Here is a 57332-nt window from a genome sequence, read left to right as displayed (position 1 = left end):
ACCCAATGGCAATGCTGCCGTTCTGCGGATACCACATGGGGGACTACTTCCGGCACTGGTTGAAGATGCAACGGAATTTGTCGGCTACGCCGCGGGTGTTCCACGTGAACTGGTTCCGCAAGGGACCGGATGGCGAGTTCCTGTGGCCTGGCTATAGCGAGAATATGCGGGTTTTGAAGTGGATTATCGACAGGGTTCGTGGGCGGGCGCTGGGCAAGGAGACTCCGATTGGCTGGACTCCCCACTTTGACGATATTCAGTGGAAGGGGTTGGAGTTTTCGCGGGAGACGTTCGATGTTCTGCAGACTGTAGACAGGGCGCAGTGGAAGCAGGAGGTGATGGGGCACGAAGAGCTGTTCCTCGCTCTCCACGACCACCTTCCGCCGGAGATGATCTATGAGCGCGAGCTGCTGATCTGCCGACTTTAGCGTAAGGCGGCTGCAGCTTTTTTCTGGCTGTGGTGGATTGGCCGTTTTACAGATGTTTTTGCAAAAAAGTGGTTGCGTAACGTGGTTTTTTGGATGGTAGAACGTGGTGAGATGATGGTGAAAGTGTGGCTGGAAACACCATAGTTTTCAGCTCTTAAAAATGCGCCACGTTTTTGCATTTATTTTCGGCAGGCTTTTTTGTGGCCCGGAGACTTAGGTCGTTGTCGGTCTTACGTGGACGACCAAGGAGATTGTAGGGGCTGTTCAAGGCGTGAGAGCATAGCCCTGATGAGAATTTATGTAGATCTGCCGGATGAGGCGGTGGCGGTTTGGTGTCCCGTTGAGGCAATTCATATTCAAGGGGATGTTTATCAGATTGTCGAGGTAAATGCCGATCCCGAAGATACGAGATGGGCCTTCGACACCGGGGCCAAGGTACGATGCCGCCCTACTCCTACGAGGGACGATCCCAAGAACATAATTCTCGTTGCGTACGAGAAGATTTCAAACTGACTCACTACCGAAACTTCAACTTCACGTTTCATTTTCATGGGTTAGTCCATGTTTCCCAAAAGGTACAGCAGACTTTATGTCGAATCAGCATGCAGCGCCCTACAATCCGAATCCTCAGCCACCGATTCCTGAACCGAGCTACGCAGAGCGTGCGCGTACCCTGCTTCATCTAAGTAACGTGGCTACGCTTTCGACCGTCTCGCGTAAGCAGGCCGGTTTTCCCTTTGGTTCGCTGATGCCGTATGCGCTCGATGCCGGGGGGCGTCCACTGTTTTTGATCAGTACGATGGCGATGCACACGCAGAACCTGAAGGCGGACCCGCGAGCCAGCCTCTTTGTGAGCCAGCCTGCGGCGGATGGGGACGTGCTGGGCGCGTCCCGCGTGACCCTGGTGGGCAATGTAGAGCACGTAGGCGATGCGGAGAAGGCTGAGGTGCGTGAGGTTTACCTGAAGGAGCATCCGAACAGCCACTACTGGGTGGATTTCAACGACTTTGCCTTCTTCCGGCTGGAGCCGGTAGACGTGTACTACGTGGGCGGGTTTGGAGTGATGGGGTGGGTGAGTAACACTGACTACGCAGCGGCCTCTCCTGACCCCCTTGCCGGGGCAGCACAGGGCATTCTGGATCACATGAATGCCGACCATGCGGACGCCCTGGTGTTGCTTACAAGGGCTCACGCGGGGCTTGAGGCGGAGAGCGTGACCATGACTTCGGTTGACCGGCTGGGCTTCCATGTACGTGCGGTGACGCCAGGAGGTATGAAAGGTGCCCGGATCGCATTTTTGCGGGAGGCGGCGACGCCTGGGGACACCCGTTCCATTCTGGTAGAGATGGTGAAAGAGGCACGTCAGAGCAGTGCGCCGGCCGCAAATGCCTATTGACTCACCTTGCCTTTCCCTTTATCTTAAACGAATGGCAAGACTCCCTTCGGGTTGAGTCAGTCATAACGAAGTCCACCCACTTCGTTGCTTTACCGGAATACCCACGCAACAGCCCCCACCGCGCTGCGTGGGTTTCCTTTTTAACCTGTTATTCGTTCGTCAACCCCTCTTACCGCACTCGCTGCCAGACTTCGTCCCCGGGGGCGAAGCGTCTTGTCTTTTGGTAGTGGGCGTCCACGTAGTCGAAGAAGGGTTGGAGATTGTCGTCCTTGTCTGCCTGGGTGCGCGGGGAGCGACGGAGGATGAGCATAGGAGTCTGCGTTCGCTCCAGACCCTGGACGACCGCAGCGATCTGATCGGGCCGCGAGTAACCTGCGGGGCCGGGGGATTCGATCGGGGTTGGATTCCGCAGCTCCAGAGGCAGGGTGAGCGGCGGGAGGCCAAAGTACCACTGCCCGGGATGGGTGTTCTCTGCCATCCAACGGTAGAGTTCGGCGTTGTCCGCGCTAGGGATGGCAACGGTTCCGACAGGGAGGGTGACGAGGTGCTTCGGGTGGGTCTGAACGGCGACGACCTGACCGGCGGCGATGACGACCGAGACTGCTCCGAGGAGCTTGGCACAGGTGAGACCTGAAGGTCCGCGGCGGCTGAGCAGCCAGGCGAGAAGCACCATCGCCGGGGGACTGACGCAGGAGATTCTGCGGATGGAGAGTGCCGGCGAGACTGCTGCGAGCATGGCGCTGCCAGCGATGGCCAGCAGCAGCAACTGACGACGCTGGGGGTTGAAGGCGATTGGCGTTTGTGTGGACCGCGAGCGGTCTTTGCTGAAAGACCATTCCGCGAAGAACCAGAGATAGGTGAGAGGCACTGAGAGATAGAGGAAGGGAGAGCAAATCCACTTGAGGACGCCGCTGCGCTCTCTCCACTCGAGGCCTGCGCCTCGCCAGTTGTTGGTGTCGACACGGCCGAAGTAACGAAGGGGGTAGACGATGACGTCATGTGCCCATGGACGGATGCCTGCGGCGAGGATGAAGCGTCCATTGATGGCGGCAAAGACCAGCGTGGCTGCGAGCAGGAGGACGAGGCACAGGGTTAGAGCCCTGCGGAGGTGGTTCCCTGCCCTGGAGGGTTCGAGCCGCGAGCTCCAAAGCAGATAGACGAAGAGGCCTGCGACGATGGCGGCTCCTTTGCTTTGGGTGAAGCTGGCGGCTATGCCGCAGAGTGCACCTGCGGCAGCTACGCGGACGAGCGTGGTGCGCTGGCAGAGGAGCGACACGGCGGCCATTACAGCGATGGTGCTGAACCAGTGATGCGTGGCATCGAGAGAGCCGAAGAGAACGAAGCCAAGCAACAGGAGCGCGGGCAGCACGGCAAACCAGCCCTGCATGATTCGCCTTGCAGACCAGGTGATGCCTAGCGTTGCGACGGCAGCCAAGGCAGCCATGGTGAGGTTGGGCACCCACATCGTGATGCCGAAGCAGCGAAAGAGGAGAGCGTAGACGAGGTCGGTGCCTGGGGTGAGGAACTCGAAGAAGTCGCGGTAGGGCAGCTCGCCGCCGAGGATTCTGACGCCTTTGGTGGCGTAGCCGAGCTGGTCTCCCCATAGCAGGAGCGGGGTGTGAGGAGGGACGAAGGAGCGCAGGCAACAGACGACGAAGGTGACTGCTGCGAGCAAGGCCATGGTCCTCCGCGATGGCGAGGTGGTCTCGCGGTCGGGAGAGCGGTATGCGCTCCGCGATTCTTCGTTTGCGGCTGTAACTTTCTCGACGATCATGCTGTTTCGAGCCGAGTTTACAGGGTGGAGCGATGGTTTTTGGCCTGCGGGATGTAACTGACGAAGCCCTGACAGACAATTGACGATCCGATGACAATCCCTTGCGAAGACCCTGTACCTTGCCGCTGCGGCTCGACCCCGTAAACTAATGGGAGCGATGCCTTTTGAATCTTCCAACACCGCCCCCGTAACGATTGCAGAGAGCTCCAACGGCTTCGCACCGTTGAAGATTCCGCTGTTTCGCGACCGCTGGATCGCGAGCACGATCTCGTCGGTGGGGACGTGGATGCAGGACACGGCGGGCACGTGGCTGATGACATCGCTGACGGCTTCGCCGTTGCTGATCGCACTGATGCAGACGGCGGCCAGCCTGCCGGTGTTGCTGCTGGGGCTGCTGGCCGGGGCGACGGCGGATATCTTCGACCGGCGCAAGCTGCTGATCTTCTGGCAGGCATGGATGCTGGCGTCTGTCGGCATCCTGGCGATTTTGACCTTTATCGGTTACATATCACCGTGGGCGCTGCTGGCGTTCACGTTTTTGTTGAACATCGGCTCGGCGATGAACAACCCGGCGTGGCAGGCGATTGTGCCGGAGCTGGTGCCACGTGAGCTGATTCCGGATACGGTGTCGTTGAATGCGGCGAGCAACAATCTTGCGCGTGCGGTGGGTCCGGCGCTAGGTGGCTTGATGGTTGCTGGTTTTCAGAGGGTACATACCGGCGCGGGTTCGGTGTTTGCGCTGAATGCGCTTTCGTTTGCAGGCGTGATCTGGGTGCTGGTGAACTGGAAGCGGATTCCGCTGTTCAAGTCGGCTCTGCCTTCGGAGCGCATTGCGGGGTCGATTCGCTCGGGGCTGCGCTATGTGCGGTATGCGCCGGATCTGCAGTCGTCGCTGGTGCGCGCGTTTATCTACACGTTTTTTATCTCGGCGATCTGGTCACTGCTGGCGGTAGTGGCCAAGAGAGATCTGAAGCAGGGGCCGCTGGGTTACGGTATTTTGAATGGTTCGCTGGGGATAGGGGCTCTAATTGCAGCTACTACGCTGCACAGGATTCGACAGAGATTTACCGCGGATCAGATTCTGGCTGCGTCGACGCTCTATAACGTGGCGGTGCTACTGGTCCTGGCGTTTGTGCGGAGTCCCTCGATCATCATTGGGACGTTGATTTTTTCGGGCGCTGCGTGGACGAGCACGATGTCGACGATCAATGTGTCGGTGCAGCTTTCAGTACCGGCGTGGGTGCAGGCTCGCTCGCTGGGAACTTACCAGATGACGTTCCAGGGAGGAATGGCGCTCGGCGCGATTTTGTGGGGCTATATCGCGGAACATACCTCGACGCCGATTGCGTTGACGACGGCGGCTTGCGGTCTGCTGATTACGTTTCCGTTCGCGCGGCGGTTTCACATTTTGCAGGGCCCGCTGCCGGATCACACGCCGTATCAGTGGAAGCATCCGGCGCCGCAGCTTGCGCTGGATACGGAGCCTACCGACGGGCCGGTGCGCATCTCGATTGTGTACCGCATTCCGCTCGAGAACTACGCGGAGTTTACGTCGGCGATCCATCTGCTGCGGGGCGTGCGAATGCGCGATGGGGCGATGCGCTGGGGGATCTATCGCGATGCGATCGATCCGCAACATTTGAACGAGACGTTTGTGATGGAGTCGTGGCTGGACTACCTGAGGTCGCGAGAGCGGATCACAGCGGCGGATGAGATGATTCGTGCGCATGTGAGGGCGTTGCACCAGGATGAAGATCCTCCGAAGACGACTTATCAGATCTACGCGAGAGAGGTCGCGAACCCGGTGCCTGCGCATCCGGCGGTGTCGGAGAGAGTGCCTGAGAGCAAGAGCTGAGGCGGGCGGCGGGCGGCGGGATACTCGACCGGTTCCTGGCATTTTCCCTAATTCTGCAGGTTTTTGCGAGTGATGAGGCGGGGTGACGCGGATCTGCAAAGCGTTGCGCAACGGCATCTTCAAGAAAACGTTGGGAATAAAAGATATGCGGGAGGGTGGTCTCGTGCCTGTGGCGAAATGGGGCGTTGGCCCGCGACGTGCATATACCGTGGCAGGCCCTGTTTCCCACAAATTTTCATCCTGAGGTTTTCGCCGTGAGGTTCACGTTACGTTTCTTTTGCGCTACGTCCTCGTTGGCGGTTGCGATTTGTTCTACCAGTGTTTTCGCTTCTGCCGATGCTATTCCCAGTTCGTTTTCCGATACACGAATCAGCGCGTCCAGACTGCCCCCGCTGTGCGGCAGCACGATTATGACTTACTCCGCTTCGGGCTGCTCGTCGGCTTATGGCGCGGTTAGCAGCTATGTGGAGGCAGAGGATCTGTCTCTCCCGTCGTCCCACAAGTACGACGATGCTGTGGTTCTTCGGAGGGCTGGGCCTCCTGCCGCTCCCGAGACCCGGAACTTCGTGCTGCTAGGGAGTGGGCTGCTTACGGCTGCGGGGTTTGTTCGCCGTAGGAAGAGTGCCTAACTTTTCTGTGGTGTGAGATTTTGTTCACGAGCCCGACCTGGTTTGTTTCCGGTTCGGGCTTTTTTGTGCACGAAGGCCTACGCTTCGACGAGCACCGGCATTGAGGATGACAGTGCTCGTCGAGGCCGAGGCTAGACTGCGGAGCCGAGTGCGAGGTCGATGAGGGTCTTCTCTTCGATCTCGTGGGCCTTGGCAGAGCCGGTGGCAGGGGTGGCGCTGGCGCTGCGTTTGACGCTGAGCACGGGGCGGTCGCTGGACATGCGGCGCAAAAGCGGCATGACGTAAGAGAAGGCTCCCATATTGGCGGGCTCCTCCTGGACCCAGACGATCTCCTGGGCTTCGGGGTGCTGGTCGAGGGCGGCCTGCAACTCTTCTTCGGGCCAAGGGTACATCTGCTCAAGGAAGATGATGCCTACGCTGAAGTCTTTGCGTTTTTCGCGTTCGACGCGGAGGTTGTGGCCGATCTTGCCGCTGCAGACTAGCAGACGACGCGGATTCTTTACGTCGTTATCGGGCAGGACGTTCTGGAAGCGGTCGATGGCGAAGTCCGCGAGAGTGGAGGAGGCGTCGGGATGGCGGAGCATGCTCTTTGGCGTGAAGACGACCAGCGGCTTGCGCCAGAAACGGAGTGCCTGACGACGGAGGAGGTGGAAGTACTGCGCCGCGTTTGAGGGCTGGCATATCTGGATGTTGTCGTTGGCGGCGAGCTGCAGATAGCGCTCGATGCGGGCGCTGGAGTGCTCTGGGCCCTGGCCCTCGTAGCCGTGCGGAAGGAGCATGACGAGGCCTGAGAGCAGACCCCACTTGGCTTCGCTGGCTGCGATGAACTGATCCATGATGATCTGCGCGCCGTTGGCGAAGTCGCCGAACTGCGCCTCCCAGAGGACGAGCGCTTCGGGATAGTCGCGGGAGAAGCCGTACTCGAAGCCGAGGACGGCGGCCTCAGAAAGGAGCGAGTTGTAGACCTCGAACTTGCCCTGCTTCTCTTTGAGATGGGCGAGTGGAGTGTAGCGGACCTCGGTTTCGGTATCGACCATCACGGCGTGGCGCTGGTTGAAGGTGCCGCGCTGCGAGTCCTGTCCGCTGAGGCGAACTGGAACCCCGGCTTCGAGCAGAGAGGCGAAGGCCACGAGCTCAGCCATGCCGTAGTCGAAGAGCCGCGAACCTGCGCCCATCTCCTGGCGCTGCTCGAAGAGCTTCTTGACCTTAGGGTGGATGTGGAAGCCGGCTGGGTACGTGGTCAGCGAGGTGACAAGCTCATTGATACGCGCGGCGGCAAGGCCGGTGGAGACATCGTCTGCGGGGTTGAGTTCGCCGCCCTTGTAGTTGTCCCAGTAGGCCGGGAGGTAGGCGAGCTGCGGCTTGTGATCGGCCTGGGTCGCTGTCTTTTGATCGTCGAGCAGCTCCTGCTGAATCTTCTGCACCTCGGCTGCCGGGTCTACACCGATCTGCTTCGCGTAGGTCTGGTAGAGCGGGGCACGGTCCTTGATGATGGCGTAACGGCGGGGCTGGGTGACGGTGGGATCGTCTACTTCGCTGTGGCCATGCTTGCGATAGCCGACGAGGTCGACCACGATGTCGGAGTGGAAGCGGTCGCGATACTCGGCGGCGAGGGCGGCCACACGTATGACGGCGTCAGGATCTTCTGCATTGACATGGAAGATGGGAATGGGAAGACGCTTTGCGATATCGGTGGCGAAGCGTGAGGAGTTGGACTCCTCCGGGACTGCGGTGAAGCCGAGGAGATTGTTGACGATGATGTGGATGGTGCCGCCGACGTTGTAGCCATGCAGGGTCGCCATGTTCAGGGTTTCGGCGAGAATGCCCTGGCCTGCGAATGCAGCGTCGCCGTGGATGATGAGCGGAAGGACGTGGTCGTTGCCGTCTTTGCCGATGCGCTCCTGCTTGGCGCGGGTGCGGCCGAGGACGACGGGATCGACAGCTTCAAGATGGCTGGGATTGGAGGCGAGGTGAAGCGAGATGACCTTGCCGTCGGGCGAGTGGTATTCGCCAGTTGCACCGACGTGATATTTCACATCGCCGCCGCCCATGGTGCTGCGCGGATCTACATCCTCAAACTTTGTGAAGATCTCCGACGGAGAGCGACCGATGGTGTTGGTCATCACGTTGAGGCGACCGCGATGGCTCATCGCAATCATGGCCGTGGTGACACCGGTTCCAGCACTGACGGCGAGGATGCGATCGAGAAAGGGAATGAGAACGGTGAGACCTTCAAGGGAGAACCGCTTGGTACCGAGGTAGCGCGATTGAATGACCTGCTCGAAGAGGTCGGCGCGGATGAGCTGCGTGAGGATGAGTGACTGGTCGGGCGTTGGCGTTGGTTGCTCGATGCGCTCCTGCAGCCATTGGCGCTGCTCGTTACTGGGGAGGTGCATGAACTCCGCGGCGATGGTGCCACAGTAGTAGCTGCGCGCCTCTTTGGCGAGATCGCCTTCGGGTGCGGGCGTGGGAAATGGCTCGGGAGGAAGGTATTGGCCGAGTGGATCGAGGGAGGCCTGGAGATAGCCCCAGCGGCGGAAGATGTCGAAGATAGTCTCGCGTTCGTGTTGTTCTACTGCGGGTGTTGTTGCAGCCAGGGTCCCTGCCTTTGTGGCCATTGCTTCCTCACTTCTGATCTATTCGCGAGTAAATCGCGTGCTCTTCTATGCTAGACCTTTCGACGGGCTGGCGCATCTCCGTTAGTGGGCTGGCAGAGGGGTATGACTATAAAGTTGCACCCTTGTCGAGGGGTTCAGGGTGGGCACCGATCTGCTCTGCGACGCTGCGAAAGCTCGGAAAGACGGTTTACTGTAACTTGCTCCATTGAAGATAGTTATGGGATAGACACACACGCTGCGGCTGGCTTTTTGCGGGTCCGGGGTGGTGGCGTGAAGGAAGCTGGCCGCTATAGTTGAAGTTATGGTGGTAGTTGCTCGCAGGGTTCTGGTTTTGGTTGTCGTACTGGGTTGGATGGGTGTGCCGGCGGGGTTTGGTCTTGCCTTTAGGGATCAGGCGGCATCTGCTCCGCAGGAATCCGTTGGTGCTTCTGCGCAGAGCGCCGCTTCCCCTTCAGTCACTGCGCCGAAGGACGCAAAGGCGGACGAGCGGTCGCTGCCGGATATCGCTGGCTTGATGCACTCTGTGGAGACGAACCAGCGAGCGGCGGAGGCCATTGAGAAGGAGTATTTGTACCGGTCAGTGGTGACCGAGCAGCAGCTGGACAGTCATGGCGGATTGAAGAAGAGCGAGACGATGGAGTTTGAGGTCTTCTGGGTGAATGGAGTGCCGGTGCGACGGCTGGTGAAGAAAGACGGCAAGGAGTTGACGGCGGAGGAGCAGAAGAAGGAGAGCGAACGGATCGATAAAGACTCCGCCAAGTCCAGGGAGAGGCGCGAGAAGGCAGATGAGCAGGGCAAAGAGTCGGACGCGCGCGGAGACGAGTTGATGACAGCCTCGCGAACGCTGGAGCTGGGCAGCTTTACGAATCCGCGACGTATCCAGTTAGGCGGCAGAGACACCATTGTGGTGGACTATGCGGGCGATCCGAAGGCGAAGACACGGACGAAGTTCGAAGAGGTGGTTCGCGACCTGATGGGGACGGTTTGGATCGATGAGCATGATCGCGTGCTGGTGAAGGCTGAGGGGCACTTCGTGAACAACTTCAAGATTGGCATTGGACTGATCGCGAACATCCAGAAGGGCACGAACTTTTCGATGGAGCAACGGCTGGTCAACAACGAGGTGTGGCTGCCTGCGAAGTTGGAAGGACAGGGGTCGGCGCGGGCGTTGTTGTTCTTTGGATTTAATGGGAGGGTGCAGGCGGTGGAGTCGGATTACAGGAAGTTCAAGGCGACTTCGACGATTGTGCCTGTGGATGTCACAAATACGCCGGAGGCTCCTCCGCAGTGATGCTTAGGCGTGGATGCGGGTTCGGCGTCTGCTGAGAAGGCCGTCGATGGCGACTATGACGAGGCCTACGATCCAGAAGCCGAAGAGCAGGCCTGCCGTGTTGAGAAGCGCTCGGGGATAGCCGAGGAGGGTGACATCGACGAAGTGGTAGGGATAGAGGCCTGTGAGGGCGCCGCGCGCGATGCAGTAGATGACGTAAAGCACCGGATAGATGAGCCATCCGGCGGGCTGGCTCCAGCGGAGGGTTCCCTTGGGGACGAAGACGAACCAGTAGAGGATGTAGAGGATGGGGACTATGTCGTGCAGGGCTGAGTTGAGAAAGGCGTTGAGCCCGGTGGGACTCCAGATTGCTCGGAGGAGAAAGGAGTAGGTGAGGCCGACGACGAAGATGTATACGGCGACGGCGGATTGGGTGGAGGGACGGGTAAGGAGGGTATCGGCTTCTCCGCGAAGAGCGGAGGCGGTGGAGACGATGGCGACGAGGAGGTTGGTGAGGATGGTGAAGTAGCTGAGGGTGTTGATGACGCTGAGGAGTGGGGAGCCTCCCTGGGCGATGACGGTTTTGGCCGCGAACGCGATCTGCACCAGGGCGGCGAGCCATGTGAGGAGGGATAGCAGAAGGAGACAGGTCTGCCTGAGCTTTGACCTCCGCGCCATTGTGCCTCTCCTGATGATTGGGTTCAGCGTCCTCACGATAGCAGATGAAGTGGCGGGAGGCTTAAACGCGCAAAGGGATAGCCGTGGCCATCCCTCTCGCAAAACTTGGTTGTTGCTGCAGTCTTAGTGCTAAAGACTAGAGAGGCTGAACGTCAGACGCCTGCCAACCCTTGGGTCCCTTTACCACGTTGAACTGTACAGCCTGGCCCTCTTGAAGGCTCTTGAAACCGTTCGAATTGATCGCCGAGTAGTGTACGAATACATCCTCGCCGTTCTGACGGCTGATAAAGCCAAACCCCTTGGCATCGTTAAACCACTTCACTGTTCCCTGTTCCATGTTCGCTATTTCCTTATTGCTATTGAATTTGCCGCTAGATCCAAATCGGGGTTCGTACAGTACGAGCTTTGCAGAAAACCAATCTGTTTCAAACGATGTGAGAAGGTTAGCACAGTTGGCAAGTTTTTTTTATTTATTCGCCTAAATAGTTAGCACTGCACTATTTATGGTGCAGAATTTGTGGAAATTATGGTGCAAAAGAGGATTTTTGGGTTTGTCGGATTCGACAAACGTACTTCAACGATGTTAGATATCACGCAACCTCACGCTTTGAGATGAGCGCGAACGATCTCTTCGGCGCGAGTGAGCACCTCTTCGAGGGTCATGGCGGTGGAATCGAGGATGACTGCGTCTGCGGCAGCTTTGAGGGGTGATTCGGCGCGGTTGCGGTCGCGGTAGTCGCGGTCTTTGAGATCGCGAAGGATGGCTTCCTCGGAGAGACGCTGCTGCTCTGCGGTGACGGGGTCGGGCGACTGACGGGCGGAGTTCTGGCCGTAGGTGGGCTGAGCGCGGGCGGAGCCCGGGGTGGCCTGGCGATAACGGCGATTGCCGCGAACCTCGGGGGCTGCATCGAGGAAGATCTTTACTTCGGCGTCGGGGAAGACGGCGGTGCCGATGTCGCGGCCTTCCATGACGACTCCTCCCGCCTCGCCCAGAGCGCGCTGCTGTTGGACCATCCAAGCGCGCAGATGGGGATGGATGGAGATCTTCGAGGCGGCAGAGGTGACATCGGTCTCTCGGATGCGGCGGGAGACGTCCATGCCATCGAGCAAGACACGGTTGCCTTCGAGTTGCGGCTCGAGGGTGATGCGGGTGTCGGCAGCGAGGTTCATGAGCGGAGGCTCTTCGTCGAAGGAGTAGTCGTTTTCGATGGCCTTAAGGGCCAAGGCGCGATACATGGCTCCGGTTTCAAGATTGAGAAAACCAAAGCGGCGGGCGAGATGAGCGGCGAGTGTGCTTTTGCCTGCACCAGCAGGCCCGTCGATGGCGATGACGGGGCGCTGGCGCTTTTTTGTTTCAGGCTGCGATGCGGAGTCTGCGTGCGGCTCGGCCATCCGGATTATTCCCCTTCCTCACGTTTGAACTTGCGAGCGGGAGGCCGGTTGCCGAAGGGCTTCTTGTTGCCCTTGAACTTGTCGAAGGTGCTGGCGGGTTTGCCTGTGCCACCTGCGGCGGATTTGCTGTAGGGCTTTTTGCCGGCGTAGCTGCTGGACTTGTCTGCATAAGAGCCGCCGGAGGATTTGCCTGCATAGCCTCCGCTGGATTTGGTAAAGGGCTTCTTGGCTCCGAAGCTGCTGCTCTTTGCTCCGAAGCTGCTGCCAGTCTTGTTGTAGGGCTTCTTCTCGCCGAAGCTGCCGGCCGGTTTGCCCTCGAAGCCAGCCTTGGGACGCGGGGTGCGCGGGGCGTCGAACTTGCGGAAGGGTGGGCCGTCGGGACGGGCACGTCCTTCTGCGCGGGCAGGGCGGTCTTCGGTGTCGCGGGAGAAGGTTTTGCGTGGAGCGAAGCCGTTGGTGCGGTCGCCGCCGTCGAAGCTACGCTGCGGACGGGCGGAGAAGCTGCCGGGTTTGCGCGGACCGCCGAAGCTGGGTTTGGCGGGGCGATCGCTGAAGGTGCGGCGGGGCGGACGAGCGTCACCGGAGTCACCGTCGGGACGCGGGGTGAACTCACGGCGTGGAGGGCGGGAGTCGCCGAAGTCGCGGCGCGGCGGGCGGCTGTCGTTGCTGTCGCGGCCAAAGCTGGGCTTGCCGGCGAAGCCTTCGCGCTTGCGGCCGAAGGTGCCGGGTTGGGAGAAGGTCTTGCGTGGACGGTCAGAATCTCCTGAGGGCGCGTCGCTAAAGGTGCGGCGGGGTGGACGGCTGTCGGATGAGTCTTCGTTGCGGCGGAAGGTGGGCCGATCCCTGCCGAAGGAGGGACGGTCACCGCCGAAGCGGGGTTTGCTGCCGAAGGAGGGTTTGGAGCCGAAGGAGGGCTTCGATCCAAAGGAAGGCCTGGAGCCGAAAGAGGGGCGCTTCCCTGCCCGGTCGAAGCTGGGCTTGCGGTCGTAGGCGCGCGGGGCGGATGCGGTATCACCTTCTCCCGATGGATCGGAGGAGGATTTCGCGGCGGCGAGGCGGTCGGCCTTCTCTTCTTCCCAGGGCTTGGTGAAGCTGGGACGATCGGGGCGGTTGGATTCGCGGGTGAAGGGGCGGCGTTCGCGCGGCGAAGGAGCTGATTCGGAGCTGCGACCTGGTTTGGTTACAAATCCGGTTCCAACCTTGCGCGGCTTTGGAATGAACTTGGTGATGCGGCCCGAACCTTCTGCGGCTTCGGCGCCTTCGTCCCCGATGGCGACAGAGCCGGTCTCATCGGAGGCGGGTACTTCCGCAGCGAGGAAGGCGGGGAGCTCGCCGGTGACATGGACCACAGTACGGCCTTCTACGGCGATGGTCTCAAGCTGGCGTGCAGAGATGAGTGCGTGGACGACATCGCGGATGCGCGAGCGGGCGGCGACCGGGGAGAGGAAGGTTTCGATGTCTTCCTCTGAGGCTACGATGGCCTGGCCGAGATAGAGGGAGATGAGAGCCGAGAGCGCGGTGGGCTGCCCGGCGTTGGCTCCGGCTTTGATCTGCTTGGTGAAGCGGGTGGTGATGAGTTCCCAGAGGGTGGCGGCTCCATCGGGCTGCGGGACCGGGATCACGCGAAGGTGCTGCCAGAGCTCGGTGAGGGAGCGGAGGACGGCGGTCTCGGTGACCTCTTTGCCAAGCTGAGTGGTGAGGTCGTAGGAGCTCATGCCGGTGGCGTGGTCTTTGGCGCGCTCGGTAAGAAGGGTATATGTGTTGAGCGCAAGCGGAGAGACCTTGGTTGCGCCACTCGTGGTGGGGGGTTGCTTCCAGGCCTTGTCACCGCGAAGGGTAAAGATATAGGGGAAGGCAAGAGGGGAGACGATGAAGTCAGGGGTCTCGCTGCCGGTGCCTGTGGGCGAACCCAGGAGATTGAGGGGGATGGCGCCGCCATCGAGGATGAGACGGGAGAGCAGGCTGCGGGACTGATCGGTGTCAGCGAGGGTGGGCGCGGCGTTGGGCTCGCCAAGGATCGCTTCGACGAAGGAGGGCGCAGGCGCGGGAAGCTGCGAGGCGCGGGGAGTGAAGAAGACCAGGCCGGAGGTGTTGAGCCAGTCGCGCAGCATGTTGATGGTGAGGATGGGATCGGCGTTATGGTGCCAATGGGCGAGACGGGCGGCGGCGAGCTGATCAGCCGAGGGAGTGCTTAGATTACTCAAGGTATTGCCTTCCTGCTGGGCGATGCTACGCACCCCAGCAAACTTCGGCCTGGGCCGAAGGACGGTCTTTGTTTCATAGGAGCGGCGCGCGACTAAGATTCGGTCCAAATGTCTGCTGCGCGCTACTACAAGGATACCGTAAAGTCGGTTAGCCCGCCGGGTGTTGCGCTCGAAAGAATTGCCTGCAAGTCATTTGCAAGGAGCGTCTCCGGGAATCGGGGCGAGTGGCGATGGCGGAGGGTGCCGTTAGAATGTAGCCGTCGGGCATAGAAGTTTATTCAGCAGGCAGGCACAGCGCATCAAGACCGGAGGAAACGTGAAATATCTTTTTGTTATCCCTCTTGCAGTATTTTCTTTGGCGATTCAGGCGCAGACTGCGAACACGCAGGGAGTGACCGGTACTCGAGTCGATGTGGAGCTGACCAAGCGGATCGACGTGAAGAAAGCAAAGGTGGGTGACGTGGTCGAAGCCAGGACTACGGCCGTGGTGAAGTTTGCGGACGGCGCGGAGCTTCCCAAGGGGACGAAGGTGGTGGGGAAGGTGACCGATGCAAGGGCGAAATCAAAGGCGGACGGAAGCTCTCATCTCGCGTTCAATCTGAATCAGGCGGTAACTAAAGACGGACACGAGCTTTCTTTTAAGGCGATGGTAATCTCCGTAACGGCTGAGGCAGATACGCCGCCCGATACGTCCGCGATTGCTGGAGGCTCGCGGGGCGGCGCAAGCACGGCGCAAAATCCTAATGCAGCGATCAAGAGTCCGAGCAATCCCAGTGGAGCTTATGTGACACAGGGCGCCATCAGCGATGGCATGCATCATGATGGAGACCTTGGTCCGGTGGCTCGCGGGCCAAACGATCGTGTTCCGGTGACTAATATGCCCGGAGTAGTACTTACCAGTGCGGATGGCACGAACAATGCAGGCGTGCTGGACGCGGCGAACCAGAATATTTCGCTTGATTCAGGGACGAAGCTGATTCTTCGTGTGATTCCGCAGAAGTAGCGAGTTCATATGCTTCAGATTCGCTGAAAGGCTTTGGCTATGTCCTTATGCGAGTAGCGGAGAGCGATGGGCCGGCCATGAGGGCAGGCGGTGGGGTGCTCGGTCTTGCTGAGGGCGTCGAGGAGCCACTCGATCTTTGAAGGCTCGAGGGGCTGGTTGATCTTGATGGCCGCGTGGCAGGCGATGGAGGCAGCGATGCGGCGGCGGCGAGCTTCGGAGTTTTCGGTCTGGCGGTTGCGGTCGGGGATGTCGAGGATTTCTTCGAGGAGATGCTCGAGCTCGCGGCCTTCGAGGCCGACAGGGGCGGCTTTGACGGCGAGGGTGCGGGGGCCGAAGGGTTCGGCTTCGAAGCCGTTGCGGTCGAGTTCGTCGGCGATCTCGGAGAAGGTGATCATCTGGGCGGGCAGAAGGTCGATCAGGAGCGGCATGAGGAGCCGCTGGCGCTGAATCTGTTCGGTGTCGCGTTCGCGCAGGACTTTCTCGAAGAGGATGCGCTCGTGGGCTACGTGCTGGTCGATGATCCAGAGGCCTTCCTCGTTTGTGGCGAGGATGAAGGAGTCGCGCAGCTGGCCGAGGGGCTTGAGAGTGGAGAGGGCGGTGAGGGTGTCGGCTTGCTGCGGGGCTGCTTCGTCGGCTGATTCGGAGCCGATGGACTCATAGCCGACAGGGATGGAGTGGCCGGAGAAGGCGAAGCGTCCGGGCGATGGAGGGACGATGGGGGCGGCAAGCTGGAAGGTCGAAGATTTTACGGGTTCGGAGCTGAAGGCTGCGATGTCGGCGGGGTTGTAGGGTTCGGAGTGAGGGAATGTCGTTGGCTGGCCAGGATGGAAGAGGGGCTCCGCCAATTGATTTGTGCCGGTACCGGAGAAGTACAGGGATCCTTCGCTGTGTCCGCTATCTGTTGAGCTGTGATTGAGTGGACTGACTTCGTCGGGTGGGCCGGGGAGCGGGCTGACGTCGATCAGGAGAGAGCTTGAGATGCCATGCGGGCCGTTTTCGAGTGCGGTAGCGAAGCTGGCTGCGGGACGGGCCTGGATGAGCGTGGTGCGGATGGTGTCGCGGACGAAGTCGTGGACGAAGCTGGGCTGGCGGAAGCGGACTTCGGTCTTGGCCGGGTGCACATTGACATCGACCTCCTGCGGCGGCATCTCGAGGTAGAGCAGGACGACCGGGTACGACGTGGGAGGGAGGATGTTGCGATAGGCCTCGGAGAGCGCGTGGAGGATGAGCTTGTCGCGGATGAGGCGCTGGTTGACGAAGACGTAGATGGAGTTGCGATTGAGCTTTTGCAGCTCGGGCTTAGAGACGAAGCCGGTGAGACGCAGGTAGCCGGGGTCGGGCGGGGTGTAGTCCAAGTCGCGCTTCCAGGGTGGGGGCTCGGGGAGACCGGCGCGGGCGAAGTCGAGCTCGGCGGTGGTGGGGAGCATGTAGTTGCTGGTGTCTTTGCCGAAGATCTGGAAGAGGCGCTCGGCGGCGTTGGCTACGGCTGGTGCGACGAGGAGCGCCTGGGTGGAGGAGTGCAGCTCGAAGTGTTTGGTGGGATGGACGAGAGCGTAGTGGGTGACGAGCGCGGCGATGTGGGAGAGCTCGGTCTGCTCGGTCTTGAGGAATTTCCGGCGGGCAGGGGTATTGAAGAAGAGATCGCGAAGGGTGATGGTGGTGCCGATGGGAAGGCCGGCGTCTTCGACGCGAAGGATGTTGCCGCCGGCGATCTCGATGAGGGTTCCTGATGGCTCTTCCGCGACGCGGGTCTCGAGCTGGAGGCGGGAGACGCTGGCGATGGAGGGGAGAGCTTCGCCACGGAAGCCGAGGGTGGCGATGGAGAGGAGGTCGTCGGCGGTGCGGAGCTTGGAGGTGGCGTGCCGCTCGAAGGCGAGGAGGGCGTCATCGCGGACCATGCCGTGTCCGTTGTCGGTGATGCGGATGAGCTTGCGGCCGCCGGCTTCGACCTCGATGCGGATGCGGGTAGCGTGGGCGTCGAGGGAGTTTTCGAGCAGCTCTTTGACGACGGAGGCGGGGCGTTCGACGACTTCCCCTGCGGCGATCTGGTTCGCCACGAGGTCGGAGAGGATATGGATGCGGCCCATAGGATCGATTGTACGAGGATCAGAAGATGGCCGTATGGAGACGCGAAGAGTGGTTCACGGGGCAGTAACCAACTTGGCATTTTGCTGGAGTGGAGAGTGCAAAGTAGAAGACACACGCGACTGAGTCTTGCCGAGCGAAGTTGATATTTGGCTTGATTCAGGCGGTTTTGGCAGAGTAAGTCTTGGGCATTGAAGTGCAAGAGGGAGGACGCAACAAAACCATAGTATTAACAGGAGATTTATGACTCGGCTCTCGCTAGCATTGTGCACTCTCGTTATGGCTGCCTTGCCCACCACTGCTGCCCTGGCTGACTCGGTCAGCTTCAACTTCAGCTTCAGCAACGCAGACTTTTCCGGGTCGGGCGTGCTGACGGCGGACTCAACCAATATTGCTGGTGTGTATGACATCGTCGGCGTGTCCGGAGACATCGTCATCGGTAAGACGACTGATGCGATCTCCGGTCTGCTTGCAGCGGGCGTATTCCCGGCTGATGGCCCGAATGACAACCTGCTCTATTTTCCGGAGCTGCCTGCTCCATTCGGCGCCTTCGATGCGTCTGGTGTGTCTTTCACGTTAGCGAACGGTGCGGGTAAGGTGAACCTCTTTTTGTCAGAAGGAGAAGTTCTGAAGCTGACTGGCGGCAAGCAGGACGAGGAGTTGGGCTCAATCTCGGTGGAAGCGTCTCCGGTGCCTGAGCCGGGATCACTGACGCTGCTGGGGACGGGCGCCCTTGGCCTGGCTGAAGTCGTTCGTCGCAGGCTGAGCGCTTAGACGTTTCATTGACTGAAGACAGATTATGGGGCAAGGCCGCACTGACAGGTGCGGCCTTGCTGCCATCCGCCATTCAGCAAAAACAACTGCGCAATTCTGGGACAGGATGGTAAATAGTTCTCCATAAACCTCGTGAATAAGAAATTCAATACCACTTTAGGGTGCATGTTTCTGCACATTTACCCACATGAGTCTTTTCAGGTCATTTTTGTTACCCACTTTTAGGGGGGTTTCTAGTTTTCGCGATTGGCCCTCTGAGTGCTATGTACCTGGGTAAGTGAACGTCAGCGATCCCTTAGGAGTTTTATGAAACACCGAATACTGGGACTCTTTGTTTTGGCCTTGGCCGCTCTCTCTACCTCTTCTGTTGCACATGCAGATACATTCGATTTCAGCTTTTCGGGGATTCCGATTCTGAATTCCGGCCCACTCTTCTCCGGCGCAGGCACGTTCACTGCGACTGAAGTAGGACTTTCTGACGTCTACGACGTGACTGGCGTTACCGGCTCGGTGAGCACAGGGTCTGCAAGCTCCAGCATCACCTCACTGATCGGACTTGGTCAGTTCGAGAGCAATGACAATAAGCTTATCTATCCCGGTATCCTCTTCGGAACCAAGTTTTTTGACTTCGATGGAGTTTCGTTCGGGCTTGCGAATGGGAGTTCGGTCAACCTTAACAACCTCGTGGCGCTCAACACCGCGTCCCTGGAAGGCACGAAGGGAGACACTGCCGCTGAATTCGACACAATCTCCTTGAGCAAGAACTCTCCGGTCCCTGAGCCCAACAGCCTCGCGCTGTTCGGTACCGGTATTCTTGGCATCGCAGGTGCGGTGCGCCTCAAGTTACGCTTTGGCTGATGTACTGCTTTCCTTGGTTAGAAAGAGCCGCTTCGTGACCCGAAGCGGCTCTTTTGTCTTTGCTGAGTATTGATGCTTCCGGACTGCCGGTTATTTCGCTTTTTTCTTTGCGGCGGGTTTGGACCCGGTCTTCGATTTGTGGGTTTCGGAGTCGCGGTCGCCTACCATGTGGAGACGCATGAAGTTGGTTGCGCCGGATTTGGTGCGGGTACCGGCGACGATGCCGACGATCTGACGCTGATGAACGTGGCCCTGAGTCTCCAGGATCTGTTCCGCCATGTTGACGAGCTTGTCGGTGTCGCGGAAGCGGGCGCAGAGGATGGGATAGGTTCCCCAGAGAAGCATGCTGCGGTTGATGACCTTCTCGAAGGGCGAGAGTGCAAAGATGGGCGGGTCGGGATGGTACTTGGAGAGCAGCCTTGCCGTCATGCCTGACTCGGTGAAGATGGCGATAGCGGCTACGTCGAGATCGTCGGCGGCGTGCGACATGCACTCGCAGATGGTCTCGGCGATGGAGAGCCGGACGCTGGGATGATGGCCGAGGGCTGGACGGGGATCGAGGCGGATCTGGTGCTCGGTTTCAGTAATGATCTTGGCCATCATGGCTACGGCTTCGACAGGGTATTTGCCTGCGGCGCTCTCGGCGGAGAGCATGACGGAGTCGGTGCCGTCGTAGATGGCGTTGGCGACGTCTGAGGCTTCGGCGCGGGTTGGACGCGGATTGTCGATCATCGACTCCAGCATCTGGGTGGCGGTGATGACGGGTTTGCGGAACTCGGCTGCGCGACGGATGATGTGCTTCTGAATGGCGGGGACTTTTTCCGGAGGGACCTCTACGCCGAGGTCTCCGCGAGCGACCATGATGGCGTCTGTAACCTCTAGGATGCTGTCCAGATGCTCGATGGCCTGAGGCTTTTCGAGCTTGGCGATGACCCAGGCATCGGACTTGAGAGCTGCGAGACGATTTTTTACGTGGCGCACGTCGTCTGCGGTGCGAACGAAGGAGACGGCGACCGTGTCCACGCCCTGGCCGATGGCGAAGATGAGGTCTTCTTCGTCTTTTTCGGTGAGTGACGGAACGTTGACGGCGATGCCGGGGAGGTTGATGCCCTTGTTTTCGCCGAGCATGCCTCCGTTTACGATCTCGCAGATGACGTCGACGCCTTTGACGGTCTCGACGCGCAGTTCGATGAGGCCGTCGGAGAGCAGGATGCGAGAGCCGTGCTCAAGATTTTCGGCGAGGGTCTTGAAGGTAGTGCCGACGATGGCGGCGTTGCCTTCGATCTCGCGCGGCGTGATGGTGAGGCGTTTACCGGCCGTCAGCAGGACCGGCTTATGACCTTTGAGCTTGCCGGTACGGATCTTGGGGCCTTGCAGGTCGGCGAGGATGCAGATGGGCTTGCGCTCCTCTTTGGAGATGGTGCGGACCATGCGAATAAGCTGTGCTTTCTGCTCGTGGCTGCCATGCGAGAAGTTGAGGCGTGCAACATCGAGACCGGCGCGAACGAGCTGGCGGAAGATCTCAGGGGTGCTTGAGGCGGGGCCGAGCGTTGCGACGATCTTGGCGCGGCGACCACGTTCCATTGCGGCAAAGGGGGCAACGTTGGGTATTGCATTCGAAGATTTCTTCATGGGTCGCTTGCGAAAACTTTCTCACCACCGCAAAGTACGGATGGTATGACCAGTGAGTTTAACTGCCGTGGCAATTCTAACCGGGTGGAAGGGTATTTGGGGGCGCAGACGTGGAATGAGTGCGATGCGAGGGGAAAAACCGAGCGTGGAACTCAGCATTGAATTCGGCTCCGCAGAGCACGCAGAGCGAGATGATGTAGAGCCAAAAGAGGAGCGCGATGCCTGCGCCAAGCGATCCATAGACCTGGGAGTAGTTGGCGAAACGAGTGACATACCAGCCGAAGACCACGGTTGCGAGGAACCACATGGCCGTGGAGACAAAGGCGCCGGGGAGGGTGCGCTTCCAGGACTGCCTCATGGGGGTTCCCATGTGATAGATGAGGGCGGTGAGGCCGATACTGCCGGTGAGCGCGACGCCCCAGCGCAGGAGCAGCGCGAAGAGAAAGACCGAGGTGCGGACGGAGGGAGTGATGTGGAGCGCGAGCCACATGGTGATGTAGTGACCGAAGACCACGAGGACACTGGCCAAAGCAAAGGGGATGAGCGAGAGCGGAACCAGAAGGAGAGCACGAAGGCGACGTTGCCAGAACGTCCAGCAGTCGACAGGCAGATCGTTCGCCCGGCGAAGGCCTTCCATGATCGTTGCTATGACGCTGGAGGCTCCGAGGAGGCTAACGAAGGCAGCTAGGCTCAGGGCATGAGTGGAATGAATGGTCTGAGGCGATGCGACGAAGTAGCTTTGCAGCAGGGGGCTGACGTCCGGAGGGAGGATGCGGTCGAAGAAGAGAGCGAACTGGAAGCGTAGTGGCGTGGTATCGGGTACCAGGCTGATGATCGCGGCGGCGACTATAAGTGCAGGAAAGAGTGCGACCATCGCGGAGTAGGCGGTGGACTGAGCCAGGTTGAGGCTGTCATGCCTCATCGCGCGGAGCAAGGTTCCGTGAAGGACCAGGGGAAGACGCAGGAGTCTTCTCATGGGAGGGATTCCCGAGTGAAAGCGGGCAGGCTAGCCCTTCCATCGATTGAGAAAGGCAGTGACGGCCTCAACGCTGGTGTGCTCGAACTCCTTCTCGCGTTCCGCGTAGAGGAGGTTGCCGTGGGCGTCGATGACGGCGAGAGAAGGGATGCCATGAGCGATGGGAACATGATACTTCTTTGCCACATCGACGTTGTGGTCGACGTGGCCGGTATCGATGTGCACAACAAGGAAGTGCTTGGCGAGAAGCTCCACGTTGGGGCTTTGGCGGTAGTAGAAGTCGAGGACCTGGCAATCGCCGCACCAGTTAGCTCCGAAGTCGAGGAGGATACGTTTGTGTTCGCGGCGGGCGGTAACCATGGCGGCGGCGATGTCGGCGTTTGCGTTGGCGGTTTCGGAGTACAGATGTCTATTGACCATGAAGACCGACTGCGCAGCTGCCGAAGCCAGGGGAACAAACGTGAGTATCAGCAACATGGCTACTGTCGAGAGAGTCGTGGAGCGGAGTTTCACGTTCATGAGAGACCTTGTTCGAGTTCGTCGAAAATCTTACTTAGTGGGGCTGGTGAGACGTGGGTGCTTTATCGATGATGCTTGAGGGTCGAGGAGCGGCGCAACTGAAATTGCGGGAGTTAGCCTACTTTCCAGCGTAGTAGCCGTCCCTGGTCTGGACGACCAGACCTTTCTGATGGAGCGAGAGATCGATCTGGTGATAGCCGCTGGACGAGGCGTCCTCGGTGGGGGTGTAGCCGAGGCGGTACTGGGCGCGCAACTCTTCAGCGATCTGGTTGTAGATCTGAGCGACGTCCTGATTCTTCTTAACCTCGAAGAGGCGGCCGCCGGTCTCGTGGGTCATCCGTTCAAGGATTTTCTTGCCGTCGACGTGGCTCTGGCTGGGATAGTTGCCGCCATTCCCTGGCCCGTTGCCACCACCCGGGTAGCCACCACGCCCACCCGGGTATCCGCCTCCGGGATAACCTCCACCGGGGTAGCCGCCACCAGGATAGCCGCCGCGGCCACGTTGAGGATTGTTGTTCTGGGGATGAGACTCTTCGCCTTTGAAGTAGATGGCGTAGATGATGGTGTCGGCGCGCTGAGCGGCTTCGATGGATCGGACGAGATTTTCCTTGCTGTTTCGGTCGACGCCATCAGAGAGGATGATGAGGGCTTTGCGGCCATGTTGTTTGCTCATCAGCTCGTCCGAGGCGAGAAAGAGCGCGTCATAAAGGACGGTGCCGCCACGGCTGCGGCTGCGTGTCGAGCTGTCATCGTCGGAGGAGCCGGGACTGGGAGTGTCAATCTCTTTGAGCGCCTTCTGGAGAAGCGGGCGGGAGGTGGTGAGGTCCTGGAGCAGCTCGACTTCTCGGGCAAACTGCAAGACGAAGGCCTGATCCTTAGGATTGGTGAGCATCTGGTCGAGAAAGGTGCTGCTGGCCGTACGCTCCTCGTCGAGGACAGTGCGCTGGGATTGGCTGGTATCGACGAGCAGGCCCAGGGTGAGTGGAAGGTTGGTGTCCTTGTCGAAGTAGCGGACGGTTTGGGGCTTCCCGTCCACCTGAAGGGTGAAGTCCTCCTTGGTGAGGGTTTGAACAAGGGCGCCCTTCTTGTCGCGGACGACGACGGGGAGATTGACGAGGCGGGCATCGACTGCGATGGTCTGGGCGGTGGAGGCGGGAGTTTGCTCTGGCGTGGGAGTTTTTTGCTGGGCGATGAGGTTGGAGACATGGAGGCTGGGGACGATCAGGACGACGGCCAGCAAAAGGGGCCGAAGTGAGAGGGGGGCAGTCATGTGAGTTTAGACGGTGCCGGCCGGGTGGGGTTTCAAACTGCTGGATCTCCTGTCGGACGTTTTTGCTGACGGAAGATCGCTGGCTTGCTACTATCGATTGATCTCAAATGATTTTTGCATTCTGGCCTTTCCGATACAGGGAAAGTGGTTGCAGACGGTACTTTCTCGGCTTTCAGGTCGATGTATGCCGTCGAGCGTGCGAGCCATGGCGAATCACCGAATCTCCGGGATCAAAGCCGCACTCCCCGGAGCAGATGGGCGGGAAGTGGGGTTACTCTGCGCGATAGCCTGTTAGACGGTGCCTCTTGCAGTATGCTGACAACGTTGGGAGATGCTGGAACGAGCGTGACATGGAGATAAGCAAGAGCACCGGTGACGCATCGCTCGAGGTCGGGCTGATGGCTGGCGCTGTGCCTGAGACCACGTCTGCTAGTACTCGTCCAGAGTCGGTTCGGTGGGGCCACCTGACCGCGACGTTCTTTGTCCTGCTGCTTTTTTCGTGGCTGGGAATCGTGCTTTCGCGGCAGTCGGATGGAGTTGCGACGATCTGGTTTACCAATGGACTTTTATTTGCGTTGATCGTGACGCGACCCAAGAAGACCTGGCTGCCTTATTTTGTCGCAGGATTTCTGGCTGACGTGCTGGCCGATGTCGTCTATGGCGATCCGCTGAAGCTGGCCGTCGGTGTATCCGTTGCTAATTCTGTAGAGGTGATCACCTCCGCCATCCTGTTGACGCGATGGTTTGGCAATCCCCTGCAACTTACAAAACGCATTCCTCTGCTGGGCTTCCTTGGAGTAGCCGTGGTGGGAGCGACAGCGGTGACGAGTGCGCTGGGTGCTTCGTGGACGATGCTGTTTGTGAATGCGGGACCGTGGTGGATGCTGTTTCGGACCTGGTACCTCGGCGATGTGCTGGGCATGGCGATCATCGCGCCGCTGGTCTTCATTTTGCAGCGGCCGGGATTCTTTTCCATGCTGCATCGAGAGCAACTGCCGAAGACCCTCCTGTTCCTGATGATCCCGGCAGCCGCGACGGCGCTGGTATTCAGCCACAGCAAAGATCCGCTTATCTTCTTTATCTTTCCTGCGCTTCTGCTCGTAGTCTTTCGACTGGGCTTTCCCGGCACGGTACTCTCCGTGTTTGTCATCGCGTTGATCTCGATCTGTTTTACCGTTACGGGACATGGCCCGTTGATGCTGATCACGGGGGCAAATCTGCTCCACAAGATTGTGATCGAGCAGATCTTTGTCGCAGTAGCTTTGTTTACCTTTTTTCCGGTGGCGGCGCTGCTCGAGGAGCGAAAGGCCCTCGAGACTTCCCTGCAGAAGAGCGAACTGCGCTACCGGGAGTTAGCCAACGCAGACTCGTTGACGGGACTGGCAAACCGGCGAGCGTTCGATGAGAGGCTTGAGCAGGCCTGGGATCGGGCGATGCGCCATGAGCAGTCGCTGGCTCTGCTGCTAGTCGATGTGGATCTCTTCAAGGCCTACAACGATCTTTATGGACACGTCGGCGGAGACGATTGCCTTCGCTGTATCGCGAAGGTGATTGCGAGCGCGTTGCAGGATAAAGCGGAGATGGCCGCGCGGTTTGGTGGCGAAGAGTTTGCTGTCATTCTGCCGAACACGACGATGGAGTCTGCCGTACATATCGCGGAAGATGTTCGCCAGGCTGTAGCCGCGATGAAGATGCCGCACTCTGGGAATCAATTGGGGATTCAGACGATCAGCATTGGGGTCGCGGCTGGTGTGCCGGATAGGAATGCTGCGCTGATCTCGTTGCTGACGGCCTCCGACCATGCGTTGTATCGCGCGAAGTACCTTGGACGGAATCGAGTGGAGTCGACGATGGCAGTCATGGCAAGCGACGGAATGTCCACTGCGGATTCGACAGCCTAGACTAGAAGTTTGATCGCTCATTTTTTTGCGGCGGCGATGGATTTGAGACGAATGCATTTTGACAAAACGATGAGACCACTTTATTGGCTGACGGCTGGTTGTTTCTGCGCCTGCTTCGCTTTGGGGTGTGCCTCGAGCTCGGCTACGGCGGCGACACCTGCGCACCCGGCAGCCGTAGCACCAGGGACCGCGACGAAACCTCCCAGTGGATTTGCAAGGACCGTGGTGTTATGGCCAAATGGAGCGCCTGGAGCCCTGGGTAGCGGCGATGGAGATGTGCCGAAGATGTATGTATTTCCTGCGCCTGGGGCGGGAGTGCATTCGGCGGTGATTGTGATGCCGGGAGGTGGCTATTACCACCTGGCGATCGAAAAAGAGGGCGGCGAAGAAGCGCGCTGGCTGAACGAACATGGGGTGACGGCCTTTGTGCTGGAGTATCGACTGGGGCCCAGATATCACTTCCCTTCTCCCATGCTGGATGGAGCACGAGCGATGCGTTATGTGCGCAGTCACGCGGCGGAGCTTGGAGTGGCAAAGGACAGGATCGGGCTCTGGGGATTCTCGGCAGGCGGCCATCTGGCCGGCTATCTGGCTGCCGTCAATGATAACGGGGCTGCGGGCGCCGATGATCCAATTGATCGCGTGAGTGACCGGCCAGACTTTGCCATCGTGTCGTATGGACGATTCAGCATGGACAATGCGATACCCAGAAAGACAAATATGGAAGGGTTGCTGGGCGACCATCCGACGAAGGCGATGCTGGACTCCGTCTCGGTAGTAAAGCTTGTGACGAAGAATACCCCGCCCTGCTTTATCTTTGCGACGACCGCCGACCAGACAGTCAGTCCAGTCAACGCAACTGCCCTTTACGATGCGCTGAAGCAGGAGGGAGTGCCGGTCGAGTTGCACATCTTCGAGCGAGGACAGCATGGGGTGGGAATGGCGCAGAACGTGAAGGGGATGCCCGAACTGGCGATCTATCCCACTCTGCTGGCCAACTGGATGGAGATGCATGGATGGATGACGCAGGAGTAGGGATTCCGCGAAGCTCGAAGTCAGGGGTACATAAAAAATAATGCTTCCCGGCTGCGAAACGAATAGACTTCATTTGTCATCCCCTAAGGGTTAAACGGTTGAGCAGATCCTGTTAGGGCCGCCTGTTCCACTTGCTTTGATCGCAAGGAGAAGTCGCTTCGTTCGGTTACGCCGGCAGACGGGGAGCATCACGATGCTGGCACTATCCTGGCTTGTACCTCGAGGTATTTCTTGAAGGCTTCCGCGCTCGACTCTCACCGATCCTGGGTTTGGAAGACGATTCTTTCGGCGATCCCGATCTCGCTGGCGGTGGTACAGCTCTGGCGGCTTAATCACGGAGCTGAACTTGGAAGAATGAGCACTGTTCTGATTGCGCTGTCGGGTACGGCAGTGGCGGTTTGGGCTCTATGGCGTGAATATGGCCGTGGAGAAAAGATTCGTGGTGCCGAGCTTGCTCATTCGCAGTTTCTGGCAGCGGCAGAGACCAGTCTGGATGCCTTTGGGCTTTTCGAGTCTGTCCGTGACGAAGCAGGCAAGATCGTTGATTTCCAGATCTTATACATCAATGCCAACGTCGAGCGGCTGTTGGGACAATCACGGTCCGAGCTGCTGGGACAGACTCTTTGCTCCGTCACCCCGATGAAGCCAACAGTGCCGATGTTCGGCAGGTTTTGCAGGGTGATCGAGACTGGCGAATCGCTGAATGAAGAGTTTCCTGTCAGCTACGAGAGTGTCAAGGCATCGTGGCTGCAGACGCAGGTAGTGAAACTCGGCGATGGCCTGGCGATCACGTTTAAAGACATCAGTGAAGCAAAGAGCGCCCAGGAGCGATATGCGCAGCTTGCGGAGTTCACCGATTCGGTCTTCCAGAATGCACCCTTCAGCATCATCGCCACCGATCTTGAAGGAACGATCACGGCGATGAACGCGCAAGCAGAAAAGCTGACGGGGTATCGCTGCGAAGAGCTGGTGGAAAAGGCCTCTCTAACGGCGCTGCATGATGAGCGCGAACTCCTGGCGAGAGCTATTGCCATCGACACAGCTGCGACGGTGGAGAAGTATGGGTTCGAAGTTCTGACGGCAGGGGCAGCAGACGGGGAGATGGAGGAGCGGGAGTGGACGCTGATTCGGCGCGATGGCTCTCGAACTCCGATCAATCTCGCCGTGAGAGCGGTGACGACAGAGGGCGGTGAGGTAAGCGGCTTTGTGAGCATCGCGTTCGACATCACGGATCGGCGGCAGATGATGGAGTATGTAACTCATCTGGCGACGCATGACCAACTGACCGGATTAACCGGACGAGCGCTGTTGCAGGACAAGACCGTGGAGGCGGTGGAGCAAGCCCGCCGCTACGGAACAAAAGTCGCGGTCTTTGTCATCGATCTGGATCACTTCAAGCGTATTAACGACTCGCTGGGGCACTCCGCAGGAGACCAGCTCCTGATCGAAGCCGCACGAAGACTCACTCGCTCGGTGCGCAGCACGGACGTGGTAGCGCGAGTGGGCGGAGATGAGTTCGTTGTGGTGATGCCGGATATCACCAGCGTGAACGACGTAGAGCAGTGCGCGGCCAATCTGGTGGCAAGGCTGGCGCCGGAGATTTCGATTGATGAACACCTGATGCATGTGACAGCGAGCGTAGGAATCTGCATCTACCCGGATTTTGCGAGCGACGCGAAGCATCTGTTAAAACGGGCTGATTCCGCTATGTATGCCGCGAAAGAGAATGGCCGCAATCAATTTCAGATCTTCAGCGAGAGCATGCTGAAAGAGACCGCAGAGCGACTGACGATGGAGCATGCTCTGCGTCATGCCCTGGTGAACAAAGAGCTCAGCATGCACTACCAGCCGCAGATCTCGCTGACCACTGGCGCGGTAACGGGCATGGAGGCGTTACTTCGCTGGACGCACCCGAAGCTGGGCAGCGTCTCTCCGTCGCAGTTTATTCCGCTGGCAGAGGAGACAGGTCTGATTGTACCGATAGGCGAGTGGGCTTTCCTTACGGCGTGTTGCGAAGGCAGGGCGCTGCAGGTCGAGCTTGGCGTAGATCTTACGGTATCGATCAATTTGTCCCCCCGTCAGTTTCAGCAGAAGAATCTGGTTCCCATGGTTGAGAGCGCGCTGTTGAAGAGCGGCCTGTCGGCGGAGTGCCTGCAGATCGAGATCACGGAGAACATGTTGATGGTCAGCTCTGAACATGTTTTGGATAAGCTTCAGAGAATGCGCGAGCTGGGAGTCCGTATCTCAATTGACGACTTCGGCACCGGCTTCTGCAGCTTCTCTTACCTACTGGAATATCAGGTGGACCGTTTGAAGATCGATCAAAGCTTCGTGAGGAAAGCAGTTGCCGATGCCAATGCAGCTGCCGTGGTTCGAACCATCATCGCCATGTCGCATGGACTCAACATCAAGGTAGTTGCGGAAGGTGTTGAGACAGACGAACAGATGCGGTTCCTGCTGCGAAGGAGATGCGATGAGGCTCAAGGAAACTTCATATCGAGGCCAGTGGCGAAGGCGGAGTTTAGTGGCGTAGTGCGAAGCTATGAAGATCATCCTTCGGCGCGCATACCAGAGCCGGTCGCCGGCTTGGTTCGCTAGATCACTCCGGGCATGCATAACGGTCGCAACCAGAATGTTCCGGTCGCGACCGTTGCTAAATATAAATCGAGTGTGAGTTCTTAGGTAGTTGCCTGGCTGCGTCTGATCAGGTGGTAGATGCCCAGCAAAATCAGCGCCCCTACGAGCGACATGATGAAGCCGGCTGACTGATCAGGTTGATAGTGGCCGATCGCACGGCCGAGGAAGGTTCCGAGGAAGGAACCCGCGATACCAATCAACATGGTGATGAAGATCCCACCAGGCTCCTTGCCAGGAATGATGAACTTGGCGAGCGCGCCGACGATGAGACCGATGAGAGCCGTCCAAAGAAGATGAAACATAGCTGTTCCTCCGTGTTAGTTTTTCCGGGGCGGCCGGAGATGTCTCGATTGATGGGAGAAGAATACTCCTACTTTGCTTCTACGCAAGCGCCTGATTTTGCTTTGGAATGAGATTTTTCTGCGCAGAATAGTGCATTGAGGGAAAGAGATTCATCCAATCCAACTATGAGTGATAAGGTGATCGACGCAGGAGTCAGGATGGGCCATGTCCACCTAAAGGTGGCGGATTTGGAGAGAGCGCTTGGATTTTATTGCGGTGTGCTCGGGTTTGAGGTGACGCTGCGGTTCGGCGACTCAGCTGCATTTCTCTCGGCAGGCGGATACCATCACCATATAGGCCTGAACACCTGGGAGAGTAAGGGGGGAGCACCTCCAACACCCGGGACAACCGGTCTCTATCACCTGGCACTGGTATATCCGACGCGAGCTACTCTGGCGGATGCCTTGCAACGGCTGCTGCGTGCAAAGGTGCCACTGGATGGCGCGTCCGACCACGGGGTGAGCGAAGCGCTTTACCTGCGCGATCCCGACGGAAACGGAGTAGAGCTCTACTGGGACCGTCCAAAGAATGAGTGGCCCAAAGATGCACAAGGCAGGTTGACGATGTATACGCGAGCACTGGATCTGCGCGGGCTGTTGGCGGCAGCAGACGAGAGTTTAGACACCCCGCACAATCAGGTCGTTCTTCCATAGTGCCAGCACTACGTCCATCTGGCTGTTGTGCGGAATGTCTTCACCATCGGTGACTTCAGCCCAAAGTGTCGTAACGGTCTTATGGGTGCCCGCGTTGAGAAGAGACACGGCACGGAGGGCGTAAGCCTTGGCCTTGTTGGATGGAGCATATTGTCCAGCAGGAATTCCTTTGACTAGACCTGCTTCGCAGAGACTTAGAAAGGCGAAGCGTGGGCCTCCCTTGCGCTGGGCTGAAGGGCTGGTGGGATAAAGCTTTGCTGTCGCCTGTTCCCAGCGTGCAGCAGGGGTGATGGCCTTGCCATAAATCTCCGTGCGGGCCGCGATGAGAGCGGCTTCTCCGTACTTGTTCGCCATGATGTCTCCTGTGAAGATTGTTTCAGATTCTGCCAGACGACGCGATTCCGCCTCCGTGAGAGTGATCTCTCGCGATCAAAGGACTTCGCCGAAAGCGGAGTGGCGATTTGCCGATTCGTCGCCTGCACTACATCCACTCAGGACTTCGAAGCCTTCTTGGCAGGATTTTTTTGTTTGGGCGAGGTTGAGCCATCTTGCCAGAGCTTGATGCCTCCATCGATCGCGTTGGTGTTCGCTCCGAGGATCACATGATCGGGGAGGTCCTTCATCATCTTCGCGTTGCCGCCACCGAGGAGGACGGTTTCGCAGACCATGGCTGCCTTGAGGCGACTGATGATGTCGAGCACCGACTTTCTCCAGCGCTTCACACCACGGCGTTCGAGCCCTGCAAGACCGATGTACTCCTCGTAGGTGAGACCTTTTTTGTAAGGCAGATGAGCGAGTTCGAGCGATATGACGAGACCGTCGACGATCATCGCGGAACCCAGGCCGGTGCCGGTGCCAAGGAAGAGCATGCGGCCGCTTTTGTAGCCTCCAAGAGCCTGCATCGCTGCGTCATTGATGAATCGGAGGGGTTTGCCGAAGGCTTTCTCGTAAGGGAAGTCGACCCATCCGCCGCCGAGGTTATGGGGTTCAGCGATGGGGCGGTGGTGGACGACGGGACCGGGATAGCCGATCGAAACGCAGTCATACGCCCAGCCTTTCGTCGCTGCGAGGACGTCTGTGGTCATCTGTTCGGCGGTCATCGTTGGACCGGAGGGGATCTTGATGGGGACGAGGTTGTCTGTCGAGGCGACCTTTACGTTGGTGCCTCCGATGTCGATCACTAAAACTTTCATTTCCTGCATGGTAGCAGCGTTGCGAGGGTGCTGGCAGGAACTAACTAAAAGTACCGCCAAGACGGTCTTCTCACGAGCCGCGAAAGCATGCCGAAATGGCTCCGGGCACGGAAGAACAAGGTTGAAATGTTTCGCCTTTAGCGGTTGACGAAAAACCAAGGTTTTATGGAGAACACGAATGAAGTGAGGGGATCTCTGCGTAAGCCATTGATAAATTTAGATCTAATTTTTAAAAAACTATTTTATTGACAGTGGTATTTTGAATAGGCTATTGTGGTGTTGGGCACGCTTGCCCTAGAGATCAATACTATGCGTCGAATCATTGTGGCTACCCTCGCCCTGTCTCCCATGTTACTTCACGCTCAGGCAAATTCGCCTGCAAAAACCCAGACCTCTCAGGCCACAACACTGCGCTCCGAGCTGGTCTCCCCGGCATTCCACTCCGAAGCGGATCGCAATACTACTGCATCCGCAGCGCCGCTCCGCATCTCTACCGGAGTCAATGCTCCTAAGCTGGTTTACACCGTCGCAGTGCAGTCAGACTCCGACTTTGCTCCGACGATCCAGTTCGACAGGACCGCTGTTGTTGCCATGACGGTGGACTCGACCGGCAAGCCGACAGAGTTGAAGATCGTTCAGTCGGTCAATCCCGTGATGGACCGCAACGTTCTGACGGCAGTGAGCCAGTATCGCTTTACCCCCGGCACTCTGGATGACCAGCCGACTGCGGTTCCGGTAAATCTGGCAGTTGTTTTGAAGCCGGCCCAGTAGTTCCCTTGCTCTGACTGACTCGCCCTCCCCTCAGCAGAGTTTGGTGGCGTAGATTTGGTCAGGCCTAAAGGCAGACTCTTCGGAGTCTGCCTTTTTGTTTGAGCAATATGAAAGGCTACTGCTGCGCGGCTGGTGCGGCGGGGCTTGGTGCACCTTTGCCGCTGGGATTGGGACGGAGGGTTGCGAAGAGCGCTATGGCTGCGACTACGATGCAGACGATCACGATAAACAGAACGGGGTTAGAGATGGCTGGCTTTTTGTCTGGGGGGATGGGGGATTCCATGCTCGTTGGATGCAGAACGACTGAGCTGCGTATTTTTTTCAGCGTGGTGAAGATGTGTTTTTCGGGGATTTTTTGCGAAAACGTGGTGCATGGACATGGTTTTTCGGTGGTGTGAACGTGGTGGTGTGCGTGGTAATTGTGGCGAGGAAACACCACAGAATCTCCGCTGAAAAAATACGCCAGCTTTTTCAGGTTTATTTTCATCCCGCCGTCCGGGTAAAAAAATTTACCCAAGGGCTCTTGCTGATGTTGAGCGATTTCGACGGCTATTCCCTCTGATAGAAAGTCACCTGCCGGCTAGAGAGAATATCGCGCGCGGAGAACCCACGGCGCGCAGCGAAGCATGTTCGTTCGCGGGAGATGGCACGATTTCGCTTGATTGCAGAGGGTTCGGGTGGGATACTTCGGTGAAAATCGTGTGAACGACCGCGTACGACATGGGCTAGATGGACTTGCGGGTGCTCCTGGAGGTTTCATGGCGAGTGTGGCTGGAGTGGGTCTCGATGAGGGCGTGATTGCACCTGGGGCTGCCGAAGAACTGGCCGGGCCCGCTCATGCAGAGCTAAGCGCGACGAGACCGGTGGCTCGCGGGGAGCGTATCAGCAGCATGGATGTGCTGCGGGGCTTCTCGCTGATGGGCATCCTGATCATGAACATCTGTGACTTTGCCTACGGATACAGGAACTACCTCTATCCGCTGAGTACGGTGAAGCCGGTGTTCGATGGGCCGCACTGGAAGATCAACACCGCGGTCTGGTTTCTGCGCTGGATCTTCGCCGAGGGCAAGATGCGGGCACTGTTCTCCCTGCTGTTTGGAGCGGGTGTGATTCTGCTGACGGAGCGGGCGCTGGCTCGGGGCGCGGGAGTCAAGGCAGCGGACATCTTTACGCGGCGGAATATGTGGCTGGTGCTGATCGGGATGCTGCACGGATACCTGATCTGGGATGGAGACATCCTGTTCTACTACGGCACGGCGGCGCTGCTGTTTCTGTTTCCATTCCGCAACGTTCGCGTGAAGAGGTTGATGTGGACTGCAGGAATCATCCTGGCGATCAACTCCATCCTGATTATGGGCGGCCAGTATGGCAGCTCGTATAGCGCGAAGCAAGCAGCGGCAAAGGCGAATGCACGGCTGGCACAGCACCAGACACTTACCGAAGACGAGATCAGTGATCTGAAGAAGTGGCAGAGCACCCAGGATAGATGGCGGGCCCCTGACAAGAAAAAGTTCGAAGATATTTCCGCCATGCAGCAGGGATATTGGAAGGCTCAAGGACACGTAGCGGGAAATGTGTTGATGGGGGAGCTGAAGGGTGCGTACTTTGGGTTTGGCGACTGGGTTGGGTTGATGCTGCTGGGCATGGCGCTGTTCAAAAACGGATTTCTACCGGGCCGGTTGAGTATGAAGACGTATGCGTGGACTGCGGTGATTGGTCTATCCGTTGGCTGGACAGTAACGGGCGTAGGAGCGTGGAGAGCATGGGCTGGACACTTCGACATGTTCCGGACGTTGGTGTGGTTGCAGGCGCCGTATGACATTGGGAGGATTGCGGGTGCGCTGGGAAATGCCGCGCTGCTTCTGATCCTGGTGAAGGCTGGAGTCTTCAAGTGGCTGCTGGCGCGGATTGCTGCAGTGGGTCAGATGGCGCTCTCAAACTACCTGCTGACAAGTCTCACGATGAAGACGATCTTCGTATGGGGATCGTGGCACTGGTACGGCTACGTGGAGTACTACAAGATCTACTATGCCGTACTGGGAATGTGGATCTTCAATATGACGTTCAGCTCTATCTGGCTGCGGTACTTTGAGTTTGGTCCGATGGAGTGGGTGTGGCGATCGTTGACGTACTGGAAGCGGCAACCGATGCGGATTCGCGCGACGACTGCGGTGACAGAGGTTGCGAACACCGCTGCGTAGTTCGTGGTCTGCGATCCTTAGGGTGATAAGTGGCATGCGCAAAAAGAACCGCCACTCCTGGCTTTCGGAGTGGCGGGCGAAGAACATCTTTGATGACTTCGACTAAAACGGGATACGCGCGGTCAGCACCAGAGCGTGATTAGCAGTGTGAAAGCTCGTGACTGCAATCTGTTCTCCGGCTCCGAAGGTTAGTCCGAGACGGCCGGGCTTTCCGGTGGTGTCGTGAGAGAGAGGAATTCTTCCAATGATGGCGCCCGGCGTAATAAAGGTGGTTGTCTTTCCATCATTCGCGCCGCCTTTGAAGAAGGTAGTGTTGGATTCCACCTCGGGCCAGAAGAGCCGTGCGACGCCGGTCTTTGCCAACTTATACTGAGCCACATTGTTCCAGACGATCGAGTGGCCGAGCCCCTGAGAGTTTGTCACCGGCAGCGAACCTCCCGCAGTTGAGGTCAGCGCGAGTTGACCAAACCCTTTGCCGACTGCCAGCGTCGGTGTGATGACTGCGCAGCAGCTTCCGTTGTCGTTCTTCCCAGTCGGAATCGTTGCGGCCAGGAAGACGGTCACGATTGCATTTCCGTTCTCTTCATTCCTGGAGTAGAGTCGCTCCTTCGCAAGGAAGGAGAAGTCTCCGAAGCCATCGGACTCGCCGTTGGTGCGGTTGAAGAAGGGCGGCAGATTGAAGATGAGTTCGGTGTGCTTCTCGGGAATCAGCTCCAGACCTTTGCTGTTGCCGTAGTTCCAGACAGCGAAGCCGCTTGGGTTGTATTGATGCACAAAGTCAGTACGAAACTCCTGCTCGAGCCGTGGCGTGACGGTGACGAGCGGAGTTATCCAGTGAGGCTGCTCGTTCTGAGTTTTAGTAGCTCTTGCCTGCCAGCGACCGATGAAGGTGGTTGGAGGGGCCGGCTGTGCAGACTGCTGCTGATTGCTGGAGGTGCTTGCCTGGTTTGCCTCAGCAGGCTGGATGTTCTCTGTGCTGGAGACAGTTACAGATTCAGGCAAGGCAGCGGCGGCTGCCGGAGCCTCGGAGCTTGAAGTGGTTACTGCGTCCTGCTGAGCGTGCAGCGGAGTAGAAAACGTTAGGACAAGAGTGCAAAGCAATAAGGCTGGCCACCTAAGCATTTGAGTCTCTGAGGGAAAGGCTTGTGAAAGATCAGATATCATCTGTCGATTATATGCGACTCTAATCGTCCATCCAAAACAGTTGGATTGTAGATGTGATCTGGCGAATCACACTCAGGGCAGCAGTTGAGCTGGTCTTCGACATTCTGTAGCCAGAGGCGTGAATGAAACAGAGAAACCGATTACCATTCGACGCGAATGCCGAAGAGCGTTATAAGTAGCGCGGCTTGATCCGGGCTAATGAGGAGACCGTCGGTGGTGATGGGAGTTCCACGAACTCCGTCAAGCCGGCAGCCGCGTATGTCGGCGCGGAAGAGCTTTGACTGGGAGAGGTCGGCACGACTGAGATCGCAGTCGCGAAAGATTGTGCCTGAGAGATCGGCACCGTAGAAGTCGGCGTCGGTGAGATTGCATCTCTCGAAGACGCACTGCTGTAGACGAGCCATACGCAGGAGCGCGAAGTCGAGCTTGCACTCTCGAAAGAGGACGCTCTTGAGTTGAGCCTCCACACAGATTGCGCCAGTGAGGCGGGTTGTAAGGATCTCTACGCGCTCCAGCAAGCTGCCATTCAGGCTAATGTTTGCGAGGTCGGAGTCTTCGATGTGGGCGTCTTGAAGTTGCAGGCCCTGGGCGTTAGGGTCGGCGAGCGTGATGGATTTCCATACGCACCGATTGATACGCGCAGGCTGGCCGCGTGGGCTGACGAGCTGCGGCAAGATCGTGTTGGAGGAAGACGCATCGCTCACCTGGCCTGAGGCGAGCTGTTCGGCGAAGGTCTCCGTGAGAAACTCCTCGTCTATCTGCGGAGCGATGCGGCCTTTGGTCTTCGTCGCCATGACTCAAGGATATAAGGTTCTTCGCCTGTGACGTGCTCGACGTACGTCTCACAATCGAGATACGGCACCGCACTAATCCCTTGTGTCGTGAGCTAGTGGTCCCAAGTCAGGCGATCTCCACTGAGTAAAAGTATCTGACCTGCATCTTCCATCGTTCTTGGAAAGACAACCTCAGCATAACCACCCGTTGCGAGAGGACGTTTCAGTGAGATGGTTTCGATTGCACGGCTTTTTTTGTTCGCCTGGAGAATAGCGATCATATACTCCAACGTTGTCCCGATCGGGCGATAAGACAATTTTCCATTAACCCAGATTGGAAAGAGCAAGCTCACGCCAGTGCCCTGGGCAAAGGGAGTACAGACGACGTTTGTGAGCGAAGCAGGACAATTGCCGGTGTTGCTCTGCTCTATCAGCTTGGTCGCGGACTCGATATCGGCCATGTTGCTCGCACCGATGAGAGCAGGTTGCTTGGTGTTGCCGTCCTTCGCTGTCTCAAGGAAGAGCCGAAGCAGCGGAGTGGCTTGAAAGCGAGAAGAGAGATTGAAAAAACTTTCTTCCTGGCCGGATGATCTGGTCGAAGGTCGCCTGGAAGCCTTCGAAGGTTGAAGAGAAACTCCTGATGCAGAGGAGGGGACAACTTCGTATTGAGCTTCTAATGAGATTGGCTTGCCGCCGGTAGCTTTGCCGTTGCGGCTTTCTATGGAGATCTGCTCGATTTTAATCTGCATGCCTGGTGAAAGATCTGCAAAGCCGCTGCTGCCGTTGAACGAGTAGAAGAAGAGAAGAGACTCGTTTGCCGGGAGCGGAATGTGTTCAATGATCGCGTTGGTGATCGAGGACAGGCTGACTTCTTTGGGAAAACAACCTAGTTCTTTTCGGCCCAGCAAGGCAGATGTGAAGCTGTTCCACTCTGCAGTTACGTCGATGTCGCCGCCGCGCTTTTGCCAGCCCTGGATGCTGGGGCTCGTGATTAGCCAGCGGTCTGAGGTTGATGCGGCATCCGGGCTGAGAGAGAAGACCGGACCCTGAATCGAACACTGTTTCGTAGCGGAGGCTCGCGGTTTGTCGTTGCCTGATAAGACAATTCGAGTGGTTTGAAAGTCTTCCCCTGTTTTCACAGGAACGATGGAAGGCACAAGCAGAGCGTATTCAGAGGTCTTTTCGAGAGAATACTTCGATGTTGTCTGGATTGAATGAGGTAAGCAACCGAGGCAAAACAAACAAAGCTGGGAGACAAGTAAGGCGGATTGTTTTCTCACTCTCGGAGGCCTGCCTTTTGCGTGGTTCAAGATGATCGCCCGGTGCAGGAGGGCGAGTACTGCAAATCCTTATACGACCGACACACACTGACTTATATCTGGAGTTTGAGTGTTTGTCGAAGCCAGCCAAAGAGAGGACTCTTGCGAGTCTGCGCTTTGTGTTTTCGCGGAGTGCACTTTCGCCATAACCTATTCCGGGCTGGAGCACTCCCATACTTTTGGTTGTTATGACGGTGGCACTTGGTTCGGTATCCTGAACTCATAGATTGACCCAGGGGTCGTTTCGGTCTACTGTAGACGTGCCCTAGAAGAGGAATTTAGGAGGCGTTCATGCGTCGTTCCCTTTGTCTTCTGTGTCTATTGATCTTTGGCAGTTGCCTTGCGGCCCGAGCCGATTCTCTCGTGACGGTTACCGTCAACTACGTCTACCATAATGATGACGACACAGGCTCGACCACCTTCTCGTTCGATCCCGCGCAGTTGTTCTTCTATCCCGAACCGTATTACTACAGCGATTTCCTGTATCCCTTAGTGCAGGCGCCCGAGTTTCCAGATGGGGGAAGCAGCTTCGACACAGTAGATTTCTTTGGCGGCTCGCTCGCGTTCACTAACTTTGGACCAAATTTTCAGTACGTTTTCGAGATCGACGGTACTTGCCAGGACATTCCTCCTGTCGCTGGCACCGGGGCGGTGCCTACCTTTACAACTATGACCTGCAACCAGGTTAGCGGCGTTTACGATGGTATCGGCGGCGGGGACCCCTTTGCGACGGTGGAGGGAATTACCTCGCTCGACTTCGTGGTGACGGGAGATGCGACCACGCCTGAGCCCTCAACCCTTGTCCTGCTCGGTACTGGCCTCACCGGTCTCATGCAATTTGGTTTCAGCCGCATGCGGGCTGCTCGTAGAGCTTCATAGCTGGAGCTGCTCCGGGAACTGCGCGAACACTCGCGACCGGTGGCTCGCGAATCGCTTGATACGCAGAGCGGGCTGGCGAAGATTCAGGTTCTACTTATAAAATCAGTTTGCGCGTAAGCGTGAGTGGCGCTTCAAAAATCTAGATATAAGGCCAGATATATCAAGACTTTTAGATAGGGTCATCTGCTCGATGATGACATTACATGAAGGAGTCTTTTTATGGCTGAAACCACATCCGTCGGGACACGCGGCGGTAACGAAATGCAGGCGAAGAGTGTGCTAACGAAGATCGCGGCGTTCGTCGCAGATCGAAATATTCCTTTCCTTATTTGCAGCATTGGAATGATCGTGATGTTGCTGTGGGCGGGGAAATTCAAGATGACAGTACCCGGTGCAGAGGGCATCGTTCCGCTGGAAAGTAACAGCCCACTGACCAGCTTGCAGTTGAAGGCCCTTGGACCATATCGTCTGGGGGATATGATCGGGCTCACGGAATGGACAGCAGCAATTCTGCTGATCATTGGCTACTTCAAACCGAAAGCAGGCATTGTGGGCGGGATCATTCTCGTCGGCATGTTTTTCACCACAAGCACTATGTTGATCACGACTCCGGATGACACCGTCGTGGTGAACGGCATCCACTACATGAACAATCTCGGACTGTTTCTCTTCAAGGACATTATCTCTTTCGGAGTTGCGTTCTATCTGATCAGCTACTATGGCCGAAAAGCGATCATGGCTGAGAATCAAAGATGATCGTGGTTCTGGTGATGTGAGGGCCTGGCGCTGAGCGGGGAGGGTTCGGGTGGCCCACATCTCAAAGTCGAGATATGAGCCACCCGGCGAGTAAGTTTTCCCTTTTTTTCTGGCGTGGTGGAGTTTGTGTTTTGCAGGGGGTTTCGCGAAAAACGAGGTGCAGAACGTGGTTTTTTGATGGTGAGATCGTAGTGGAATGCTGGTGAAAGATGGCCAGAAAACGACCTCAAATCGGCTACGAAAAATACGCCACTTTTTTAGATTTATTTTTGGGCTTTCCCGTTTTGGGAAAGCGCGGGCGACCCTATACGCTCTGGTTCGGACGATCTACATCCCACCTTTCGCAAAGTGCGCGAAGGATGGGGCACCCGATCATTTGTGGTTGTTGAAACAGTAAAACTTAGGGTGGGCCACCCGCCGATAAGACCTCATGAGTGGGCACCCAATGTGTTGATAAGTTTTATGTATGGGCCACCCGCCCGCCCGACAGACTAAGGCAGAGCATCATAAATAGTCATGATTGCTGAGGCCTTCCAGACTCGCCCTATCTCGCTTGTCTGATCGATTGAACCGGCGTATATCCCAATAAATCGATCCGTTTGTCCGCTGACCATGTTGACCCCGGTGTTTTCGTCCTGATACATGCCACTCCTTCGAGCGTAAACAGGGGATCCAGACATGCCTGGACGACCTGTACAGTCCACTAGTATTTGCGGCGATTTGTCATAGTCAATGTCTGGATCACTCGCGATGGTTCCAGTTTTCCAGATTGGCAGACCAGCAGTTTGGCTATGTCCGAATGGAAATCCGATTATGGATACATTGCCAGCTGGAGCTAGCCTAATTGGAATTTTCCTAAGTTCCAAATTTACTGGGTACAGGTCAACATCCGAAAGGTTGGACAATGGGACAAAAACGACATCCACTGCTTTCCCTAGTGGATGTTCAATCCAGAGAGCTTCGTTTTTCTCATTCACTAGTTTTTCTGACTTATAAGTCCAGGTACCAAGATGACCTTTAACATTTTGCAAAATCTGAATTTCATCAGGGTACCTTCCTTGGGGATCCATTGCAGCTCCCGTATCGGGACGACGAGCACTCACTACATGCCAATTTGTGACTAAGTAAGCCTTTTCGTTTTTCTTCACCACAAACCCTGTCCCAGAGCCCAAAGACTCGCCCCTCGAATAGATTTGCACCAGTAGAGACTGAACACTAAGTGGATCGATGTGGGTTGTTGGGACGGGCTGAGTGGTAGCCGGGGATGGCGGCACTTTATCAGTAGCTTGCTGTGCTGTTGCGGCGACACAAAACACCAAAAGCAGAATAATGATTTGAAGAAGTTTGGGACAGTCACTGTACTGCTTTTGATGCATTCGACATTACCTCATATGCAGAGACTAGCGGACGGTCTACTTAGCGTCAAAGAAGAAAAGGCGGACTCTCTCGAGTCCGCCCATTTCTTGTAGCTGTAGTTTAAGGTTTCACGCGAAGCGTTCGAGAACGGTACGAAGTACTTACTCGGCGGCTAGTTCTTCTTGTTCGCCTTCCATGCGCATCTGTTCTAGTTCGCGCTCTTCGGCTTCGATGGCGGATGCCACTTCCTGCTGGACCTGGGCTGCCGCTTCTTCGAGCTCTGGGGAGAGCTGGACGTTGCGGTAGTACTCCATGCCGGTTCCGGCGGGGATGAGGCGGCCTACGATGACGTTTTCCTTGAGGCCACGAAGCGTGTCGATGGAGCCGTTGATGCTGGCTTCAGTGAGTACGCGGGTGGTCTCCTGGAAGCTGGCGGCCGAGATGAAGCTGTCGGTCGAGAGCGACGCCTTGGTGATGCCGAGCAGAAGCGAACGGCCGATGGCAGGCTTGCCGCCGGACATCAACACGCGCTGGTTCTCGGCGTTGAAGCGGAAGCGGTCGGTCTGCTGATCGACGAGGAAGGTGGTGTCACCGACTTCTTCGATCTTGACCCAGCGAAGCATCTGACGAACGATGGTTTCGATGTGCTTGTCGGAGATGGTGACGCCCTGGAGCCGGTAGACTTCCTGGATTTCGTTGACGAGGTACTGCTGAAGTGCGCGCTCGCCGAGAACTTCCAGAATGTCGTGCGGGTTGCGGGGACCGTCGATCAGAGCATCACCGGCACGGAGGCGTTCGCCTTCCTGCACGTTGACATAAGTACCGCGGGGAACGCTGTACTCCTCTTCCTGACCGTTGTCCGCGGTGACGTAGACCTTACGCTGGCCCTTCGAAACTTCGCCGAAGCGAACGACACCATCGATCTTGGAGATGATCGCGGGGTCGCGTGGCTTGCGGGCCTCGAAGAGTTCGACGACGCGTGGGAGACCGCCGGTGATGTCCTTGGTACGCGTTGTTTCGCGTGGGATCTTGGCAAGGATGTCGCCGGGGAAGATCTCGTCGCCGTCGGCCACCATGAGGTGAGCGCGTGAAGGCATGAGGTAACGCTTATTGCCGGATGCGGACTTGATGATGATGGCGGGCTGACGCTTCTCGTCTGAAGAATCCGCAACCACCAACCTGCTGAGGCCGGTGACTTCGTCGACTTCTTCGTTGAGGGTGACGCCTTCCTGGAGGTCCTTGAACTGGACGGTTCCAGCGATCTCGGTGAGGAGGGAGAAGGTGTAGGGATCCCACTCGCCGAGGCGCGTGCCCTGCTGTACCTGAGTTCCCTCTTCGACCTTGAGCTTGGCACCGTAGACGACAGCGTAACGCTCCTTCTCGCGGCCCTTCTCGTCAACAATGGCGAGCGAACCGTTGCGGTTGAAGGCGACCAGGCCGCCGTCCTTGGAGCGAACGGTGACAAGGTTGATGAAGCGGACGGTGCCGTGGTTCTTGGCCTCGAGGTGCGAAGCGTCGGATACGCGCGATGCCGTACCGCCGATGTGGAAGGTACGCATGGTGAGCTGAGTACCAGGCTCGCCGATGGACTGCGCCGCGATGACGCCGACGGCTTCGCCCATCTCCACCATCTTGCCGGAGCCGAGGTTACGGCCGTAGCAGAGGATGCAGACGCCGCGCTTGGACTCGCAGGTGAGAACCGAGCGGATCTTGACGCGCTCGATACCCGCGGCCTGAACGGCGTTGGCGAGATCTTCGTCGATCTCCTGGTTGATGTCGACGATGGTCTTGCCCTCGAAGTCTTTGAGTTTCTCGAGCGAGACGCGGCCGATGATGCGGTCGCGCAGGGGCTCGATGGTCTCGCCGGCTTCGATGATGGGGGTGACGTAGATGCCTTCGACGGTGCCGCAGTCGTTGTGCGAGATGATGACATCCTGCGCAACGTCGACCAGACGGCGGGTGAGGTAACCCGAGTCGGCGGTCTTGAGTGCGGTATCGGCGAGGCCCTTACGTGCGCCGTGCGTCGAGATGAAGTACTGGAGAACGGTGAGACCTTCGCGGAAGTTCGCCGTGATGGGGGTTTCGATGATTTCGCCCGAGGGCTTTGCCATCAAACCACGCATGCCGGAGAGCTGGCGGATCTGCTGTTTGGATCCACGAGCACCGGAGTCGGCCATGATGTAGATCGGGTTCATGGCTCCTTCCTTGTCGGCACGCTTCATGTTGTTGAACATCTCATCGGCGACGCGCTCGGTGACTCCCGACCACATCTGGATGACCTTGTTGGAGCGCTCACCGTTGGTGATGGCTCCGTCGAGGTACTGCTGCTGCATGGTGAGGACGGTCTTTTCGGCATCGCCGACGAGCGTGTACTTGGAGTCGGGGATCACCATGTCGTCGAGACCGACCGAGAGGCCGGAGCGGGTGGCATAGGTGAAGCCGAGATCCTTGACGCGGTCGAGGGTCTTGACGGTGACTTCGAGGCCGAGGTTCAGGTAGCAGTAGTTGATGAGCTGGCCGATACCCTTCTTCTTGAGCAGGCCATTGACGTAGGGCATGCCCTCGGGGAGCGCATCGTTGAGGATGGCGCGGCCGACGGTCGTGTTGATGTACTGCTTGTTGAACTCGACCGGCTCGGTGTGGGTGAGGTCCTGATCGTCGTACGCGGTGGTCATGTCGAGGACAGGGCCGGTGTAGCGCAGACGGATCGGGGTGAGGGTCTCGACCTGCTTCGCTTCGAGGGCCATGAAGACCTCTTCGATGTTGGCGAAGACGCGGCCTTCACCCTTGGCGTTAACCTTCGCCTTGGTGAGGTAGTAGAGGCCGAGGACGAGGTCCTGCGTCGGGACGGTGATGGGTTGACCGCTGGCGGGCGAGAGGATGTTGTGCGAAGCGAGCATGAGCACGCTGGCTTCGATCTGAGCCTCAGGCGAGAGCGGGATGTGAACGGCCATCTGGTCGCCGTCGAAGTCCGCGTTGAAGGCAGTGCAGACGAGCGGATGGATCTTGATCGCCTTACCTTCCACAAGCACTGGCTCGAAGGCCTGGATGCCGAGACGGTGAAGCGTCGGAGCGCGGTTCAACAGAACCGGGTGATCCTTGATGACTTCTTCGAGGATGTCCCAGACGATTGGCTCCTGCATCTCGACCATCTCTTTAGCCTGCTTGATGGTTGTACAGTGACCGGTCTGCTCGAGGCGGTGATAGATGAAGGGCTTGAAGAGCTCGAGCGCCATCTTCTTGGGAAGACCGCACTGGTGCAGCTTCAGCTCGGGACCGACCACGATGACCGAACGGCCGGAGTAGTCGACGCGCTTGCCGAGGAGGTTCTGACGGAAGCGGCCCTGCTTGCCCTTGAGGGTGTCGGAGAGCGACTTCAGCGGACGGTTGTTCGCGCCACGGAGGACGCGGCCACGGCGGCCGTTGTCGAAGAGAGCATCGACGGCCTCCTGCAGCATGCGCTTCTCGTTGCGGACGATGACTTCGGGAGCGTGCAGGTCCATCAGCTTCTTGAGGCGGTTGTTGCGGTTGATGACGCGACGATAGAGGTCGTTGAGGTCAGACGTAGCGAAGCGGCCGCCGTCGAGCGGAACAAGGGGGCGAAGCTCTGGCGGGATCACGGGGATCACGTCGAGGATCATCCACTGCGGCAGGTTGTCGGACTTGCGGAAGGCCTCCACGATCTTGAGACGCTTGGAGTACTTGAGCTTCTTCTGGAGCGAGGTTTCGGTCTTCATGCGCTCGCGCAGCTCGATAGAGAGCTCGGCGATTTCAACGCGCTTGAGGAGTTCCTTGATGGCCTCTGCGCCCATCATGGCCTTGAAGCCGGTGGGGCGGTACTGGGCATCGAGCTCACGGAACTTGGTCTCGTCCTTGATGACTTCGCGCTCTTTGACTGGTGCGTCGCCTGGATCGACGACGACGTAGGACTCGAAGTAGAGGACGGCCTCGAGCTCACGCAGGCTGATGTCGAGCAGGTGGCCGATGCGCGAGGGCAGGCCCTTGAAGAACCAGACATGCGAGCAGGGGCTGGCGAGTTCGATGTGTCCGAGGCGCTCGCGGCGAACCTTCGAGAGGGTGACTTCGACGCCGCACTTGTCGCAGATGACGCCGCGGTGTTTCATGCGCTTGTACTTGCCGCAGAGGCACTCCCAGTCGGTGATGGGTCCGAAGATGCGGGCGCAGAAGAGGCCGTCGCGCTCGGGCTTGAAGGTACGGTAGTTGATGGTTTCCGGCTTGGTGACCTCACCGTGCGACCAGCTGCGGATCTTCTCGGGGCTGGCGAGCTGGATCTTGATGGCGTCGAAGTCGGCGATGGGTCCGGTCAGTTCAAAGGGGCTGGAGCGAAACATATTTGGCGTCTCCGTGTGCAGTGTCTGGCGTTTTTTGCGCCTTGCTGCTGGTTACTGCTGCTTTACATCTGCTGGGCGGTGGGTGGTTAGGTCCGTCGCCTGCTTCTCTTTGTTGCTCTTCCCCTTGGCCGGTCCTTCGTGAATGTTGAGCGTGAGCCTCATTCAGAAGAACCGTGCCTGGAGTGGAGCGGTATCGACTAATCTGCTGCGGCGATGGCTGGCAGTGCCGGCTTTTTCTGGTCGGCGAGCTTGATCAGCTCGACATCCAGGCAGAGGGACTGCAGTTCGCGGATAAGAACGTTGAACGACTCGGGAACACCCGGCTCGATGGCAGCTTCGCCCTTGACGATGGCTTCGTAGATCTTGGTACGACCGAAGACGTCGTCGGACTTGGCGGTGAGCAGCTCCTGCAGGATGTAGGCGGCGCCGTAAGCTTCAAGGGCCCAGACCTCCATCTCACCGAAGCGCTGTCCGCCGAACTGCGCCTTACCGCCCAGCGGCTGCTGAGTGATGAGCGAGTACGGTCCGATGGAGCGAGCGTGGATCTTGTCGTCGACAAGGTGCGACAGCTTGAGCATGTAGATGTAGCCGACGGTGGCGGGCTGCTCGAATGGATCGCCGAGCATGCCATCGTAGAGCTGCGACTTGCCCGAGCTGGGAAGGCCAGCGGCCTTGAGGAGCGCCTTGATCTCGGTCTCGCGTGCGCCGTCGAAGACCGCCGTACCGAACCAGATACCACGCTTCATGCCAGCGGCAACGCGCAAAGTCTGCTCGTCGTCGAGGTCAAGAAGCTGGTTGAGTGCGGCGGTACCAGCGAAGCGCGCCTTGAAGAGCTCGCGGACTTCGTTGGCCGACTCCATCGTGGCAGCAAGCTCGGCAATCTGCGCGCCCAGGGTATGTGCAGCCCACCCAAGGTGCGTCTCGAGGATCTGACCGACGTTCATACGCGAAGGCACGCCGAGGGGATTGAGGACGATCTCGACGGGCGTTCCATCGGGGAGGTACGGCATGTCTTCCTCAGGGAGGATACGTGCGATAACACCCTTGTTGCCGTGGCGTCCGGCCATCTTGTCACCGACAGAGAGCTTGCGCTTCATGGCGATGTAGACCTTGACCATCTTGATGACGCCGGGCGAGAGCTCGTCGCCCTTCTGCATCTTGCCGATCTTCTCGTTGGTGATCTTGCGGAGAACATCGATCTGGCGTGAGGTCATCTCCTCGATCTCATCGATCTGCTCATTGACGCGGGGGTCCTTGTCGGCGTAGCGGATGCGCTTGAGGTTACGAGTGCTGATGAGCTCGATGGTGTCGCGATCCAGCAGGTCGCCCTTGTTGAGCAGCTTCTTGTTGGTGCGCTCGTCATGCAGGTCGGCGAGAACTTCCTTCGCTCCGAGGATCGCCTCGAGGCGCTTGAGGCGCTCGTCGGTGAGAATACGAATCTCATCGGCGAGGTTGCGCTCGAGCTTCTCGATCATCTCCTGCTCGATCTGCTTGGCGCGCTCGTCCTTCTCCTGACCCTTGCGGGAGAAGATGCGGACGTCGACGACGGTGCCTTCGATACCCGGAGGGCACGTGAGCGAAGCGTCGCGAACATCGCCGGCCTTTTCGCCGAAGATGGCGCGGAGAAGCTTCTCTTCCGGCGTCAGCTGGGTTTCACCCTTCGGCGTTACCTTGCCGACGAGGATGTCGTTGTGACCGATCTTCGCGCCGATACGGATGATGCCCGAGTCATCGAGATCGCGGAGTGCGTGCTCGCTGACGTTGGGGATATCGCGCGTGATCTCTTCCGGCCCAAGCTTCGTGTCGCGGGCTTCGATCTCGAACTCCTCGATGTGGATCGAGGTGTAGTAGTCCTCGCGGACCAGCTTCTCCGAGATGAGGATCGCATCCTCGAAGTTGTAACCGCGCCATGGCATGAACGCGACCAGAACGTTACGGCCGAGGCCGAGTTCGCCTTGCTCGGTGCAAGGACCGTCGGCGATGACCTGACCCTTGATGACGCGATCTCCCTTGCGGACGATCGGCTTCTGGTTGATGCAGGTGTTCTGGTTGGAGCGCTTGAACTTCGTGAGCTGATAGATGTCCGAACCAACCTCACGCGAGAGCTGCGTGGGGTGATGCTCGCCTTCTACGCGCACGATGATGCGCTCGGAGTCGACCGAGTCGATGATGCCGTTGCGCTTGGCTAGGATGACGGCGCCGGAGTCGCGGGCGGTGACGCCCTCCATGCCGGTACCGACGAAGGGGGCTTCGGCAACGAGCAGAGGAACCGACTGCCGCTGCATGTTGGCGCCCATCAGAGCGCGGTTGGCGTCGTCGTGCTCGAGGAACGGCACGAGTGAGGCGGCAACCGAGACCAGCTGCTTCGGCGAGACGTCGACGTAGTCCACTTCGGACTTGTTGACGAGGACGAAGTTGCCCTGACGACGGGCGTCGACCACATCCTGCACGATGTTGAGATGCTCATCGAGTTCGACGTTGGCCTGCGCAATCGTGTGGCGATCTTCTTCCCAGGCGGAGAGGTAGAAGCTGAAGGGAGCAAGATCCATGGTGCGCTTCTTGTCCTTCTTCAACTGCTCATTCTGCTTGCGGGCCTCTTCGACCTCGAGGTAATCGCCCTGGCGCAGACCGGATTCGCCTGCGTTCGAAACGGAGACGTAGTCGAGCGCACGGCCATCTTTGACGCGACGGTAGGGCGACTCGATGAAGCCGTACTCGTTGATGCGCGCAAAGGAGGCGAGCGACGAGATGAGACCGATGTTCGGACCTTCCGGCGTCTCGATCGGGCAGATACGACCGTAGTGAGTGGGATGCACGTCGCGGACTTCGAAGCCAGCGCGCTCACGCGATAGACCACCGGGCCCAAGCGCGGAGAGGCGACGCTTGTGCGTGATCTCCGAGAGCGGGTTGGTCTGGTCCATGAACTGCGAGAGCTGCGAGGAGCCGAAGAACTCACGAATCGCGGCCATCACTGGCTTGGCGTTGATGAGGTCGTGCGGCATCGCGGTCGACATCTCCTGATAGACCGACATCTTCTCCTTGATGGCGCGCTCCATACGGACGAGACCGATGCGGAACTGGTTCTCCATCAGCTCACCGACGGCGCGGACGCGGCGATTGCCAAGGTGATCGATGTCGTCGACTGTGCCGATGTTCTTACGCAGCTTGAGCAGATAACGGATGGTGCCGTAGAAGTCCTCAGGCGTAAGCGTGCGGTGGTCGAGGCCGGAGGGATCCTGGTTCTCGTAGAGCTTGATGTTGAACTTAAGGCGGCCGACGCGCGAGAAGTCGTACTTGCGCGGATCGAAGAACATGCCTTCGAAGAGCGCAGTCGCGGTGTCGAGCGTCGGTGGGTCGCCGGGACGCAGCTTGCGGTAGATTTCGATCAGCGCTTCCTCGGGCTTGCGCACGGAGTCGCGGCGGAGCGTGTTGGTGATGATGTTGCCCACATCGTCGCGCTCGGGGAAGAAGACCTCGATGCTGGTGACGCCGGACTGGATGATCTTGTGCAGCTTGTCGGCGGTGAGCTCCTGGTTGGCTTCGTAGAGCAGCTCGCCGGTGGTGAGATCGACCACGTCGGAGGCAGTCATCGCGCCGTCGAACTCGCTGGTCTCAACTTCGACCGAGTCGATCTTGTGGGTGCGCAGACCCTTCACGGTGTGAGCAGAGATCTTGCGTGTGGCTGGAGCGATCTCTTCACCCTTGACGGTGATGGCATGCGCCGGGCGGGTGCCCTGCAGGTTGCTGAGCTGACCTTCGGGAACAACCTTCCAGTGCAGCTTGCCGTCGGCTACGTTAATAGTGTCGACGGTGTAGAAGGTCTTGAGGATCTCCTCGTCGGTACGCAGGCCGAGGGCGCGCAGGAAGATGGTGCCGAGGAACTTGCGCTTGCGGTCGATGCGGACGTAGAGGGTGTTCTTCTGGTCATACTCGAACTCGACCCAGCTGCCGCGGTACGGAATGATCTTGCCGAGGAAGTAGGTACGGTTGTTCGCCGTCTCAAAGAAGACGCCTGGCGAACGATGAAGCTGTGAGACGATGACGCGCTCGGTGCCGTTGACGATGAAGGTGCCGTTCTGTGACATGAGCGGAATGTCGCCGAAGAAGACTTCCTGCTCCTTCATGTCGCGGAGGCTCTTGACGCCGGTCTCGGGGTCCTTGTCATAGATCTTCAGACGAATGGTGACCTTGAGGGGAGCAGAGTAGGTCATGCCGCGCTCTTCGCACTCTGCCTGGTCATACTTCAGCTGGAGGCCGACGGGGTCGCCGCACTTGGTGCAGAAGTCAGGGGTGTTTTTGTTGTAGGTTCCGCAGAAGTTGCAGAGCACATCGCCCGGGTGGAAGGGGTCGGTGATGACCATGTGACCGCAGTTGGTGCAGGCGGTGCGCAGGTGGTTGAGACCCTTGAGGTAGCCGCACTTGCACTCCCAGTTGCCGATGGAGAAGTCGACGAACTCGAGCTCGGAGACGTTGCGGAAGTCAGTGATAGGGAAGACCGAGGTAAAGACCGACTGCAGGCCGTTGTCCTCGCGCTCCTGCGGCAGCTTGTCCATCTGCAGGAAGCGCTCATAGCTGCGGCGCTGGACCTCGATGAGGTTGGGAATCTGAATGGATGTGGGAATCTTCGAAAAATCGAGACGGCTACGGATCGCGCGCATTTCGCTGGACATGCTCTCTCCTGAATAACTAACCTTCGAGGCCTCCCGAGCAGGTTCGCCGGCATCATACTGCTGGCTTCACTCGGTTGGGGAGGGCATCGGTCAGGCCCTCCGGGTTTGGTTCTGATCGCGCAGTGTTGAAGATCTTCGGGTCTTGCTGTCCTCGATGGCAGCCAGCCCCGTGCGCAGAATGTCTTTGCCGTAATGGTCCGCGGCTCGGATAAAACCTGAAACTTTTACTATCTGCCGGCGTTCGAAGCTGCTATAAAGAACGCGTGCAGCGTACTTTGGGCTCCTATAAGAACGGGGAAGCTTGCAAACACGGCAAAGCGCTCGAAGGGACAGCGTGTCCCATGAGCGCAAAGGTCGACTTGTGCACTGTTGCTATATAGATGGTATGAATGCCTGCCGCCATTGAGGTTCGCCTACCCCAAAGTTGTGCCGCTTGCATGATTCTTATTGCACTATGCGCATCCGCCGCTCGAAGCGTATAGTGGCCGGTTCCTTAGCCTGTGAAGACAGGATGATCCGGGGTACAACCAAGTTTTTTGTCTGCTAAATACCACTGTCCGCCAAAGAGCACGCCAAGGCGGAACGAATCTTCTCTAACGTCAAGAATATCGCGTTCCGCCCCAACGTGCAAGCTGGCAGTTAATTATTTGATTTCTACGGTGGCAACGCCTTCGAACTTCTTCGCGATGGCAGCTGCGTCGTCCTTCGAAATGTTCTCCTTCAAGGGCTTGGGAGCTCCGTCGACCAGATCCTTGGCTTCCTTCAAGCCAAGAGCGGTGACTTCGCGTACAGCCTTGATGGTGTTGATCTTGTTCGCGCCGGCATCCTTGAGGATGACGGTGAACTCAGTCTTCTCTTCGGCTGGAGCTGCTGCTGCTGCGCCGCCGCCTGCTGCCGGGGCTGCAACTGCTGCTGCTGCCGAAACGCCGAGACGCTCTTCGAGCTTCTTGACCAAAGCCGACGCCTCGAGGAGGCTGAGGCTAACGATTGAATCTTCCAACTGCTGGATGTCTGCCATGTTATTTCTCCAATTAGAACTGAACTTTGTGGTGCTTCTTACATCTCCAAAGCCCGACTGCGCTTCGGCTGCCTATGCCCCTCAGGGTTTCCGTTGCGCCCAGACCAGCGCACCCGAAGAGACCAGGCGAAACTTGGGTTAGCCTTCGACCGGATCAGTCGTCGCGGCCTCTCCGGCCTGCGATGCGGTTCCGTTCTCGGGTTGAGCGGCATCGGCATCAGCTGCCGGTGCTTCGACGGCGTGAGCCTCGGCAACCAGCTGCCCCTCTGCTGCCGGAGCTTCTGCAACAGCAGCTTCTGCCTTCGGTGCCTCTGCTGCCGGAGCGGCTGAACCGGCAAACTTGCCCTTCTCGACGCCTTGGTTGATGACAACCGCGAGATCGCGGCCAGTGGCGTTGATTACGGTAGCCAAACGCTGTGCCGGCGACTGAATCAGGAAGAGAAGCTTCGAGAAGAGCTCTTCCTTGCCCGGCATGGTGGCGAGCTCGCCGATCTCACGAACGTCGATCACCTTGCCGTCGATGATGCCCAGCTTGAAGGTGAACTCCGCGTTGTCTTTAACCCAAGTCGAAAGAGCCTTGGCCAAAGCAACGGGATCGCCCGAGGTGTATGCAACGGCCGAAACACCCTTGAGACCCTGCAGCGCCGACTCGATCTTGGTGCCTTCGCTGGCGCGTGCAGCGAGCTTGTTCTTGACGACGTGATAGTTTCCGCCGGCGGCGCGAACCGCCTTGCGCAGCTCGAAGTCCTTCGAGGCGGTAAGACCCTTGAAAGTACCGATAATAGCGGAGGTAGAGTGTTCGAGCTCGGTCGCGAGCTGCTTCACCTTCTCCGTCTTTGACGCTCTGGACAATGCCATAAAAAACCTAGCCTTTAGCTGCTAGCCTTTAGCTGCTAGCTTGAAATTGCGCCGCTTTCGCGACTGAAATCCGTAACCAATCCAGCTAGAAGCTACTAGAGCTAATAGCTAGTGACTGTTAGGCTTTGCCGGCTGCCTCAGCAGCGGCGTAGTCGAGCTGGATACCAGGGCCCATCGTCGAGCTCAGCGTGACACCCTTGATATACTTGCCCTTGGCTGCCGACGGCTTAGCTTTGACCACGCTCGAAATGACCGTCATCGCGTTGTCGACCAGCTTCTGCGGATCGAACGAGAGCTTGCCAACCGGAACGTGGACGAGTGCAGTCTTGTCGGTGCGAAACTCGATCTTACCAGCCTTGATCTCCTTGACCGCAGCGGCAACATCGGTGGTGACCGTGCCCGTCTTCGGGTTCGGCATCAGTCCGCGAGGTCCGAGAACCTTACCGAGACGGCCGACAGACTTCATCATGTCGGGGGTCGCGATGAGGGCGTCGAAGGCGGTCCAGCCTTCTTTCTGAATCTTTTCGACCAGTTCTTCGCCGCCGAAGAACTCAGCGCCTGCAGCCTCCGCATCCTTGATGCGGTCGCCCGAAGCGATGACGGCAACGATCTTCGACTTGCCCAGACCGTGCGGAAGAACCACGGTGCCGCGAACCATCTGGTCCGCATGCTTGGGGTCAACTCCGAGACGCATGGTCAGGTCGACGGTCTCGTCGAACTTCGCATACTTTGCTTTTTGCAGAAGTGGAACTGCGTCCACTAACAGGTACGGACGGGGCTCTACGAGCGCACGCGCCTTCACCAAATTCTTAGAGAGCTTCCTTGCCATTTTCCCTCGTCTCCCACCCCTCTAGAGCTATTCTCTCTGGGCGTGGTTCTCGACTGGCCTCAACTGGACGTTGAGGCACTCTTATAAGTATGCCCGCAGATCCTAAAAACGTCAATGAATAACTCGATCAGCTTGCGGAAGGGACCTCAATTACTCCCAGATCCTTGTAAGATCCAAGGCAAATCCGTCTATCGGTCCACTTCCCAGAACTGACAGCGGCTGCTGCAGGTTCTCGGGTTGTTTGTCAGGACTATAGAGAGAAACCACTTCGCGATCTGGATCGATTAGCCATGCCAGCTTCGCGCCGTTTGCGACCCATCTCATCATCTTGCCTTCGAGTACTGCCAGTTCGTCGGATTGTGAGCGTAATTCAATCACGAAATCCGGGCAGATCGGGGAGAAACGATTTTGATCCAATCTGCTAAGCGCATCCCATCGCGAAGCTTCAATCCATGCTGCATCTGGGCTGCGCATCGATCCATCGGGCAGCGTAAAACCGGTGCTCGAGTCGAAGACATAGCCGCGTCCGTCTGCCTGGGCCCATGTGTCGAGTGCACTGATAATAGCTGCGTTCCGCCTGCCTGTACGGTTCCCTGCGGGCGACATGACAAGAATCTCCCCATCTACCTCGCGTTCTACACGCGCGATGTCGTTCGCAACACAGAAGCTCATCAGGTCTTCATCGCTCATCGGGGTTTCGGGCCGGAAGCGAAACGGCGGTCGCTTTCCCGCCAGGGCGGTGTTCATGTGAAAAGTGTACTAAATCGGCCCTTGACGGATTCGAAGTGCTCGCCTACTCTCGACATCATAAGGCGAACAAATGGCGAAATCAAATAGTGCAACGCTCTTCCCGATCCTCTCTCAAACTCCCGTAGGAATTGCTCGTCTGGCAGCCCAGGCAGCGCACGCCGACGACGGCCACCTAATCGAGTTCAAGGCATTGGAGGTACGCAGTATCTTGAATAAGTCGATCTCAAAGCGCAGGCTCTCGCTGGCCTACAGCATCAATCCCTATCGTGGGTGCGAGTTCGGCTGCAAGTACTGCTATGCGCGCTACACCCATGAATTTATGGCGCCGAGACCTCCCACATCAGCAGTGGTTGAGGCGCCGGGTAATCCCGACAGAACAGCGATTGACTTTCGCGATCCGATGGCCTTCGAGCGAATGATCTTTCTAAAGCAGAACGCCTCATGGCTGCTGGAGCAGGAGTTGAAGAAGATCAATCCGCTCGATGAGATTGCACTGGGCACCGCGACCGACCCGTATCAACCGATCGAACGGCGTGCGAGGATCACACGCAGTATCCTCGAAGTCTTCGCGCGGAAGTGTGGATATCGGCTCGGCATCGTTACGAAGTCGCGTCTGATCGAGCGGGATATCGATCTGCTGGCCGAGATCTCGCGGCGCAACACACTGGTGGTGCATATGACGATCACTACGCCGGACGCGGCACTGGCGCGGTTGTTGGAGCCACGCGCGCCCAGGCCAGATCTGCGTTTCCAGGCTGTCGGGCGCATGCGACAGGCAGGAATCGTCGCGGGCGTCTTCGGCTCGCCGCTGCTGCCAGGCATTACCGATAACGAAGGGGCGCTGGACGGCATGGCTCGACGCGCTGCCGCAGTAGGCGCAAGCTTCTTTGCCGCTCACCCACTCTTTCTCAAGCCGTGCTCACGTCCTACTTATCTGAGCTTCGTTCGTGAGCACTTCCCGGCTCTTGAGGCGGACTATGCCGAACGCTTCGCCACGGCTGACTTTGCAGGAAAGGCCTATCGCGAACGCCTGGCAAAGATGGTAGACGACGCATGTAGAAAGCACGGCCTGGGAAAGCGCTCGAGCGATGCGCTTCTGACTAGAAACGAGAGTGGCGGAGACAAGAGACCATCACGGAGCGCAACGTCTGTGGCCATCCAGCAGAGCTTGTTTGCGTAGGATTTGAGAGTTAGCAACGAACTCAAAAAAGATACGTCAGGCTATTGAGATTAACAACGGAAGAGGACGCCTGAGGCAATCGTCGACGGACAATGTCGAGGATGGTCTCCTGCGTCCTCCTTCGCTGAAGCGAAGTTAAGCGGATAGTTCGAAAGCTAGGCTACGACGTCGATGCCCATGGAGCGGGCGGTGCCGCGGATGGTCTTCGCTGCAGCCTCGATGGTGTTCGCGTTCATGTCCGGCATCTTCTGCGTGGCGATGGCGATGATCTGCTTTTCGGTCACCTTGCCCTTCTTCTCCTTGTTCGGAGTACCAGAGCCCTTTTCAATACCAGCTGCCTTGAGCAGGAGCACCGGAGCCGGAGGCGTCTTGGTAATGAAGCTGAAGGTGCGGTCCGCGTAGACGCTGATGACGACGGGGATGGTGAGTCCGGCGAGGGCTGGTTCCTTGCTCGTACGCTCGTTGAACTGCTTGCAGAACTCCATGATGTTGACCTGAGCCTGGCCGAGCGCGGGCCCGACGGGAGGTGCAGGGGTAGCCTTGCCAGCCATAATCTGAAGCTTGACGTATCCAGTAATTTTCTTTGGTGCCATTGCGGTAGATCCTCTTTACGCTTCCAGCGGCGGACGTTGCTAAGATCGAAACGCCTGCTGCTTAAATGTTGTTGCTAAACTCAAACTCCCGCCAGGGGAGAACTACTCGTCGACAACCTTATCGACCTTGGAAAACTCGATCTCGACCGGAGTCGAGCGACCGAAGATGCTGACCATCACCTTGAGGGTCTGCTTGTCTTCGTTGATATCGTCAACCGCGCCGGTAAAGTTGGCGAAGGGGCCTTCGTTGATGCGAACCTGCTCGCCCTTGTCGAACTTGACCTTCATGGTCGGCTTGTTGCCTGCGGTCTCGGAACGGAAGAGGATCGAACTGACCTCCTGCTCGGAGAGGGCAACAGGGTTATCGCCTGTACCCAGAAATCCGGTGACGCGCGGCGTGTTCTTGATGACGTGCCAGAGGTCGTTATCGAGCTCCATCTCGACCAGCACGTAGCCAGGCAGGAAGACGCGCTCGATGGTGTACTTCTTGCCGTTGCGCAGCTCGGTAACCGGCTCGGTCGGAATCATAATGCGACCGATGCGATTCTGCAGACCGAAGGCAGTGATGCGGCTCTCGAGGGACTCACGCACCTTTCGCTCAAAGCCAGAGTAAGCGTGGATGATGTACCACTTGAAGTTTTCGTTGACCGGCGGGGCAAGCTGCTCCGAGGATGGGTCGCCAGCGGCGACGTTCGCCTCGGGGTTCTGCTCTTCCGGATTCTGCTCTTCTGCCGCCATCGTTGTGCCTTTTTCGCGCATCGTTTTACTTCTCTCTACCGGGTCCTGCTCGGGTGCCAGATCTTGTTAGTGCTGGGTCAGACGGTGCAGCAGAGCTTCGATCGCCCGTCCGATGATGTTATCCACCAGCCAGAAATACGCGGCGAAGATGAAGACAGTCACAAGAACAACGATCGTGGTCGACTGAACTTCGGCGCGCGAGGGCGAGATCACCTTGCGCATCTCGCTGCGAACGTCCTTCAGGAACTCGCCGAGACGTGCTGGCTGCGCCTTCAACTGCTGCATTCCGGTGCTGGGCTGTTCGGTTACCGCTATTGTCTTGGCCATAGTACTGCCTCAATCTTCGTAGTGCTTTGTGTTGTCTGTTCCCGGACTTGAGGGACCGGGCAAACTGGCGGGGGAGCTCGGATTCGAACCGAGAAGTTCGGTTTTGGAGACCGACAGTTTAACCGTTGAGCTTACTCCCCCAGTGGTGCGGAGTGAGACCGTTCGCCTCACTCCCGGATCTGGCTGGAGATTACTTGGTTTCCTTGTGATCCGTGTGCTTGCGGCACGTATTGCAGAACTTCGAGAACTCGAGGCGGCCAGTCGTCGTCTTCTTGTTCTTCGTGGTGGAGTAGTTCCTGTTTTTGCAATCCGGACACTGAAGAGTAATGATCTCGCGCATAATAAATCTCCTTCTAACGTGGCCAGCCACTTCGGCTGGCAAGCAGCGTGTAACACGCCGCGACACAGGGTAATGGCCCCTGCAACCAAATCCTGATTGTAAGACGGAAAGACAAGCGGTCAGGCCACGCTCATCCTTTGAGATTATCTCTTAAAACAACGTTTCGGGAAAGTCGCTTCCATCGAATCGCCTGAAATGCTATGGCGACAGGCCGAAACCTGTCGCCATGCCGAAAGTTCTTTACTTGATGATCTCGCTGATGGTTCCGGCGCCGACGGTGCGTCCGCCTTCGCGGATCGCGAAGCGCAGACCCTTCTCCATCGCCACTGGGGTGTGCAGCGTGATCTCCAGCTGGATGTTGTCGCCCGGCATGCACATCTCCGTGCCTGCAGGAAGCTTCGCCGATCCCGTCACGTCCGTGGTACGGAAGTAGAACTGGGGGCGGTAGCCGTTGAAGAACGGAGTGTGACGTCCGCCCTCTTCCTTGCTCAGAACGTAGACCTCGCCCTTGAACTCGGTGTGCGGCTTGATCGAACCAGGCTTGGCCAGAACCATCCCGCGCTGAACCGCTTCCTTCGCGATACCGCGCAGAAGAAGACCAGCATTGTCGCCTGCCAGACCTTCGTCCAGCTGCTTCTTGAACATCTCCACGCCGGTGCAGACCGTCGCTTGCGTATCGCCAAATCCAACGATCTCGCAGGCTTCGCCAACCTTCACCTTGCCGCGCTCGATACGGCCCGTCACCACGGTACCGCGACCCGAGATCGAGAAGATATCTTCGATCGGCATCAGGAACGGCAGATCCACCGCACGCTCTGGCTGCGGAATGTACTTGTCCACCGCTGCCATCAGCTCGTCGATCTTCGCTTCCCACTGGGCTTCGCCATTGAGCGCGCCCAACGCAGAGCCGCGGATGATCGGAGTGTCGTCGCCAGGGTAGTCATACTTCGACAACAGCTCGCGAACTTCCATCTCAACCAGCTCGATCAGCTCTTCGTCCTCAACCGCATCGCACTTGTTCAAAAACACCACGATGAAGGGAACGCCAACCTGGCGCGCCAACAGAACGTGCTCCTTGGTCTGAGGCATCGGGCCGTCGGTCGCTGCAACCACCAGGATCGCGCCGTCCATCTGCGCTGCGCCGGTGATCATGTTCTTGATGTAGTCCGCGTGACCCGGGCAGTCAACGTGCGCATAGTGCCGGTTCGGGGTCTCGTACTCTACGTGCGAGGTCGCAATCGTAATACCGCGCTCGCGCTCCTCAGGAGCGTTGTCGATCGTGTCGAATGAACGAAACGTGTTCTTCGGGTTGTGCTTCGACAATACCTTCGTAATC

49 protein-coding genes and 1 tRNA gene (1 of these 50 only partly in view) are annotated in these 57332 nt (G+C 58.1%); 18 read left to right on the top strand and 32 right to left on the bottom strand.

Annotated features, from left to right (window positions below; genetic code table 11):
* A protein-coding gene (locus GSQ94_RS11270; RefSeq protein WP_158943950.1) for a phosphoenolpyruvate carboxykinase (GTP) crosses the window boundary here: on the top strand, positions 1–428 show its 3' portion. The gene continues 1420 nt to the left of window position 1, outside the view; only the last 428 of its 1848 coding nucleotides appear in the window; its start codon lies off the left edge, out of view; its stop codon occupies positions 426–428.
* Here GSQ94_RS11270 and GSQ94_RS11265 read toward each other — a convergent pair.
* The gene (locus tag GSQ94_RS11265) at positions 425–607 is read right to left on the bottom strand and encodes a hypothetical protein (protein WP_158943949.1); all 183 of its coding nucleotides are present in this window, start codon (positions 605–607) and stop codon (positions 425–427) included. The two genes, GSQ94_RS11270 and GSQ94_RS11265, sit on opposite strands and share 4 nt — an antisense overlap.
* A 109-nt stretch (positions 608–716) precedes the next feature.
* Between GSQ94_RS11265 and GSQ94_RS11260 the strand changes: the two genes are divergently transcribed.
* Positions 717–941, top strand: a complete 225-nt coding sequence (locus GSQ94_RS11260; RefSeq protein ID WP_158943948.1) for a hypothetical protein — start codon at positions 717–719, stop codon at positions 939–941.
* A 76-nt stretch (positions 942–1017) separates the two neighbouring features.
* Positions 1018–1824 carry a HugZ family protein gene (locus GSQ94_RS11255; RefSeq protein WP_158943947.1) on the top strand — a complete coding sequence of 269 codons (807 nt, stop codon included), beginning with the start codon at positions 1018–1020 and terminating at the stop codon, positions 1822–1824.
* Positions 1825–1993: 169 nt separating this feature from the next.
* On the opposite strand, the gene GSQ94_RS11250 is transcribed toward GSQ94_RS11255, so the two are convergent.
* The gene (locus GSQ94_RS11250; protein ID WP_216843069.1) at positions 1994–3598 is read right to left on the bottom strand and encodes a hypothetical protein; all 1605 of its coding nucleotides are present in this window, start codon (positions 3596–3598) and stop codon (positions 1994–1996) included.
* A 157-nt stretch (positions 3599–3755) separates the two neighbouring features.
* Between GSQ94_RS11250 and GSQ94_RS11245 the strand changes: the two genes are divergently transcribed.
* On the top strand, positions 3756–5453 hold the full coding sequence (locus tag GSQ94_RS11245; protein WP_158943945.1) for an MFS transporter: 1698 nt from the start codon (positions 3756–3758) through the stop codon (positions 5451–5453).
* Positions 5454–5863: 410 nt separating this feature from the next.
* Positions 5864–6082 carry a hypothetical protein gene (locus GSQ94_RS11240; RefSeq protein ID WP_158943944.1) on the top strand — a complete coding sequence of 73 codons (219 nt, stop codon included), beginning with the start codon at positions 5864–5866 and terminating at the stop codon, positions 6080–6082.
* Positions 6083–6213: 131 nt separating this feature from the next.
* Here the strand turns inward: GSQ94_RS11240 and GSQ94_RS11235 are convergent, their stop codons facing one another.
* Positions 6214–8700 (bottom strand): 2-oxoglutarate dehydrogenase E1 component, encoded by a 2487-nt coding sequence (locus GSQ94_RS11235; RefSeq protein ID WP_158943943.1) that lies wholly within the window; start codon positions 8698–8700, stop codon positions 6214–6216.
* A gap of 301 nt (positions 8701–9001) precedes the next feature.
* On the opposite strand from GSQ94_RS11235, the gene GSQ94_RS11230 reads away from it, so the two are divergent.
* A complete protein-coding gene (locus GSQ94_RS11230; protein ID WP_158943942.1) occupies positions 9002–9991 on the top strand; it encodes a hypothetical protein in 990 nt (329 codons plus the stop codon).
* A 3-nt stretch (positions 9992–9994) separates the two neighbouring features.
* Here GSQ94_RS11230 and GSQ94_RS11225 read toward each other — a convergent pair whose 3' ends face one another.
* The 4 genes from GSQ94_RS11225 to GSQ94_RS11210 all read right to left on the bottom strand — a co-directional run bounded on the left by GSQ94_RS11225 (position 9995) and on the right by GSQ94_RS11210 (position 14352).
* Positions 9995–10648, bottom strand: coding sequence for a Pr6Pr family membrane protein (locus GSQ94_RS11225; RefSeq protein ID WP_158943941.1), 654 nt, complete (start codon positions 10646–10648; stop codon positions 9995–9997).
* Between the two features lie 136 nt (positions 10649–10784).
* Complete coding sequence (locus GSQ94_RS11220) at positions 10785–10985, bottom strand: cold-shock protein (RefSeq protein WP_013581125.1); 201 nt, start codon at positions 10983–10985, stop codon at positions 10785–10787.
* A gap of 263 nt (positions 10986–11248) precedes the next feature.
* Complete coding sequence (gene cmk, locus GSQ94_RS11215; RefSeq protein ID WP_158943940.1) at positions 11249–12040, bottom strand: (d)CMP kinase; 792 nt, start codon at positions 12038–12040, stop codon at positions 11249–11251.
* A gap of 5 nt (positions 12041–12045) precedes the next feature.
* Entirely contained in the window at positions 12046–14352 is a 2307-nt protein-coding gene (locus GSQ94_RS11210; protein ID WP_216843068.1) for a hypothetical protein, read from the bottom strand.
* 208 nt (positions 14353–14560) lie between these two features.
* Between GSQ94_RS11210 and GSQ94_RS11205 the strand changes: the two genes are divergently transcribed.
* On the top strand, positions 14561–15247 hold the full coding sequence (locus GSQ94_RS11205; protein WP_158943938.1) for a hypothetical protein: 687 nt from the start codon (positions 14561–14563) through the stop codon (positions 15245–15247).
* 14 nt (positions 15248–15261) lie between these two features.
* Here the strand turns inward: GSQ94_RS11205 and mutL are convergent, their stop codons facing one another.
* The gene (gene mutL, locus GSQ94_RS11200; protein WP_158943937.1) at positions 15262–17334 is read right to left on the bottom strand and encodes a DNA mismatch repair endonuclease MutL; all 2073 of its coding nucleotides are present in this window, start codon (positions 17332–17334) and stop codon (positions 15262–15264) included.
* A 241-nt stretch (positions 17335–17575) separates the two neighbouring features.
* Between mutL and GSQ94_RS11195 the strand changes: the two genes are divergently transcribed.
* Together GSQ94_RS11195 and GSQ94_RS11190 are read left to right on the top strand one after the other, a co-directional pair.
* Entirely contained in the window at positions 17576–18106 is a 531-nt protein-coding gene (locus GSQ94_RS11195) for a PEP-CTERM sorting domain-containing protein (RefSeq protein WP_158943936.1), read from the top strand.
* Positions 18107–18412: 306 nt separating this feature from the next.
* Positions 18413–18964 (top strand): PEP-CTERM sorting domain-containing protein, encoded by a 552-nt coding sequence (locus tag GSQ94_RS11190; protein ID WP_158943935.1) that lies wholly within the window; start codon positions 18413–18415, stop codon positions 18962–18964.
* 90 nt (positions 18965–19054) lie between these two features.
* Here the strand turns inward: GSQ94_RS11190 and pyk are convergent, their stop codons facing one another.
* From pyk to GSQ94_RS11170, 4 genes are all read right to left on the bottom strand, one after another.
* Positions 19055–20548, bottom strand: a complete 1494-nt coding sequence (pyk, locus tag GSQ94_RS11185) for a pyruvate kinase (protein ID WP_158944070.1) — start codon at positions 20546–20548, stop codon at positions 19055–19057.
* A 124-nt stretch (positions 20549–20672) separates the two neighbouring features.
* Positions 20673–21572, bottom strand: coding sequence for a YihY/virulence factor BrkB family protein (locus tag GSQ94_RS11180; RefSeq protein ID WP_158943934.1), 900 nt, complete (start codon positions 21570–21572; stop codon positions 20673–20675).
* A 30-nt stretch (positions 21573–21602) separates the two neighbouring features.
* Positions 21603–22091, bottom strand: coding sequence for a thioredoxin family protein (locus GSQ94_RS11175; protein ID WP_158943933.1), 489 nt, complete (start codon positions 22089–22091; stop codon positions 21603–21605).
* A 118-nt stretch (positions 22092–22209) separates the two neighbouring features.
* Positions 22210–23361: a VWA domain-containing protein gene (locus GSQ94_RS11170; protein WP_158943932.1), complete on the bottom strand. Its 1152-nt coding sequence runs from the start codon at positions 23359–23361 to the stop codon at positions 22210–22212.
* 350 nt (positions 23362–23711) lie between these two features.
* Between GSQ94_RS11170 and GSQ94_RS11165 the strand changes: the two genes are divergently transcribed.
* The 3 genes from GSQ94_RS11165 to GSQ94_RS11155 all read left to right on the top strand — a co-directional run bounded on the left by GSQ94_RS11165 (position 23712) and on the right by GSQ94_RS11155 (position 28895).
* Positions 23712–25262: a GGDEF domain-containing protein gene (locus GSQ94_RS11165; protein WP_158943931.1), complete on the top strand. Its 1551-nt coding sequence runs from the start codon at positions 23712–23714 to the stop codon at positions 25260–25262.
* Positions 25263–25331: 69 nt separating this feature from the next.
* On the top strand, positions 25332–26297 hold the full coding sequence (locus GSQ94_RS11160; RefSeq protein WP_158943930.1) for an alpha/beta hydrolase: 966 nt from the start codon (positions 25332–25334) through the stop codon (positions 26295–26297).
* A 231-nt stretch (positions 26298–26528) separates the two neighbouring features.
* Positions 26529–28895, top strand: a complete 2367-nt coding sequence (locus tag GSQ94_RS11155) for an EAL domain-containing protein (RefSeq protein WP_158943929.1) — start codon at positions 26529–26531, stop codon at positions 28893–28895.
* An 80-nt stretch (positions 28896–28975) separates the two neighbouring features.
* On the opposite strand, the gene GSQ94_RS11150 is transcribed toward GSQ94_RS11155, so the two are convergent.
* Positions 28976–29236, bottom strand: a complete 261-nt coding sequence (locus tag GSQ94_RS11150) for a GlsB/YeaQ/YmgE family stress response membrane protein (RefSeq protein ID WP_158943928.1) — start codon at positions 29234–29236, stop codon at positions 28976–28978.
* 165 nt (positions 29237–29401) lie between these two features.
* On the opposite strand from GSQ94_RS11150, the gene GSQ94_RS11145 reads away from it, so the two are divergent.
* A complete protein-coding gene (locus GSQ94_RS11145; RefSeq protein ID WP_158943927.1) occupies positions 29402–29929 on the top strand; it encodes a VOC family protein in 528 nt (175 codons plus the stop codon).
* On the opposite strand, the gene GSQ94_RS11140 is transcribed toward GSQ94_RS11145, so the two are convergent.
* Entirely contained in the window at positions 29894–30283 is a 390-nt protein-coding gene (locus GSQ94_RS11140; RefSeq protein ID WP_158943926.1) for a hypothetical protein, read from the bottom strand. The two genes, GSQ94_RS11145 and GSQ94_RS11140, sit on opposite strands and share 36 nt — an antisense overlap.
* Before the next feature lie 137 nt (positions 30284–30420).
* Entirely contained in the window at positions 30421–31122 is a 702-nt protein-coding gene (locus GSQ94_RS11135; protein ID WP_158943925.1) for an ROK family protein, read from the bottom strand.
* Between the two features lie 309 nt (positions 31123–31431).
* Between GSQ94_RS11135 and GSQ94_RS11130 the strand changes: the two genes are divergently transcribed.
* Entirely contained in the window at positions 31432–31893 is a 462-nt protein-coding gene (locus GSQ94_RS11130) for an energy transducer TonB (protein ID WP_158943924.1), read from the top strand.
* Positions 31894–32008: 115 nt separating this feature from the next.
* Here the strand turns inward: GSQ94_RS11130 and GSQ94_RS11125 are convergent, their stop codons facing one another.
* Entirely contained in the window at positions 32009–32380 is a 372-nt protein-coding gene (locus tag GSQ94_RS11125; RefSeq protein ID WP_158943923.1) for a hypothetical protein, read from the bottom strand.
* 271 nt (positions 32381–32651) lie between these two features.
* Here GSQ94_RS11125 and GSQ94_RS11120 point away from each other — a divergent pair, with 271 nt between their 5' ends.
* Entirely contained in the window at positions 32652–34094 is a 1443-nt protein-coding gene (locus GSQ94_RS11120; RefSeq protein WP_158943922.1) for a DUF418 domain-containing protein, read from the top strand.
* Positions 34095–34196: 102 nt separating this feature from the next.
* Here GSQ94_RS11120 and GSQ94_RS11115 read toward each other — a convergent pair whose 3' ends face one another.
* From GSQ94_RS11115 to GSQ94_RS11105, 3 genes are all read right to left on the bottom strand, one after another.
* Entirely contained in the window at positions 34197–35216 is a 1020-nt protein-coding gene (locus GSQ94_RS11115) for a hypothetical protein (protein ID WP_158943921.1), read from the bottom strand.
* A 182-nt stretch (positions 35217–35398) separates the two neighbouring features.
* Positions 35399–36052 (bottom strand): pentapeptide repeat-containing protein, encoded by a 654-nt coding sequence (locus GSQ94_RS11110; protein ID WP_158943920.1) that lies wholly within the window; start codon positions 36050–36052, stop codon positions 35399–35401.
* A 92-nt stretch (positions 36053–36144) separates the two neighbouring features.
* Positions 36145–37188 (bottom strand): hypothetical protein, encoded by a 1044-nt coding sequence (locus GSQ94_RS11105; RefSeq protein WP_158943919.1) that lies wholly within the window; start codon positions 37186–37188, stop codon positions 36145–36147.
* A 453-nt stretch (positions 37189–37641) separates the two neighbouring features.
* Here GSQ94_RS11105 and GSQ94_RS11100 point away from each other — a divergent pair, with 453 nt between their 5' ends.
* Positions 37642–38229 carry a PEP-CTERM sorting domain-containing protein gene (locus tag GSQ94_RS11100; RefSeq protein ID WP_158943918.1) on the top strand — a complete coding sequence of 196 codons (588 nt, stop codon included), beginning with the start codon at positions 37642–37644 and terminating at the stop codon, positions 38227–38229.
* Positions 38230–38448: 219 nt separating this feature from the next.
* A complete protein-coding gene (locus GSQ94_RS11095) occupies positions 38449–38985 on the top strand; it encodes a DUF417 family protein (RefSeq protein ID WP_158943917.1) in 537 nt (178 codons plus the stop codon).
* Between the two features lie 491 nt (positions 38986–39476).
* Here GSQ94_RS11095 and GSQ94_RS11090 read toward each other — a convergent pair whose 3' ends face one another.
* From GSQ94_RS11090 to GSQ94_RS11060, 7 genes are all read right to left on the bottom strand, one after another.
* Complete coding sequence (locus GSQ94_RS11090; RefSeq protein ID WP_158943916.1) at positions 39477–40361, bottom strand: serine protease; 885 nt, start codon at positions 40359–40361, stop codon at positions 39477–39479.
* Between the two features lie 141 nt (positions 40362–40502).
* The gene (gene rpoC / locus GSQ94_RS11085) at positions 40503–44693 is read right to left on the bottom strand and encodes a DNA-directed RNA polymerase subunit beta' (RefSeq protein WP_158943915.1); all 4191 of its coding nucleotides are present in this window, start codon (positions 44691–44693) and stop codon (positions 40503–40505) included.
* 197 nt (positions 44694–44890) lie between these two features.
* Positions 44891–49363 (bottom strand): DNA-directed RNA polymerase subunit beta, encoded by a 4473-nt coding sequence (gene rpoB / locus GSQ94_RS11080; protein ID WP_158943914.1) that lies wholly within the window; start codon positions 49361–49363, stop codon positions 44891–44893.
* 643 nt (positions 49364–50006) lie between these two features.
* A complete protein-coding gene (gene rplL / locus GSQ94_RS11075) occupies positions 50007–50381 on the bottom strand; it encodes a 50S ribosomal protein L7/L12 (RefSeq protein WP_158943913.1) in 375 nt (124 codons plus the stop codon).
* 138 nt (positions 50382–50519) lie between these two features.
* The gene (gene rplJ / locus GSQ94_RS11070) at positions 50520–51239 is read right to left on the bottom strand and encodes a 50S ribosomal protein L10 (RefSeq protein WP_158943912.1); all 720 of its coding nucleotides are present in this window, start codon (positions 51237–51239) and stop codon (positions 50520–50522) included.
* A gap of 118 nt (positions 51240–51357) precedes the next feature.
* On the bottom strand, positions 51358–52068 hold the full coding sequence (gene rplA, locus GSQ94_RS11065; RefSeq protein ID WP_158943911.1) for a 50S ribosomal protein L1: 711 nt from the start codon (positions 52066–52068) through the stop codon (positions 51358–51360).
* Between the two features lie 150 nt (positions 52069–52218).
* Positions 52219–52815: a Uma2 family endonuclease gene (locus GSQ94_RS11060; RefSeq protein WP_158943910.1), complete on the bottom strand. Its 597-nt coding sequence runs from the start codon at positions 52813–52815 to the stop codon at positions 52219–52221.
* Positions 52816–52888: 73 nt separating this feature from the next.
* On the opposite strand from GSQ94_RS11060, the gene GSQ94_RS11055 reads away from it, so the two are divergent.
* The gene (locus GSQ94_RS11055; protein ID WP_158943909.1) at positions 52889–53998 is read left to right on the top strand and encodes a radical SAM protein; all 1110 of its coding nucleotides are present in this window, start codon (positions 52889–52891) and stop codon (positions 53996–53998) included.
* A 155-nt stretch (positions 53999–54153) separates the two neighbouring features.
* Here GSQ94_RS11055 and rplK read toward each other — a convergent pair whose 3' ends face one another.
* The 6 genes from rplK to tuf all read right to left on the bottom strand — a co-directional run.
* Positions 54154–54591 carry a 50S ribosomal protein L11 gene (rplK, locus tag GSQ94_RS11050; protein ID WP_158943908.1) on the bottom strand — a complete coding sequence of 146 codons (438 nt, stop codon included), beginning with the start codon at positions 54589–54591 and terminating at the stop codon, positions 54154–54156.
* A 102-nt stretch (positions 54592–54693) separates the two neighbouring features.
* Positions 54694–55350 carry a transcription termination/antitermination protein NusG gene (nusG, locus tag GSQ94_RS11045; RefSeq protein WP_158943907.1) on the bottom strand — a complete coding sequence of 219 codons (657 nt, stop codon included), beginning with the start codon at positions 55348–55350 and terminating at the stop codon, positions 54694–54696.
* A gap of 45 nt (positions 55351–55395) precedes the next feature.
* On the bottom strand, positions 55396–55656 hold the full coding sequence (gene secE, locus GSQ94_RS11040; RefSeq protein WP_158943906.1) for a preprotein translocase subunit SecE: 261 nt from the start codon (positions 55654–55656) through the stop codon (positions 55396–55398).
* A 65-nt stretch (positions 55657–55721) separates the two neighbouring features.
* Positions 55722–55797: transfer RNA gene (locus tag GSQ94_RS11035), tRNA-Trp, on the bottom strand.
* Positions 55798–55846: 49 nt separating this feature from the next.
* A complete protein-coding gene (rpmG, locus tag GSQ94_RS11030) occupies positions 55847–55996 on the bottom strand; it encodes a 50S ribosomal protein L33 (protein ID WP_158943905.1) in 150 nt (49 codons plus the stop codon).
* A 240-nt stretch (positions 55997–56236) separates the two neighbouring features.
* The coding region (gene tuf, locus GSQ94_RS11025) for an elongation factor Tu (RefSeq protein ID WP_158944069.1) at positions 56237–57332 on the bottom strand (1096 nt) is incomplete at its 5' end.

Source organism: Granulicella sp. S190 (assembly GCF_009766095.1).
GTDB lineage: Bacteria > Acidobacteriota > Terriglobia > Terriglobales > Acidobacteriaceae > Edaphobacter.
Note: the sequence above shows the minus strand (reverse complement) of the source record. Positions and strands in the feature narration are given on the sequence as shown.

Coding starts and splice junctions, on each gene's coding strand:
- GSQ94_RS11265 (WP_158943949.1), bottom strand. CDS start 607: ATGCAAAAACGTGGCGCATTTTTAAGAGCTGAAAACTATGGTGTTTCC.
- GSQ94_RS11260 (WP_158943948.1), top strand. CDS start 717: ATGAGAATTTATGTAGATCTGCCGGATGAGGCGGTGGCGGTTTGGTGT.
- GSQ94_RS11255 (WP_158943947.1), top strand. CDS start 1,018: ATGTCGAATCAGCATGCAGCGCCCTACAATCCGAATCCTCAGCCACCG.
- GSQ94_RS11250 (WP_216843069.1), bottom strand. CDS start 3,598: ATGATCGTCGAGAAAGTTACAGCCGCAAACGAAGAATCGCGGAGCGCA.
- GSQ94_RS11245 (WP_158943945.1), top strand. CDS start 3,756: ATGCCTTTTGAATCTTCCAACACCGCCCCCGTAACGATTGCAGAGAGC.
- GSQ94_RS11240 (WP_158943944.1), top strand. CDS start 5,864: ATGACTTACTCCGCTTCGGGCTGCTCGTCGGCTTATGGCGCGGTTAGC.
- GSQ94_RS11235 (WP_158943943.1), bottom strand. CDS start 8,700: ATGGCCACAAAGGCAGGGACCCTGGCTGCAACAACACCCGCAGTAGAA.
- GSQ94_RS11230 (WP_158943942.1), top strand. CDS start 9,002: ATGGTGGTAGTTGCTCGCAGGGTTCTGGTTTTGGTTGTCGTACTGGGT.
- GSQ94_RS11225 (WP_158943941.1), bottom strand. CDS start 10,648: ATGGCGCGGAGGTCAAAGCTCAGGCAGACCTGTCTCCTTCTGCTATCC.
- GSQ94_RS11220 (WP_013581125.1), bottom strand. CDS start 10,985: ATGGAACAGGGAACAGTGAAGTGGTTTAACGATGCCAAGGGGTTTGGC.
- cmk (WP_158943940.1), bottom strand. CDS start 12,040: ATGGCCGAGCCGCACGCAGACTCCGCATCGCAGCCTGAAACAAAAAAG.
- mutL (WP_158943937.1), bottom strand. CDS start 17,334: ATGGGCCGCATCCATATCCTCTCCGACCTCGTGGCGAACCAGATCGCC.
- GSQ94_RS11195 (WP_158943936.1), top strand. CDS start 17,576: ATGACTCGGCTCTCGCTAGCATTGTGCACTCTCGTTATGGCTGCCTTG.
- GSQ94_RS11190 (WP_158943935.1), top strand. CDS start 18,413: ATGAAACACCGAATACTGGGACTCTTTGTTTTGGCCTTGGCCGCTCTC.
- pyk (WP_158944070.1), bottom strand. CDS start 20,548: ATGGAACGTGGTCGCCGCGCCAAGATCGTCGCAACGCTCGGCCCCGCC.
- GSQ94_RS11180 (WP_158943934.1), bottom strand. CDS start 21,572: ATGAGAAGACTCCTGCGTCTTCCCCTGGTCCTTCACGGAACCTTGCTC.
- GSQ94_RS11175 (WP_158943933.1), bottom strand. CDS start 22,091: ATGAACGTGAAACTCCGCTCCACGACTCTCTCGACAGTAGCCATGTTG.
- GSQ94_RS11170 (WP_158943932.1), bottom strand. CDS start 23,361: ATGACTGCCCCCCTCTCACTTCGGCCCCTTTTGCTGGCCGTCGTCCTG.
- GSQ94_RS11165 (WP_158943931.1), top strand. CDS start 23,712: ATGGAGATAAGCAAGAGCACCGGTGACGCATCGCTCGAGGTCGGGCTG.
- GSQ94_RS11160 (WP_158943930.1), top strand. CDS start 25,332: ATGAGACCACTTTATTGGCTGACGGCTGGTTGTTTCTGCGCCTGCTTC.
- GSQ94_RS11150 (WP_158943928.1), bottom strand. CDS start 29,236: ATGTTTCATCTTCTTTGGACGGCTCTCATCGGTCTCATCGTCGGCGCG.
- GSQ94_RS11145 (WP_158943927.1), top strand. CDS start 29,402: ATGAGTGATAAGGTGATCGACGCAGGAGTCAGGATGGGCCATGTCCAC.
- GSQ94_RS11140 (WP_158943926.1), bottom strand. CDS start 30,283: ATGGCGAACAAGTACGGAGAAGCCGCTCTCATCGCGGCCCGCACGGAG.
- GSQ94_RS11135 (WP_158943925.1), bottom strand. CDS start 31,122: ATGAAAGTTTTAGTGATCGACATCGGAGGCACCAACGTAAAGGTCGCC.
- GSQ94_RS11130 (WP_158943924.1), top strand. CDS start 31,432: ATGCGTCGAATCATTGTGGCTACCCTCGCCCTGTCTCCCATGTTACTT.
- GSQ94_RS11125 (WP_158943923.1), bottom strand. CDS start 32,380: ATGAAAATAAACCTGAAAAAGCTGGCGTATTTTTTCAGCGGAGATTCT.
- GSQ94_RS11120 (WP_158943922.1), top strand. CDS start 32,652: ATGGCGAGTGTGGCTGGAGTGGGTCTCGATGAGGGCGTGATTGCACCT.
- GSQ94_RS11115 (WP_158943921.1), bottom strand. CDS start 35,216: ATGCTTAGGTGGCCAGCCTTATTGCTTTGCACTCTTGTCCTAACGTTT.
- GSQ94_RS11110 (WP_158943920.1), bottom strand. CDS start 36,052: ATGGCGACGAAGACCAAAGGCCGCATCGCTCCGCAGATAGACGAGGAG.
- GSQ94_RS11100 (WP_158943918.1), top strand. CDS start 37,642: ATGCGTCGTTCCCTTTGTCTTCTGTGTCTATTGATCTTTGGCAGTTGC.
- GSQ94_RS11095 (WP_158943917.1), top strand. CDS start 38,449: ATGGCTGAAACCACATCCGTCGGGACACGCGGCGGTAACGAAATGCAG.
- GSQ94_RS11090 (WP_158943916.1), bottom strand. CDS start 40,361: ATGCATCAAAAGCAGTACAGTGACTGTCCCAAACTTCTTCAAATCATT.
- rpoC (WP_158943915.1), bottom strand. CDS start 44,693: ATGTTTCGCTCCAGCCCCTTTGAACTGACCGGACCCATCGCCGACTTC.
- rpoB (WP_158943914.1), bottom strand. CDS start 49,363: ATGTCCAGCGAAATGCGCGCGATCCGTAGCCGTCTCGATTTTTCGAAG.
- rplL (WP_158943913.1), bottom strand. CDS start 50,381: ATGGCAGACATCCAGCAGTTGGAAGATTCAATCGTTAGCCTCAGCCTC.
- rplJ (WP_158943912.1), bottom strand. CDS start 51,239: ATGGCATTGTCCAGAGCGTCAAAGACGGAGAAGGTGAAGCAGCTCGCG.
- rplA (WP_158943911.1), bottom strand. CDS start 52,068: ATGGCAAGGAAGCTCTCTAAGAATTTGGTGAAGGCGCGTGCGCTCGTA.
- GSQ94_RS11060 (WP_158943910.1), bottom strand. CDS start 52,815: ATGAACACCGCCCTGGCGGGAAAGCGACCGCCGTTTCGCTTCCGGCCC.
- GSQ94_RS11055 (WP_158943909.1), top strand. CDS start 52,889: ATGGCGAAATCAAATAGTGCAACGCTCTTCCCGATCCTCTCTCAAACT.
- rplK (WP_158943908.1), bottom strand. CDS start 54,591: ATGGCACCAAAGAAAATTACTGGATACGTCAAGCTTCAGATTATGGCT.
- nusG (WP_158943907.1), bottom strand. CDS start 55,350: ATGCGCGAAAAAGGCACAACGATGGCGGCAGAAGAGCAGAATCCGGAA.
- secE (WP_158943906.1), bottom strand. CDS start 55,656: ATGGCCAAGACAATAGCGGTAACCGAACAGCCCAGCACCGGAATGCAG.
- rpmG (WP_158943905.1), bottom strand. CDS start 55,996: ATGCGCGAGATCATTACTCTTCAGTGTCCGGATTGCAAAAACAGGAAC.